This window comes from Aliiroseovarius crassostreae (assembly GCF_025137635.1).
Taxonomy (GTDB): domain Bacteria; phylum Pseudomonadota; class Alphaproteobacteria; order Rhodobacterales; family Rhodobacteraceae; genus Aliiroseovarius; species Aliiroseovarius crassostreae.
The window spans coordinates 2,454,041-2,508,766 of sequence record NZ_CP080772.1 but is presented as its reverse complement, the minus strand read 5'-3'; the positions used below and the strand labels follow the sequence as shown (position 1 = coordinate 2,508,766).

The following is a 54,726-nucleotide window of genomic DNA, read 5'->3' as shown; positions in this document are numbered from 1 at the left end:
GTGACGCGCGGGTGCTTGCGGATCCTGAGCCCTGGGTGCGGGTGACCAATCTGGGCGACAGTTCGGTCGACCTGACCTGCCGTGTCTGGGTTGAAGCCGCGGATTATTGGGAAGTGAAGTTCCACCTGACCCAGTCCGTCAAGGAAGCTTTTGATGCCAAGGGCATTTCGATCCCCTATCCCCATACGGTCGAGATCCAGAAGAAGGGATGAGGCAAAAAAATGCGCGGGCTGGTGGAGAATAATACACTTTCCATTTGACACCATGCGCGGCTTGGAATACTCACCGCCCACGATATGAGATGGCGTGGTAGCTCAGCTGGTTAGAGCACAGCACTCATAATGCTGGGGTCGGCGGTTCAAGTCCGCCCCACGCTACCATATCGAACAAAACCCCCGCCTTTGGCGGGGTTTTTTGTTGGGGAGAGGCCCGCCCCTGCGGGACGTTTTCATCTGATTCTGCACCTCCGTTCCCGCAAAAGAAAAGCCCCACCGGATGGCGGGGCTTGTCCTGTGTTCTCAATGGCGGTGATCAGATCGCAAGCGCCTCTTCCGGGGTGATGCAGTCCAGGCCAAGGGCTTCGCCCACGGCGGCATAGGTCAGCTTGCCGGCATGCACGTTCAGACCGTTCAACAGGTGCTTGTCGGCCTTGCAGGCCTCTTTCCAGCCCTTGTCGGCCAGCGACAGCATGAAGGGCAGGGTGGCGTTGCCAAGGGCGATGGTCGAGGTGCGGGCGACAGCGCCCGGCATGTTGGCCACGCAGTAATGCATGACGCCATCCACTTCGTAGATCGGGTCTGCATGGGTGGTGGCACGGGAGGTTTCAAAGCAGCCGCCCTGGTCAATGGCCACATCCACCAGCACAGCGCCGGGCTTCATGGTGGACAGCTGTTCACGCGAAATCAGTTTCGGAGCTGCAGCGCCGGGGATCAGAACGGCCCCGATCACCATGTCAGCGGTCTGGATCAGTTCGGCGGTGGCGGCGGCCGTGGAATACTGGTTCTTGAAGATCCCACCATAGACGTCATCAAGGTAACGCAGGCGCGGCAGGGAGCGGTCCAGAACGGTCACGTCCGCGCCCATTCCGGCAGCAATCTTGGCGGCGTGGGTGCCGACGACACCGCCACCGATGACCACAACCTTGGCCGGGCCAACACCGGGCACGCCGCCCATCAGAACGCCACGGCCGCCATTGGCTTTTTGCAGGGTCCAGGAGCCGACCTGCGGTGCCAGACGACCGGCAACCTCGGACATCGGTGCCAGCAGCGGCAGGCCGCCGCGATCATCGGTCACGGTTTCATAGGCAATTGCGGTGCAGCCGCTTTCCAGAAGATCTGTGGTCTGTTCGGGATCTGGAGCCAGGTGCAGGTAGGTAAAGAGGAGCTGACCTTCACGCAGCATTTTGCGCTCGATGGCCTGGGGTTCTTTCACCTTCACGATCATGTCTGCCTTGGCAAATACCTCTTCGGCAGTGTCCAGAATGGTGGCCCCTACGGCCACATAATCATCGTCGGTAAAGCCAGCGCCCATGCCGGCATTGGTTTCAACGATCACCGAGTGACCCCGCCCAATGGCTTCGCCGGCGGCGGCGGGGGTCAGACCCACGCGGAATTCTTGCGGTTTGATTTCTTTCGGGCATCCGATCAGCATGGGTGTCTCCTCTTCCCTGCGCCGTTGTTCGTAAACTGCCCTAATTTTGTGCAGAAACCTGGTGCAATTGTTTTGAAAATTTTGCGGTGCTTGCTATGTTAACCTCGAAGAAAATCCTGACGATAGCGCAATCGGCGCAAGAAAGTTGTGTGATAATGGAACTCGACAGTATAGATCGCCGCATCCTGGGGGTGTTGCAAAAGGCGGGCAGAATCTCAAATGCGGATCTGTCCGATCGCGTGAACCTTTCCCCTTCTGCCTGCCACCGGCGGGTCCAGCGCCTTGAGGCGGAGGGGTATATCAAGGATTATGTCGCCCTTTTGAATGCCCGAAAAATGAAATGTCCCAGCACGGTGTTTGTCGAGATCACTCTTTCCGGTCAGGCGGATGAGGTGCTGGATGCATTTGAGCGTCAGGTGGCGCTGGTTCCAAATGTGCTTGAATGCCACCTGATGGCGGGGAAATCCGATTACCTGCTGAAAGTGGTGGCAGAAGATACCGAGGACTTCGCGCGCATTCATCGGCAGTATCTGGCCAGCCTGCCGGGGGTGCAGGGCATGCAGTCGAGTTTCGCGCTTCGGACCGTGTTCAAAACCACCGCGTTGCCAGTGTAAGAGCAGCTGCCGCGCCCTGACGACCTGATGGTCGAAGGACTTGGCGGTGGCCTCGCTTTGCTCGGGAATATCTTGCCTCCGGCGGGGATATTTTGAGCAAAAGGAAGGGGGGGGACGGCTATGCTGTGCGGGCTGCGAGTGGCGTTTCTTTTACGGGCAAATGGACAATTGCCGAGAATGCGCCGATGCCCACGCCGAACCACCAGACCATGGTGTAATCCCCAAAGGCGTCATACATTCGCCCCCCGAGCCACACCCCAAGAAAGCTGCCCAGCTGGTGTGAGAAAAAGATGATCCCGTAAAGTGTCCCCATGTAACGCAGCCCATAGATATGGGCGACCAGCCCTGATGTGAGCGGAACGGTCGCCAACCACAGGGACCCCATGGCGATGGAAAACACGATCACGGATGTTGGTGTGATTGGCATCATGATGAACAGGGCCGCGACAATTGTGCGCCCGGTATAGATTGCGGCGAGCAGGTATTTTTTCGGCAGGCTCTTGCCCAGATACCCGGCCAGCAGGGTGCCGGCAATATTGGCAAGTCCGATCAGGGAAATTGAAATTGCCCCGAGCGCAGATGTGGTGGATACGCCGATTGAGGCCAATGTGCCGGATGGGTCGATTGCTCCGCACATTTCGGTTACGAAGGCCGGGAAATGTGCGGTGATGAAGGCCAGCTGATAGCCGCAGGAGAAGAACCCCAGAAAGATCAGCGTATAGCTGGGGTCGCGAAAAGCTTTGCGTAGTATCTGGCCGAGGCTCTCTTCCAGCTCTGCCCGGCTTGCGGTGCTGTCTGTCTGTATCAGGGGCAGAAGAGCGAGGGTGGAGAGGATGGCGGCGGCGAAAATCAGGAACACGTCCTGCCAGCTCATCATGTTCAGAAGGAATTCTGCGACAGGGGCGCCGATTACCTGCCCGGCTGAGCCAGCAGCGGTGGCGATTGCGAGCGCCATGGAGCGGTTTTCGTCACTTGCGGCGCGGCCGACCACCGCGAGGATCACCCCAAAGCCGGTGCCGGCGATGCCGAACCCCACGGCGATTTCCAGCAGCTGATGGGCACCAGGTGTGACGGCGAAAGATGAGGCGACAAGCCCGAAGGCGTAGACAAGCGCCCCCATGATGATCGCCTTGCGGTCGCTCAGCTTCTCGGCAATGGCACCGAAGATCGGCTGGCCGAAGCCCCATGCAAGGTTCTGGATGGCAATGGCCAGCGAAAACTCCGCCCGTGGCCAGTTGAACTCCTGAGCGATTGGGATCTGGAACACGCCAAAAGAGGCGCGGATCGCAAATCCGACCAGGATGATGAGGCAACCGGCCACAAGAACCGGTGAAATGAGGGGCGCGCGTGTTTCTGTCATGTCACAAACATCTCAAATTCGGCTGGCTGGTCAATTCTTGGTTTCTGATGTGTCGGTTCACCTTTCCTTATCTGACATCACGTTTTATGGATCAGACATGACCAGTCTGATCGAAATTTACTCTGAACTGGCCCGTAAGGGCGACATAACCCCGGATCCTGCACAAGAGGCCGTTTTGCCTGCGTTAGAGGATGTTCGTGCGCATCTTGAGGCCGCCCCGGCCCGAAAGCGCGGAATTCTTGGCGGACTTTTTCATAAACCGGTTGAGGTGCCGCAGGGGCTTTATCTTTGGGGTGGGGTTGGGCGTGGGAAATCCATGCTGATGGACCTTTTTGTCGAAAACCTGAATATTCCAGCCAAGCGTCGTGTGCATTTTCATGCTTTCATGCAAGAGGTGCATGAGGGTTTGAATGCTGCGCGCAAGACCGGGGTGGATGATCCGCTTGGTCCGGTGGCGGACAAGGTCGCCGCTGATGTGCGCCTGTTTGCCTTTGATGAGATGCAGATTACCGATATCACGGATGCCATGATTGTCGGGCGGCTGTTTGAAAAGCTGTTTGACGCGGGTGTGGTGGTGGTGACCACATCAAACCGCCACCCGGATGAGCTTTACAAGGATGGCCTCAATCGACAGCTGTTCCTGCCCTTTATCCAACTGATCAAAGATCAGATGGTTGTGCATGAGCTGGTCAGCCCAAATGATTACCGGCAGGATCGGCTTGCGGGGGGGCAGGTCTATTTCTCACCGGCCAATGCCGAAGCGCGGGCTGAAATGAATGCGATCTGGCAGGACATGACCGGGGGGCATTCGGAGCCTCTGACCCTGTCGGTGAAGGGGCGAGATGTTGTCATTCCCGCGTATCGCAATGGTGCAGGCCGGGCAGGATTTCATGACCTGTGTGGGGCGATGCTTGGTCCGGGGGATTATCTTGTCATCGCGGATGCGCTGAAAGTGCTGGTGCTGGACAATATCCCCCGCCTGTCGCGGTCCAACTTCAATGAGGCAAAGCGGTTCGTCACGCTGATTGACGCGCTTTACGAGGCGAAGGTTCGCCTGATCGCCTCGGCAGCGGCCCTGCCGGAGATGCTCTATGTCGAGGGGGAGGGGTCGTTCGAATTCGAACGCACCGCCAGCCGTTTGCGCGAAATGCAGGACAAGGATTGGGGAAGCTGAGCTTATCCCCGCCTCCTCTCTGGATGAGAGCGGCGCTTGCAGCATTTTTCCCTGCCATGGCTGAGGTTGAAATGCCTTATGCTCCGGTGCTCAGCGAGGGGATGGTCAGGCGCTGACCGGCCCGAATTTGATCCGGGGTCGGCAACAGCCGGCGGTTGGCGTCAAAAATGCGCGTGTATTCACCTGCATCACCGTAGAATTTCTGGGCAATGGCCCCCAGGCTGTCGCCGCGCTGCACCGTGTAGAACCGATATTGAAATGTCTTGTCTGCCTGCTGGACCACGCGAACTTCGACGCCTTTGCCGCCGGCAATCAGCTCATCACTTGGCGGGTGGGTTGTTTCGCCGGTGGCCGCGCGGGCCAGCTGTTTGATCAGCGTGTCCTTGTCGATCTCACCTTCCGCCGTGCGCATCGCTGCGGGCACGGATATCATTCCGCGATCAATCGCTTCGCTTAGAAGGGCGCGGATCTGGTCATCGGAAGCCTGGGATATGGGCGTGCCTTCAGGTGCCTTGCTGTCCGTGATTGGGGGGACGCCCAGTCCGGCCAGAACGGATGAGGTCATCACCCGCAACGGATCGATTTCAGTTTCGGGTGGGGTTTTTTCCACGCCCAACCCCGCCAGCACCGAGTTTGTAAGGTCCAGAAGGTCGTCGCTGGCGGGTTTTTGTGTCGCCTGTGACGTCGGGGTGTCGACGCTGGCCGAGACGGTGGTGACCTGGCTGATCGGTTCAGCCATTTCCTGGGGGGCGGCCTGCGGCACGGAAGGCAGGGCGGTTTCCATGTCGGGCGTATCGGGCTGCAGCAGGATCAGGATCAGAACGGCGGAGAAAAACCCACCCCCGATAAGGGCATATTTATAGATTTCGTTTCTCGTCATCCGAAGTCTCAGTTCATGTTAGGGGTAATGGTCAATCCCAATGAGGACCACACCAGCATTCCACCCCGGTAATAGCGGATTTTGTGTGCCGGATAGCCAGTGTTGATCAGGGCGCGGATGGCGCGGGGGCTTTGGTCACATCTGGGCCCGCTGCAGAAAATCATCAGGGGTGTTGCGTTTATGAAGTCCCATGTGGGACCAGTCTTAACGCCCCCAAGTGCTCGAAGAATTTCGTCCCGATAGGGGTTCTTGTCCGTGAGGGTTTCGGCCGGAACATTCAGGGCGCCGGGGATAGATCCCTTGGCAAACCAGTCGGGTGAACGGCTGTCCAGCAGCAATCCCTGGCCGGACGCCACTTCATGTTCGAGGAATGCAATCACCTCCAGCTCCCCCACGGTGCTCACGCCGGGGGCGGCTTCCATTGCGGTCACGCAAGAAGGGGGGCACAGGGCTGAGGATTGGGAGAAATCGGGGGGAAGTGGTGCGTCAGGGGTCAGGTTGCGGGTAATTGTGATCGGCTTGCCCTTGATCACGAAGCTGGCATTCGCCTTATCTTTCGTGATGTTGAGTTGCTGCGCGAAACTGGGCGCAGCCGCAACCACAAGCGCCAACATGGCGCCTACCGCGAAACGAACCATGAGACCCCCCCAAGTCTATCTGTACTGCTCGACAGGCCTGTCCGCTAAATCGAACTTATTGCCCGTAGAATGCCCTATATATAGAGCATGGAGGTGTAATTCGTCAATATTCTGGGGTGTGCCATAGGCTGTTGAGGGCCAACCCCGAAAAACCGAATCGTTTCAGTGGGATGAATCGCAAAGCTCACTTCTCCTTGAAACAAAACGAAAAATTTTTTTCACCTGTTTAGGGGAAGAGCCGCTGGTTTGGTGGGTGATTTGGCCGTTCAGGCAAATCACCCATTGGTCTTCAGAATGTCGCCTGCAAGGTAAAGTGAGCCACAAATTAAGACGCGACAATTGGGGTCCTTGGCCACAAGTGCCCTAAGGGCCGCCTCGGCGCTGTCGGCGGTTTTTGCCTCCATTCCCACGGCCTTGGCCTCAGCCGCGGTTGTTTCGGCGGGCAGGGTGTTGATTTCGTTGGGGATCGAAATGGCGGTCAGGCTGTCGGAAACAGCGGCCAGCGGGCGCAGATAACCCGCGATATCCTTGGTGTTGAGCATACCGCAGATCAGATGGGTTGCACGCTCGGGCAGATCCGCCAGAACCTTGGCCAGGGTTTCGCCTGCTGCGGGGTTGTGCCCGCCATCCAGCCACAGCTCGGCCTTTCCTGCGGCGTCGACCAGCGGCCCGGTTTTCAGCCGTTGCATCCGGGCGGGCCAGGTTACGTCACGCATGGCGGCTTCGCAGGCGGTTTCGTCAAACCCCAATACGCGCAGCGCGGCAATGGCGGCACCGGCATTTTCGATCTGGTGTGGGCCAATCAGGGCAGGCAGGGGCAGGTCCAAGAGCCCGTTTTCATCCTGAAAGATCAGTCGCCCGCGCTCTTCCCACATATGCCAATGCTGCCCGTGCACATAGAGCGGGCATCCCAGTTTGGCTGCGCGCGCTTCGATCACTTCCAGCGCTTCCTCGGGCTGCGGCCCAACCACGCAGGGCACCCCGCGCTTCAGGATACCCGCCTTTTCACCGGCAATTGCGGTGAGGGTTTCGCCAAGGAATTGGGTGTGGTCGATCGAGATCGGGGTGAGGATGGTCAATGCAGGCCTGTCCACCACATTTGTGGCATCCAGCCGCCCACCCAGCCCCGTTTCCAAAAGCGTGTAATCCCCGGGCGTTTCGGCAAAGGCCATGAGGCCGGCCACGGTGGTGATCTCGAAATAGGTGATGTTCTCGCCATTATTGCGGGCATAACAGCGATCCAGCACTTCGCTCAGGGCGTCTTCGGTGATCAGTTCGCCTGCCAACCGGATGCGCTCGTGAAAGCGGGCCAGATGGGGCGAGGTATAGGCGTGCACTTTCTTGCCCACCCCTTCCAGCCCCGCGCGCAGCATGGCCTGGGTTGACCCTTTGCCATTGGTGCCAGCCAGATGGATCACCGGCGGCAATCTGTCCTGCGGGTTGCCCACCTGCTCCAGCAGGCGCCAGACACGATCCAGCGTGAGATCAATGATCTTCGGGTGCAGGGCCATCATGCGGTCAAGGATAATGTCGGAAGAAGGCGCGTTGGTCATGGGGGCATGTCTCGGATGCTGTGGTCACGATTTGTGATCTCCTACCCGATTTCATGCGGGCAGGAGGGACAGTTTACGACGTATTGCGGGCAAAGAACGGGTCTGTGCCAGGCTTAGCTTTTGTCAGAGCTTTCCTCGGAGGCCGAGGCGTCGGCCGCAGCGGGGGCCTCTTCCTTCGGGGTGTCTTCCGCAGGGCTTGGGGCAGGCAGATCGCCGGCCACGGCAGGCCCGAGGCCCATCAGCATCCGCAGGATCGTCACCAGTTCCGATTTCATCTCTTTGCGGTGGGTGACGCGGTCGAGCATGCCGTGATCCAGCAGGTATTCCGCGCGCTGGAACCCTTCGGGCAGCTTTTCGCGGATGGTCTGTTCAATCACGCGCGGACCTGCAAAGCAGATCAGGGCGTTGGGTTCGGCAATATGCACATCCCCCAGCATGGCGTAAGAGGCGGTCACGCCACCGGTGGTCGGGTGGGTCAGCACGACGATATAGGGCAGGTTCGCTTCCTTGAGCATCTGGACCGCCACCGTGGTGCGCGGCATCTGCATCAGGCTCAGGATGCCTTCCTGCATCCGGGCGCCACCTGCGGCTGAGAACAGGACCAGCGGGCGTTTCAGGGCCACGGCCCGTTCGGCAGCGGCGATGATCGCATTGCCCACATACATGCCCATGGAGCCACCCATGAAGCTGAAATCCTGCGCCGCCGCCACGATGGGCGTGCGACCGATTTCGCCTTCGGCCACCAGCATGGCTTCGCGCTCGCCGGTGGATTTACGGGCCCCTTTCATACGCTCGGGGTATTTCTTCTGATCCTTGAACTGGAGCGGATCGTCAATCGGCGCCGGCACCTCGACCTCGGCGAAGACGCCGCCATCAAACAGACCGATGAAACGGTCACGCGGAGTGATCGCCATATGGTGATCGCAATTGGTGCAGACATTCAGGTTTTCGGCCAGCTCCCGGTGAAAGAGCATCGTGCCGCATTCCGTGCATTTGGTCCAAAGGTTCTCGGGCACTTCGCGGCGCGAGAACAGGGAATTGATGCGTGGGCGGACGTAGTTCGAGATCCAGTTCATCGCCATATCCTTCGTCGTTTGGGCCTAGTTAATCTTCCCCGACGGCATTTGCAATTGCCTGAGGGTTTTTTGGCGTTCGGGGGGCCAGCCGCCACCAGATTGCAAAAGCCAGCGCGCTGGCGGTGGTCTGCATCAGGATCGACGCGCCGACATAGGGGCTGGTCAGGTCCGGGGCGGACAGGAACAATGACAAGCCGTCGAGGCTGCCTTCATTGCCCAGAACCAGCAATGTGCTGTTATTGGCCATATGCAGCCCGGCAGCGGCGCCGATATTGCCGGTGCGCAATGTGATCAGGGACAGGATAACGCCGACCACCGTCGTGTGCAGCACGTAGAAATAGGCGTTTATGCCATAGGTCGTGGGGTCAAAATGCAGCAGCCCGAAGATGAGCGATGGCAGCAGACCCCAAATCCAGAAACGCTGAAACCGTGCCCGCAGCTGTTGCAGCAGGTAGCCGCGAAACACCAGCTCTTCCGCCATGATCTGCAGGAAAATCAACCCAAGCGCAAAGGGCAGGAGGGTGATCCAGTGGGCAAAGCCCATATGCCGGAATATGTCCGGCGGGGTGATGCCTGTCCCCGGCAGATGGCCACCGGTTTCGATCAGCGCAGTTGCCACGGCAACGGTCAGGGCTGCAATCATCCCATAGGCAAAATGGCGCCAGCGGATCTTCCATGTCGGCCCGAACAGGCTGCGATAGGGGCGTTTATGCAAAAACCGCACCACCAGCCACAGGCCGATGTGATAGCCGATAAAGGTGGCGAAAAAGACCATGGTTTTGGCGGGGGTATCCGCGTCGAGCACCGATTGCGGGTTGAAGCCAAGAAGGGCACCGCCTGCCAGGATGATACCAAAGGTGGCCGCGAAAAAAGTGACATGTATCAGGAACAACCCCAAAAGGCTGCGCCACAGTTGGGGAAAGCGCTGTGCAGGCGTCCAAAACGCATCCACGCTGGAGGATGGGAGGGAAACATCACTCATAATGGGGTCCTTATACATGTCTCTCAACTGTAGCCTGCGTGGGTCTGGTCGCAACGGGGAAAAGTGAAAGATCGACGGCTTGTCCGATCGAATTCGCTCTTGTATGTCGGAAAGAATGGAGGGCGTTCCTTGCGTAATTTATTGGTATTGATGTGGTTTCTGGGCCTGTCGGCATGCGTCGCCGGAGGCGGGCAGGTGTTGTCCGGGGCGGCGGCGCCCAAGAAACAGGCTGTGCTTCAGGGGGGAATGCAGGTGGCCGGTCCGCCGGGGTTTTGCGTGATCCGTTCTGGCATTCGCGAAGATGAGACCAGCGCCTTTGTCCCCCTTGGCCCCTGTGCGTCCCTCTCCGGTCGGAAACAGGCGCGGGACCCGCGGTTTCTGTTGTCAGCATCGATCCAGCGGGTAGAGGCTTTGGCAACCCGTTCTCAAAGGGAAATTGCAAGTGAACTGAAGGTCGACATGATGCAGGCGGCCCTTGGGGAGGGCGCAGAAATCCTGTCGTCGCGCCAGCAGGGAACGGCACTGATTGCCAAGACACGGGGCCCCCAACCGGTGGGCGAACTGACCAAAACGCAATGGCGCGCACTGTTCTTGCATGGGGCCTTTGTGGTGGCGCTTAATGTTTCGGAATTTGCCGGAGTCACCCGCTCTGAAGGAGATGGCGAGGCGATCCTGTTGGCGTTTCTTGCGCAAATGCAGGCGGGAAACCCCAAGACAGAAATGGCCGCAGCGCCACCTGGGGCACAAACCGGACCGGCGAAGTTTTTTCGGCGTTTGCTGAATTGAAACTATTCGGTTTGAATATGGAAACAATCGCCATAAATATGGCAGTGTCAAAGAGTTAACCGAATCCCATCCTCACGGATCTAATTGAACGGACCGCAGCAGAACTGATCTCATGGCCAAATACGCAACCGGACTTAGACATCGCCTTATTCAATGGAGGGCCACCCGACACTGGACGAAATTGGCGCGTCTTGCAAAAGGGGCAGACCTTGCGTCCCTGCGTGTCATGCGATCCGGGGCGCGGCATTTGCGGGCCAGGCTGGACCAGGTGATCCGGGTTGCCGACAGTCGCCTTGCGCTGCCTTTGATTGGGTCCAACGCCTTTGCCAAACCGCTTTATAGTGACTGGTCCTATCGCCCCGAGCTGTGGCGCGAGCCGATCGCCCCGATCGGGATCGCAGCCGCGCCCAGCAAATCGAGCTTTGGCGACGAGGTGATGCTGTTTCATGATTGCCGAAATTCGGAATTGACCATGCGCCAGGTGCGCAATACCCGCGAAAGTGACCTGGCCCCGTTTGGCTTGCGCATGGATGTGTTCCGCTTTGATGGCTCGTTTCTGTCCCTCGTGATCGAGATGCCGCAAAGCGCCGTAGAGGGATTAAAGCGGCGCCATCTGGTGCGCATGAATGCCGTGGTTGAGATGGAAAAACCTTTGGAAGTCTTTGCCCGCCTCAATATCAAGCATGGCCCCAATACCGAGCAACTGGTGCGTGAGCTGCCCTTTGGGGATCTGGATGAAACCGACCGCGCGGAGGTTGAGATCGAATTTGATCTTGCCTACACAAATATGAACGAAAAGCGCGTCGAGCGGATGTGGATCGACCTGGTGATCGAAAACCCGGAGATGAGCCAGATTGTGCTGCGCGATCTCACATTCAGCCGCCGCCCGCGTGCCGAAGTCTAATCGCTGCCGAAAGGAACCAACATGGCCGAAATGACCCTGACAAAAGCGCGCATTCTGGCAGGGGTCTGGGAAGGCGAGCTAACGGTGACTGGCGGCTCTTCCCTGCCTGAAATCGAAGTGTCCCATCTGGCAAAGCCCTTGCTGGGGGCATCGGTGGAACCGCTCCCCGATCAGGCCAGCCGCTATCTTGTGCGCGTGCCGATTCCGTCTGAATTGTTGAGCGAGGGCGTGCAGACCTTCGTGATCGGTGACAAGGCCAGTGGTGAAAAGCTTTCGCATTTCTCTGTCGTGGTCGGTCAGCCGCTTGATGACGATGTTCTGGCTGAGATGGACCTGCTGCGCGCTGAGCTTGATATGCTGAAACGGGCATTTCGCAAACATTGCCTGGAAACTGCGTGACCGGATGTCAAAGCGGACCCGCGTCTTGATCAGTGCCTGCCTGCTGGGGCAGAAAGTGCGCTATGACGGACAGGCCAAAATGCTGCCGGGCGATCCGCTGCCACATCTGGAGCGGCTGGCTGAACTGATCCCGTTCTGTCCGGAACTGGCGGGGGGCCTTCCGGTGCCGCGCAGCCCCGCCGAAATCGAACCCGGATTTTGCGGAGATGATGTTCTTGCTGGTCGCGCGCGTGTGCTTGATCTCAGCGGCGAAGATGTGACCGCTGCGTTTATCGAAGGGGCCCAAAAGGCCGTGACCTTCGCCCTTGCGCAGAATTGCACCCATGCGCTGTTGACCGAGGCCAGCCCCTCCTGCGGGTCGCGGGTTCTTTATAGTGGGCACCATGATGGGCAAAAGCGGGCGGGGCATGGGGTCACAACATCCGCGCTGCGGTTGGCCGGGATCGCGGTCTTCTCTCCCGATGAGCTAGAAGATCTCTGTCTTGCGCTGGGGCGGTCCTGAGGCAATTTTGCAGATTTACGCTGCGTTTCAGGTGACAGAGCTTTACGTGCACGTCAATGTGTTGGGACGAATGCCAATCACAGGATCCCACCATGACCAGCTATCCCCACCTTCTTGCGCCACTTGATCTCGGCTTCACCACGCTGAAGAACCGCGTTCTGATGGGGTCGATGCATACCGGGCTGGAAGAGCGCGGTGACTGGGAGCGGGTGGCTGCGTTTTACGGTGCGCGGGCGCGTGGCGGGGCCGGGCTGATTGTCACCGGGGGGATGGCCCCAAATGCCGAAGGGGGCGTGTTCCCCGGGGCGGCGGGGCTTTACACAGACGCCGATATTGCCAACCACAAGTCGGTCACTGACCGGGTGCATGAAGAGGGTGGCAAGATCGCCATGCAAATCCTTCACGCCGGGCGGTATGCCTACGGGCCGGATTGCGTGTCGGCCAGCGCGGTGAAATCACCGATCTCTCCTTTCCCGCCAAAGGCGTTGGATGAGGAGGGGATCCAGAAACAGATTGCCGACTTTGCCACCGCCGCGGCCCGTGCCAAACAGGCGGGCTATGACGGGGTTGAGGTGATGGGGTCCGAGGGATATTTCCTCAACCAGTTTCTGGTCACCCATACAAATAAGCGTGAGGATCGCTGGGGTGGTTCCTATGAAAACCGAATGCGTCTGCCGATCGAAGTGGTCAAGGCTGTGCGCGCCGCGGTGGGGCCGGACTTCATCGTGATCTATCGGCTGTCGATGATCGACCTTGTTCCAAACGGGTCTTCCTTTGACGAGGTGGTCCAGCTTGCGAAAGAGATCGAGAAGGCGGGCGCCACGATCATCAATACCGGTATCGGCTGGCATGAGGCGCGCATCCCGACCATTGCCACCTCGGTGCCGCGCGCGGCGTTCACATGGGTGACGAAGAAACTGATGGGGCAGGTGTCGATCCCGGTCATCACCTCAAACCGCATCAACACGCCGGCTGTGGGGGAAGAGGTTCTGTCCAGCGGCGCCGCGGATATGGTGTCGATGGCGCGGCCTTTCCTTGCGGACCCGGATTTCGTTGCCAAGGCCGCTGCGGGTGAGGCGGATCGAATTGCGCCTTGTATTGCCTGTAACCAGGCCTGCCTGGACCACACGTTCAACGGCAAGATCTCGACCTGCCTGGTGAACCCGCGCGCCTGTTACGAGACCGAACTGCGCTATGACATGACCGATACACCGAAATCCATTGCCATTGTTGGTGCGGGCCCTGCGGGATTGTCCACAGCACTGGTTGCGGATGAGCGGGGGCATGATGTCACCCTGTTTGATCGTGCGGATCAGGTGGGGGGGCAACTCAACATGGCGAAGAAAATTCCGGGTAAGGAAGAGTTCATCGGGCTGGTGGACTGGTATGCGCGGATGGTGGAGGCCTCCGACATCGACTTGCAGCTGGGCAAGGATGTGCAGGTTGAGGATCTGGTGGGCTTTGATGAGGTAATCATCGCCACCGGCGTCACCCCGCGCGACCCGGCCATCGAAGGACAGGACAGCGACAAGGTATTGTCCTATATCGACGTGCTGCGCGACGGGGCGCAAGTTGGCGATCGTGTGGTCATCATTGGCGCCGGCGGAATTGGCTTTGACATGGCTGAGTTCCTGACCCAGGCCGGGGAAAGCCCCAGCGAGAACCTGAACGAATGGCTTGCCGAATGGGGTGTGGCCGATCCGGGTGAGGAGCGCGGGGGGCTGTCACCAGAGGGACCAAGGCCCGAAGCTCCCGCCCGTCAGGTGACGCTGTTGCAACGCAAGGCGCAGGCGCTGGGCAAGGGATTGGGGAAAACCACGGGCTGGATCCACCGCGCGACCCTCAAGATGAAGGGTGTCGAGATGGTGGGTGGAGTGAGTTATGAGCGCATCACCGAGGACGGGCTGATGGTGTCGTCGGGTGAAGCGCGGGAAAATCCGCGTGTGATCGAGGTCGACAACGTGATTCTCTGCGCCGGGCAGATCCCCAATCGCACACTTGCTGATCAACTTGCTGAAAAAGGCATCACCGCTCATGTGATTGGCGGGGCCGATGTCGCGGCAGAGCTTGACGCCAAACGTGCCATTGACCAAGGATCGCGACTGGCGGCATCGCTTTGATCTGAACCATCAGGCAGGCAAGACACCGGGTGCCATCTGGAAATGAGGTCCCCATGCTGTTTCTTGCGATTTTCCTTGGATTGATGCCCTCCTTCCTGTTGGTCGGGCTGGGGGGGCTGCTTCGGCGGCGTCTGTCGGACAATGCGTGGCAGGGGCTGGATCGGCTGAATTTCGAAATCCTCTTTCCTGCGCTTCTGTTTGTCGCGGCCTCCTCTCGGCCGATTGAAATGTCAAAAGTGGCAGTCATCGGGCCTGCGGTCTGGGTCATCCTGCTGGCTGGGCTTTTGCTGGGCTGGTTTGCGCGGGTTTTTGGACCCGATCGGTTCGTCGATTTTGCTGGTGCGTGGCAGGTGGGATGGCGCTTCAACACCGCAATCGGGTTGGTGGCGGTTGGGCTTTTGCAGCGTGGCAGCATGGCGGAGATGGCTGTGGCGGTTGGTATGGCCGTGCCTGTGGCCAATCTTTTTGCGGTGTCTGCGCTGTCGCGCGGGGGATCCATGGGGTTGGGGGCGACGTTTCGCAAAGTGGCCCTGAACCCGTTTCTGCTTGCCTCTCTTGGGGGGGTGATTTTCGGGCTTATGGGGTGGCGTTTGCCGGACCCGGTTCAAGCGCCGCTGGATATGCTTGCGCACGCAGCGATCCCCATCGCGCTTTTGTCCATCGGGGCCACGATGAACTGGGGGGCGTTGGCGCGGCTTGACCGGTTCAACGGCGCAATCTGTGCAATCAAGCTGGTGATCCTGCCTGCGCTGACCCTTCTGGGGGGGCTTGTGGTTGGGGTGTCGCCTGAAATCGGATCGGTGCTGGTGCTGTTTGCGGCGCTGCCTACCGCCTCGGCCGCCCATGTTCTGGCCTCGGCCTTTGGGGCAAACCGTGAGCTGGTCGCCACGCTGATTGCACAAACAACGTTGTTGTCAGCGGTGACATTGCCAATTTGGATCACATTTGCGGCATATTTTTTCTAAGGCTTTTCGCTCCCCATTCGGCTGAAAAGGGCCAGATCCCAACAGGTTACGATGCGCGCACCCGGAGGAACGGTGTGGCTGGGATTGGAGCTGTGCCCTAAACGGTGCGCCTAATTTCCCCCTTATTGTCCGTTACTGTTCACAGTCTTGCCCCAATTGGCTGCGATACAATCCAGTGCTGGGGATAGTATTGTAGAAAGATAAAAAATGGATCGACTGACCGAAATGGAAGCCTTTGCCACTGTTGTGGACCAAGGTGGATTTACGGATGCTGCCAAGAAAATGGGGATCTCCAAGTCTGCTGTCTCCAAACATGTATCCAGCCTCGAAGCCCGTCTTGGTGCGCGCCTGCTCAATCGCACCACACGCCGGGTAAGCCCCACGGAAATTGGTCTGGCCTATTATGATCGTGCCCGCCGCGTTTTGAATGATGCGGGTGAGGCGGACAGCCTGGTCACATCCATGCAATCGGCCCCCTCCGGCATTTTGCGGATTTCAGTCGCAACCGATTTTGGTGTGAACCACCTCAGCCCCATTTTGGGCAACTTTCTGCAGGAATTCCCGGACATCAATGTGAACATGGTGCTGAACAACCGGTATGTCGAGTTGATCAGCGAAGGGTTTGATATGGCCATCCGTGTGGGTGAGCTGGAAGACAGCTCTCTGCGTGCCCGCAAAATTGCCGAAACCACCCGCCGTATGGTCGGCAGCCCCGCTTATTTCGAGAGATATGGCCGGCCCGAGCGGATTGACGATCTGAACAACCACAAGCTTCTGCATTATTCCAGCCAAAGCTCAGGCAATGTGTGGAAGCTTCCCGCACCGTCCGGGGAAATCCGTCAGGTGCGCTCCGCCGGGTGGCTGTCGGTGAATGACGGCCAGTCGCTTCTGAATGCGGCCATTTCCGGGCTGGGCATCGCCTATCTTCCCAGCTTCCTTTATGCTGATGCGCTGGAGCAGGGTCTGGTCGAGGACGCCATTCCTGATCTGCCAATGGACAGTCAGGGGATCTATGCGATCTATCCGCCGGGGCGCTTTACCCAACCGAAAGTGCGCGCTTTCATTGACTTCCTGGTCCATGCCTTTGCTGAAAAAGGCCCGGACAACTGGTAACACCAGATTTTTCTGCACATCGCCTGTCCTGACATTTACCGTCTTTGGGACAACTGAGCAGCCGGGCTTCCCCGTGCTGCTCTTTTTTTGCAGTCAGGCGTTACCCTCTGGGGTTACTCGGTGTTCAGCAAGACCGCTTCGACGCGACGATTCAGCTCGCGCCCTTCCGCAGTCAGGTTGCTGGCGATGGGGGAAAGATAGCCAACCCCTTCTGCCTGCAGGCGTGTGGGAGAGATGCCATACTCCTCGATCAGCCGGGCGCGCACGCTGGCCGCGCGTTTGCGCGACAGGGCGATGTTGCCCTCAAGGCTGCCCTCGGCATCGGTGTGCCCAACCAGCGCAAGGCGAGCATTCGGCGCATCGGTCAGAAACTGAGCCAGGTCTTCCAGCTGCGCATTTGACCCTGCGGCAAGGGTTGAGGACCCCGTGTCGAAACTGACCTCGGTCAAGACGACATGTCCATGTGTGTTCAGCTCTGTCCCAAGGTCCCCAAAGGTCTGGTTTCGGGCCGGGGTGGTGCTGACACTGGTTGGGGGGCTGCCCGTCTGAGAGCGAGATATCTGAACAAACCCATCGGTGCCCCCGTGGCTGACCAGCAGCCCCACAAAGTCATCGCCCTTGCGCAAGGTGGCATATTGAAAGGCGCTCAGATCAATGAACAGATCCGGTGCGCCAAACTTCCCGACCTCAAAACGGAAATCATAGCCCCCGCAGGACACCGCCTGACAGCGAAACACCTGCTGGTATCCCTGTTCCGAGAGTTGATCGAGCAACGGGGTCAGCAATTGAAAATTGGTCTGTTCATTACCGATGATCTGCCACGCCTCTACCCGCATCTCGCCGGGCGGCGTGAACAGGGGAACCTTTGTTCCGTCAAACCTCGCACGGGCAAATTCCGCGGGGCTGAGCGTGATTTCATTGGTTCTGACCGCGCCCGCCGGCAACTCCAATGCCGCCGCAGGCAGGGCCATGGAAAGGGTAAGAACCAGACTGAGCACAGGACGGATCATCGTGGCAGAAATGGTCGTTTTACCGGGCGCTTGCGTGGTAGGCGTCATTCGGTTTCATCCCAACGGCAGAGGCCATTCGGTTGGACATTGAGAAAAAGCCCACGGTTGCGGTGATGTCCCAGATGTCCCGGTCGGAAAAGCCCAGTATGCGCAGGGCCTGGCGGTCATGTTCTTCGATTTCCGCAGAGGATTTCGTGACCTTTTCGGCAAAGGCCAGCATGCCGCGCTGGCGATCATCCAGATCGGCAACGCGCCAGTTCATCACCATCGCCTCCCCCAGTGTTGGATCCCCGGACAGCTCGCGCACCGCCGCCCCATGGGCCACCTGGCAATACCAGCAGCGATTGACCGAACTGACCACCACAGCGATCATCTCGCGTTCCAGCTTGGTCAGTCCGCTTTCCCCCAGCATCAGCTCGTTATACATCGCCATGAAGGGGCGCAGCTTTTCCATGTCGAAAGCATAGGCTTTGAGAACATTTGGCACGAGGCCAAGCTTCTCGTCGCAGATGTCGAAATATTTCTGAATATCCTCAGGCAGCGGATCGACCATTGGCAGATCCAGTGCTGTTACCCGTTCTGTTTTCTGCCCCATCTTCTGCTCCTCAGGCTTGTTTTGCGCGATAATGGTAATGGCCCACCAGATGCATGCCAAGGTCGGCGTAAAGCGGGTTGGCGGCGTGGTTGCCCTGCGTGACGATCAGCGACAGGTATTTGGCACCATGTTCCTCGGCCCAGATCGCTGCCTGGCGCAGCAGGTTGCGCGCGGTGCCCATCCGGCGCAACTCCTCATCGACATGCAGCGCATGAACCATGGCGATGTCGTCATGAATGCCCACAAACCCGACACCTGACGGGGTGTCATCCGTGCGTGCCAGCAGGCCGGTCTTGACGCAGTTTGCACGCTCCATCACGGCCTGGCGCCCTTCGCCAATCCCACCGCGTTCCCACAGCTCCTGCATAACGGCAAGCTTTGGCCAGATCGCAAAAGCCGACACCGGAGGAGGGGTTTCGCGGGACAGGTCCCCAATCGGAGAGACCCAGATATTTACCTCGTCCACCCGATCATACCCATGGGTTTCCAGCATCTCATCCAGATGTTCGTCACCTGCGCGGATCTGAAACAGGGGGGCTTGGCCCATATCCCGCATCGCTTTTTCGGCCGCAGGCAGGTCGGCTTCGGTGGTCGGCCAGTTTTCGGTTGCGGCGGAAACACGTTTTCCACCCCCTTGCCCGTCGCGCACGATCCAGGCGCCGATACGATTGGTGCTCGCGGCAGGCCAGGTCGCTTCGCAGACCTCGATCAGCGTTTCGGCGCTGGGCAGTTCCAGATGCAGCTTGGCGTTGGCGGTCATTTGTCCTCCGGGAATAACTGTTTGAGGGCGGTCATGGCATCAGACAGGCGCGCGGGCTCGGTGCCGCGCAGCACGATATTCGCACCATACACCCCTTCATGTATGAATGGGTAGGAGCCAATCGACAAATCGGAAAATTTCGCAGCGACTTCGGCAAGTGGCCCCGCCAGATCGCCTTCGCCGCGATTGATACGAAGGGTTTGCGATATAAGCGGCGCCCCGCCGGTGAGTTGGGGCAGCACGCTGGCCACCATCGCTTTGAAGACGCTGGGCACACCCGCCAGGACATGCACGTTTTCAAGCGTGAACCCCGGGGCGATGGATACCGGGTTGTCGATCAGCGTGGCGCGATCGGGGATTCGCGCCATGCGCTGGCGCGCGGCATTGAATTCACGTCCTTCGCGCGCGTAATAGGCTGCCAGAAGATCATGCGCGTCGGCGCGAATGTCGATATGGTCGCCAAAAGCTTCGGCAATGCAATCGGCGGTGATGTCATCATGGGTCGGGCCGATCCCACCCGATGTGAACACATGGTCATAGGTGCTGGACAAAGCCCGCACCGCGTCAATGATGGTCGGCGCCTCGTCCGGCACCACCCGCACTTCTTTGAGGTCAATGCCGCGTTGGGTCAATTCGCCTGCCAGATAATGCATGTTTGCATCGCGGGTGCGTCCCGACAGGATTTCATCGCCAATGACCAGCATGGCGGCGGTGGGATTTGCCATCACTTGCTCCTTTTCTGTCTTCGGTATAGGCCGGGGATATGCAATTTCCCACCCCCCTGATCCCCGCTCGCCTGACCAAACGCTACAAACGCTTTCTGGCGGATGCGGTGCTTGAGGATGGCCGCGAGGTGACCGCGCATTGCGCAAATCCCGGTTCGATGATGGGGCTGGCGGTGCCCGGCAGCCGGATCTGGCTGGAGCCCAATGATGACCCCAAGAAAAAGCTCAAATTCGGCTGGCGCCTGGTGGAGCACGAGAACGGGCATTTCACGGGGGTAGACACCTCTGTTCCAAACCGTGCGCTGAAAGCGGCGCTTGAGGCCCGCGCCTTTCGGGAACTGGGGGCGTATGATCAGGTGCGACCTGAGGTGAAATATGGCGAGAAGAGCCGGATAGATTTCCTGCTGCAAGGCGCTGCGCTGACATATGTCGAAGTGAAATCCGTCACCCTTTCGCGCGAGGCAGGGCTGGCCGAATTTCCCGACAGTGTGACCGCCCGCGGGGCCAAACATCTGGCAGAGCTGGAAAAAATGGTGGGGGAAGGGCATCGGGCGGTGATGTTCTATCTTGTGCAGCGCACGGATTGTGACCGTTTCGACCTTGCCCGGGATATCGACCCGACCTATGCCGCAGCTTTTGATCAGGCCCGTGCGGCAGGGGTTGAGGTGATCTGTTATGATACGGTGATCAGTCCGGAAGGTGTCGATATTGGCAAGCCTCTGGCGATTCTCGCCTGACTGGCCTATTTAGGGCGCAAAGGGGCCATGCGGCCCGGGATACGTTGAAGGATGACGTCGATGGATGACAAGATGCGCGTGACCAGAGAAGGGATCCGCCTCTATAACCCCGAGGATTTTGCAGGCATGCAGGCGGCGGGCCAACTGGCCGCAGAGATCCTCGACCGGATTGCACCGATGGTGGCGCCGGGGGTGACCACGGCTGAGCTTGATAAGGCGATCGAGGATATGGTGGACGAAGCGGGCGCCGTGTCCGCCACGATCGGTTACAAAGGGTATAAACACGCGTCGTGCATCTCACTCAATCACGTGGTGTGTCACGGTATTCCGGGCTCAAAAGTGCCGAAAGGCAAGAACGAGAAATCTGCGCGCAAACATGATGAACTGATCGACGGTGATATTCTGAATGTCGACGTGACCGTGATTGTTGACGGCTGGTATGGCGACACGTCGCGCATGTATAAAGTCGGCAAAATCAAACCCTTTGCGGACCGCCTGATCAATGTCACCCATCAGGCTCTGATGGAAGGGATTGCAGCGGTCAAGCCGGGCAACACCTTTGGTGACATCGGGCACGCGATCCAGAAATACGTGGAAGCGCAGAAAATGTCCGTGGTGCGCGACTTCTGCGGGCATGGTCTGGGCCGGGTGTTCCACGCCCCCCCCAACGTGCTGCATTATGGTCGGCCAGGTTCCGGTCCGGTTCTGGAGGAAGGCATGTTTTTCACCATTGAACCGATGGTCAATCTGGGCCGTCCTGACACAAGGATCCTGGGTGATGACTGGACCGCGATCACCCGCGACAAATCCCTGTCAGCGCAGTTTGAGCATTCGGTTGGCGTGACCGCGGAAGGGTGTGAAATCTTCACCCTCTCCCCTGCAGGAAAGTTCCACCCAACCTGGGAGTGATGCCGGAAGGCGGCGGTTTATTCCGCCGGCTCGCAGATCGAAACCACCGTGTCGCCATAGCGGCGGCTGTCCAGCAGCCGGATGCCGTCTGGCAGCGTGATCCCGGTGTTTTCTTCCCAGACGATCAACGCATCCGGCGCGATCCAGCCCCCGGCAATGGCTGCGGTCAGCGCCTTTTCTCCCAGTCCCTTGCCATAAGGCGGGTCAAGGAAGATCAGGTTATGAGCTGTGCCTTCCGGCAGTCGGGTGGCATCCCGCTTGACCACTGTCACCTCGTCCTGACAGCGGCATTTGGCGATGTTTTCCCGGATGAGGGAGAGGGCCTTTCGCCCATCATCCACCAGCGTGACATGGGTGGCCCCGCGTGAAAGCGCCTCAAGCCCCAGCGCGCCGGTCCCTGCAAACAGGTCGAGCACGCGGGCCTCGTTGATCGGGTCGCCAAACCGACCACCGGTCAGCATGGAAAAAAGGCTCTCGCGCACCCGGTCGGTGGTGGGGCGCAGATGGGCCCCCGCATCCCCCTTGCCAACGCTTGCCAGTGCGAGCCCGCGAAATCTGCCAGAAATAATCCGCATTACATCAACGACTTCAGTTCGATGCCTATGTCCGCCACGGCCTTCGGGGCTGGTGACTTTCCGCCTTCGATCAGCCGTTTTCCAATCATATAGGCGCGTGGATCATTGGCAGCATCCACCGCCAAAAGCGTGTCGCCCTGATAATACCAAAAGCTGACCGCGCCCTCTTTGTCACCGGGGCGCGTGATCACCCGATCATATCCTGTGTTCAGACCCGCGATCTGGAGTTTTACGTCATATTGGTCGGACCAGAACCAGGGCTTGGCCAGATACTCCACGCCCTCTCCCATCATGTTGCGCGCGACCACTTCCGCCTGATCAATTGCGTTGGGCACACTTTCCAGCCGGATCCGCTCGCCCCGATACGGGAAGGAGGCACAGTCCCCGGCCGCCCAGATATCGGGGGCTGATGTGCGCCCCTCTGCGTCGGTCTTGATCCCGTTTTCGACCTCGATCCCGGCCGCTTCGGCGAGGGTGGTGTTTGCGGTGATACCGACACCAACAATGACAAAATCCACCTCAAGCGCGGTCCCATCGGAAAGCCGCGCGCCCGAGACACGCCCGTCTCCCGTCAGTGTTTCCAGGCCGATCCCCTCCAGGATCCTGACCCCATGGGTCGTGTGCAGCGTGCGGAAATAATCAGAGGTTTCCGGTGCCGCAACCCGTTGCAGGATCCGGTCTGCCATTTCCACCAACGTGACCTGAAGCCCCTTTTTGGCGGCAACCGCTGCGGCCTCCAGCCCGATATAACCACCGCCGACAATCAACACCCGGCGCCCTTCGGAAAACTCGGGTTCCATCCTGTCGACGTCACCCAGGGTGCGGACCACATGCACGCCTGCCAAATCGCCGCCAATTGCGGCGGGCAGGTGACGCGGGGCGGACCCGGTGGTCAACGCCAGCTGGTCATAGGCAAGGCGTTCATCACCGATCACCACCTGTTTCGCGGCAACGTCAATCGCGTCCACGCGGGTGCTCAGCCGCAACGTGATGTCCTGCTCTGCATAAAAACTTTCAGGCCGCAGATAGAGCCGTTCAAGCGCCATATCCCCCAAGAGATAGGCTTTGGACAGGGGCGGGCGTTGATAAGGGGGGGCACTCTCTTCACCAATCAGGGTCACTTGCCCTTCAAAGCCGGAATTGCGCAGCTTTGCCACAAGGGATGCGCCCGCCTGACCTGCACCGATCACAATGATATGGCTCATGTTCTTCTCCTGATCCGGGTCAGCTGGACCCGCCCTGTGTCTTTCCTGAAATGCTTTAACGATTTCAGCAGATAATCCTAGCCCGCAAGCGCATCAAGCTTTTGTGCAAGTTTCACATCACGCAGGCTGAGCCCGCCGACGTCATGGGAGGTAAGCGTCACATCCACAATATTGTAGATATTGGACCACTCCGGGTGGTGGTTCCATTTTTCGGCAAAAAACGCGGCGCGGGTCATGAAGCCAAATGCATCGACAAAGCCGGAGAACCGGAATGCCTTGTGGAGGGCGTCACGATCATCGGTGATACGCCACCCATTGTTCAGAAGTGGCGGCAAGTGCGTGTTGCGTTCTTCCTCAGTCAGCCGTGTCATCTTTCGTCCTCTGCGGGTTTGCGGAACGGGCTCAGCTCCTGCAAGGCATCCATGTCCTCACGAAGAAACGCGGCCTCCTCGCGCAAGAAACGGTCAATTGCCTCGCGCAAACCTTCATCGGCAATCCAGTGCAATGAATGGGTGCGCGTGGGGATATAGCCGCGTGCGTGTTTATGTTCGCCCTGTGCCCCGGCTTCGACCCGAGAAAGCCCGTGGCGCAGGGCGTATTCGATGGCCTGATAATAGCACAGTTCGAAATGCAGGCAGGGGTGATGTTCGGTTGCCCCCCAATAGCGACCAAAAAGCGTGTCTCGACCGATGAAATTCAACGCGCCCGCGACCGGTGCCCCATTTCGCTGGGCCAGAAGCAGCAACACATCATCGCGCATCTCTTCCTGGACAAGATCAAAGAACGCTCGGGTCAGGTAGGGGCTGCCCCATTTGCGCGCCCCGGTGTCTTGATAAAAGGACCAAAAGGCATCCCAGTGTTCCGGGCGCAGCTCCGCTCCGGTCAGGGATACAATCTCGCCGCCAAAACCCTGCGCGACCCTCCGTTCCTTACGGATCGCTTTGCGTTTGCGAGAGGTCAGGCTGTCCAGATAGCTGTCAAAATCCGCAAACCCGGAATTTGCGAAGTGATATTGCACCCCGTCGCGTGGCAAAAGGCCCATCGCTTCACCCGCCTTGCGTTCCTCTTCGGTGCAAAAGGTGATGTGGAGTGACGACAGTTTATTGTCAGCCGCGATCTGAACCGCCCCCTGCACCAGGGCTGCGCGCCCGATGGTGTCATATCCCGGCCGGGTCAGGAAACGGCGCCCGGTGACCGGGGTGAAGGGGACGGCGATTTGCAGTTTGGGGTAATACCGCCCACCCGCCCGGTCGAGAGCATTGGCCCAGCTGTGATCGAACACATATTCGCCCTGGCTGTGGGATTTTGCGTAAAGCGGCGCGCAGGCGATCAACTGCCCTTCCGTGTGAACTGTCAGGTAATGCGGCTGCCAGCCGCTTTGCCCCCCGACGCTGCCGGATTTTTCAAGGGCGGAGAGAAAGCGATAGGTGGTGAACGGGTCAAATGCCCGCCCGTTTATGGCCTCGGGGCAGGCACAGGCATCCCAATCCGCAGCAGAAATGGCGGAAAGTGAAGCATGGGCGCGGATTTCGATCTGGGTGTCAGTCACCAGCCCATTGAGGCAGCCACCGCGCGGGGGGGCAAGCCTCGTACCCTTCGAAGGTCACGTTGTCTGCAATCTGTCGGGCAGTCTTTTCGACCTCTTGCGAACGCACCGTCCAGCACAGAACCGGCAATCCGCGATCCTTCAACCGACGCACCGCAGGATTGGTCAGGTCATTGACATCATGGCTGATGAAACCCGCCCCGACGCGGTCAAAATCCGGGATATCGCGCAGGTGGCGACGGGTCGCGGCGGGCAGCAAGGGCCAGTCCTCCTGCAAATAGGCGCAGGTGACCAGTCCAAGCGGCAGATCGCGCCGATGTTTTGCAAATTCGGCGATGGCGTGGGGGTTGAAGGACATGATTGCCACCTCTCCCCTGTAATGCTCCAGACACTGGGCCGCAGCCTGTTCCAGTTGCCCGGTGCGTGGCCCCATTGCCCCGTCCTGATCCTTGATCTCGACCAGAAGCGGAACCCGCCCCGCGACCAGCGCCAACACCTCGTCAAAGCTGGGGATCCCCTCATTCCCGCCGCGCAACCCAATGGCGCCAAGCTCATCCGCGCTGCGCTGCTGAATGGGTCCCGTTGCGTCGGCAAGGCGGGCGAGATCATAGTCGTGAAAAACCATTGCCTGCCGGTCCTTTGACAATTGCAGGTCGATCTCGATGCCGTAACCGCGCTCCACCGCTGCTTCGATCGCAGCGCGGGAATTTTCCGGTCGGCCATTTTTCACGTCGTGAAAGGCGCGATGCGCGATGGGAGCGGCGAAGAATGAGGGGGGAAGGGGCGTCATTTAACTTCGAAAATCCCTTCGATTTCCACGGCTACGCCGAAGGGCAGGCTGGCTGCTGAAACGGCGGAACGGGCATGACGACCGGCCTCTCCAAGAGCTTCGACCATAAAGTCGGACGCGCCGTTGATCACCTTGGGCTGATCTCCAAAATCAGATGTCGAGTTTACAAAACCCACCAGTTTTACCACACGAACCAGACGGTCGAGGTCTCCGCCGCAAGCGGCCCTGACCTGTGCCAGCAGGGCAATGGCGCATTGGCGGGCGGCGGCGGCCCCGGCTTCGGCATCCAGATCCTGCCCCAGTTTTCCGGTGATGAAAGCACCATCCTTCATCGAGATCTGCCCGGATACATGCACCAGGTTCCCGACCTGTGCATAAGGCACATAGTTGGCGGCGGGGGCCGGGGCGTCGGGCAGGGTGACACCGATTTCGGCCAGTCGTTGTTCATATCCGCTCATGTCGCGTCTCTCCTCATGTCATTTCCCCGGACGCTAGCCTGCTTCCGGGGCTGGGAAAAGGCGAAATGCGTCCATTAGCGATCCCGAAACGCCTTGGTGAAATAATCGGTGAACGGTTTCACCAGATAGGTGAATGGTGTCTGTTCCTGCGTTCGGGCAAAGCCCGTCACCGGCATGCCGGGCAGTAAGGTGGCCCCTTCGGGCAGTTTCTGTATTTCACCCTCCTTCAGCGCAACCTCGGCGCGATAGAAGCTTTCCCCGGTGCTTTCATTGCGGAACGCATCAGGGGAAACGGTGATCACGGTGCCAAGCAGCTCGGGGGTGGTACGGGCTGAAAAGGTTGAAAACTGCAGCCGCACGTCCTGTCCGACATGGACCTGATCTATGTGCAGCGGGCTGACCTGTGCGGCGATGCGCAGGGGGCGGTCCTGCGGCACCAGAAACAGCACCGTGTCGGCCGGTCGCAGCACCGAGCGTTCGGCAAAGATCTGCATCCCATGCACTACGCCGGACACGGGCGCGCGGATATCCAGGCGACGCATCTGTTCGCGCAGACTGATCCGTTGTTCGGCCAGTTCCAGCCGGGTGGTTTCCATGTCGCGGAGCGCGGAAATCGCCTCTTCGCGTCCTTGGGCCGCAAGCTGGGTAATCTGCAGCTCAATCTCGGTCATACGCCCGGCGGCCTGTGCACGCCCTGCAATAAGCTCTCCGATACGGCCGGCCAGAGAGGCCTCCTCGCGTTGCAGTGCCAGAACCCGGCTGGCCTGAGTTAAGCCTTTTTCAAGTAACGACTTTTGGCTGGTCAATTCTGCGCGGATCAACTCCAGCTGCCGGTTCAGCGCAGTTTCCTGCGCCTGCAGGCCGGAGATCTGGCTGTTGATCTGGCCGACGCGTTTGCGCAGTTGTTCGGTCTGTGAGGCGCGTGTTTCTCGGCGGGAGACAAACAGGCGTTCCTGCCCCGCCACCAGCGCGGCGATGTCTGGATGGGTTTGTGCTGCATTCAGAAGTTCCGGCGCAAAGCTGATCGTGCCCAGATTGTCCCTTTCCGCAACCAGCCGCGCGCTGCGCGCCAATAGTTCGTAATACTGGCCTTCGACCACATTCAGGCGGGATTGCAGAAGGGTTGCATCCAGCCGGATCAGGACTTCACCTGCCTCCACCAGATCCCCCTCTTTCACGCTGATCTCTGCAACAACGCCGCCATCCGGATGCTGCACGATCTGCCGGTTCTGCTCGACTTCGATGGCGCCGGGAATGATCACGGCACCCGAGATGCTGGCCAGGAGTGACCATGACCCGAAACCGCCAATCAGGAAGATCAGCGCCAGGATGCCAAGGGTCAGGGGGCGCCGGGCAGAGAAGGGACTGTTGGGGGTGGGCTGTGTCATTGTACGCCTCCTTGCCCCTGTTGGGATCTGATCTGCTGGGCGTTTTTCACATGTCGGGCGAGAATTTCATCACGCGGGCCGAAGCCGCGTACCGTCCCGGCTTCCAGCATCAAAAGCAGGTCGCATTCGGCAATGGCTGCGGGGCGGTGGGCCATGATGATGACACATCCCTGGCGAGATTTGATGTCTCGGATCGCCTTGTTCAGGGCGAGTGTCCCTTCATTATCAAGGTTCGAGTTCGGCTCATCCAACACCAAAACCACGGGTTCGCCGTAAAGCGCGCGGGCTAGGCCGATGCGCTGCATCTGCCCACCGGACAACATGCCACCGGACCCGGAGATATGGGTGTCATAACCGTCAGGCAGGCGCAGGATCATGTCATGTGCATCAGCCCGGCGGGCGGCCTCAACCACCTTTTCATGGTCGGGCCGCAGGGCCAGCCCGGCGATGTTTTCCGCAATGGTGCCGTCAAACAGGGTGATGCGCTGCGGCAGATACCCGATATGCTGCCCCAAAACAGCGGGGTCAAACTGTTCTAGCGCGGCACCATCCAGACGCATTTTCCCTCCTGCGGGGGACCAGGCGCCGGTGATGACCCGCGCAAGTGTCGACTTGCCGGAGCCGGAAGGACCGATCACCCCAAGCGCCTGTCCCGGAGCAAGTGAAAAATTCACCATCCGCAGATTGGCCGCGTTCTGTCCCGGCGGCACCACGGTAACGTTTTCGGCGGTCAGCTCCGCGCGGGGACGCGGCAGTTGCATCCGCTCGGGATCTTGCGGGATTTCCGCAAGGAGTTCCGACAGTCCCCGCCAGCCCGAACGCGCGCGTTGCACCACCTGCCACTGCCCAATGGCCAGATCGACCGGGGCAAGGGCGCGCCCCAGCAGGATGGAACCCGCGATCATGGCGCCGGGGGAAATCTCACCCTGAATGGCCAAATATGCGCCCAGCCCCAGCATGGCAGATTGCAAAAACAGTCGGAATGTTTTGGACAGGGCCGAGAAGCGGCCCAATTGATCTGCGCTGGTCAGGTTTTCGACAAGGGCGCGATGGCGGACCTGATGCCAGCGATCAAAGGCGGCGTCCTGCATTCCCAGCGCGCGGATCATCTCGGCTTCGGCCTGGAGCTGTGCCAGCATGTGTTCGGCCTGGGAACTTGCCGCCTGTGCCTGGGCGACAGGGGGCAGGGTGCGGATCTGGTTCAGGATGGCGATCACCACCAGAACCAGGCCACCGGCAACCGCCAGAGCCCCCAGCCATGGGTGGAAAATGGCAATCGCAAAAAGGAAAACCGGCGTCCAGGGAATATCGAACACGGCTGTAAAAACAGGGCTGGAGACAAAGCGCTGCACGGCTTCCAGATCGCGCAGGCTATTGCTGTGGCTGGCGGTGCCGGTGTGTCTGGCCAGCCGCCGCAGAGAGGAGGAGAATACCCGTCGTTCCAGATCGGTCTGAAAGCCTGCGCCGATCCGACCAAGCACCCTGCCGCGGGCGTAATCAAGCACCCCCATAACAAGAAACAGGAAGGCCATGACAAGTGTCAACCCGACCAGTGTCTCAATGCTTTGTGATCCCAACACCCGGTCATAGACCTGCAGCATGTAGATCGGGCCGGTCAGCATGAGCAGATTGACGAAAACAGAGAAAACTCCGGCAGCCACAAGCAACCCCCGGTAATTACGCCACACACGGCGCAGTTCCTCTTTGCCGTTTTCCAGAATGTCCTGTCGCATCGTGCCTCGATTTTGTTCACCCAGCATGCTCAAATAACCTTAATAATCTACAAAAAATATCACCCGGAGCGTGCTTGGCATTCTGTCGCCAAATAGTCACATCTTGGCCTTCAAAACCGTTGCCCTCTGGGCATTCACGTCCCAATCTCTATGTGTCTGTTGGATATCTATACCACTTAAAGGGGGCGGGCCACCGGGATTCGGACGTGGCTTGTCTGGCTGCTGACGATGAAAAAGACGCATGTTTTTGCCGCGATCGCGCTGGTTGTGCTGGGCGCCTGTGCCAAGGCGCCGGTGCCTGCCGGATATGATGACCCGCATGAGGTGCAGAACCGGCGCACTCATAAAGCAAATATCGCGCTTGACCAGATGCTGGTCAGCCCTGCCGCGCAGGTCTATGGCCAGGTTCCAAAACCAACCCGCACGGCGGTTGCCAATTTCGCGGATAACGCCAGCCTGCCGGGAACCGTGGTGAACAAGCTGCTGCAGGGGCAGATCGACGACGCGGTGCACAATACGGTGCGGTTCCTGTTCAACAGCACCTTTGGTCTGTTGGGTTTGTTTGACGTGGCCAGCGATATCGGGCTGGAAGAACGCGAGAGTGATTTTGGCGAAACCCTGCATGTCTGGGGCATGGCCGAAGGGGATTACGTGGTGCTGCCCTTCTTTGGGGCCTCTACCGAACGCGACACGCTTGGCATTGTCGGAGATTTCGTGATGAACCCGCTCGGCTATGTTTTGCCGACGGGCTGGACCAATGTGCCGAAAGGTGCTTGGGTGATGTCGAAATTCGGTGATCGCTATGATTTCGCCGATAGTGTTGACAGCATTCTTTACAGCGAGGGCGACGGCTACGCGACCTTGCAGCTCTATTATCTCGACAGCCGCCGGTATGAGTTGGGGCAGGTGGTCGAAGATGGTGAACTTGATGATTTGTATGAGGCGTATGATGGGTAAGATGACATTCATGAACCGACGCACGGTATTGGCTGGCATGGCCGCCATGGTTGCTTTGCCGGGGGCGGCGCTTGCAGCGATTTCCGCTGGTCAGGCTGAAAAGCTGATTGGCAAGGTGGTTGCGGATATCAACTCGATCATCAATTCCGGCATGTCGGAAAGCAAGATGATCAGTCGCTTTGAAGGGGTGTTCCGGCAATATGCGGATACCGACTTTATCGCACTGGCCGCACTGGGTGTTGACGGTCGCTCGGCCTCGGCATCGCAGAAAAGCGCGTTCACCAAGGCCTTCACCGGGTATATCGCAAATCGCTACGGCAGCCGTTTTCGTGAGTTCGAAGGGGGCAAGATCGAGGTGGTCAGCTCCAAACAGGTGAAAAGCCGTTTCGAAGTTCTGACCATGACCAAATTGCAGGGCAAGGCGCCCTTCGATGTGGTGTTCATCGTGTCTTCGAAAAATGGCAAATTTATCGACATGCAGGTCGAAGGCATCTCGATCGTGAAATCCGAGCGCAAGGAAATCGGTGCCATGCTGGACAAGCGCAAGGGGGATCTGGATTTGCTGATCCGGGATCTGGCAAAATACTGACCGGCGCACCCTGCCAAAGAATAAAACCCGGCCCCATCGTGGGTCGGGTTTTTTTGTGGGCGGGGCGGCTCAGCTCAGCAGCAGCGACGACATGCCCGCGACAAAAACGATCATGAACCCTGCCAGCATCATTGCCCAATGCAGGAAACCGATCCGGGCCATGCGGATGTGGCTGGTGCGCAGCGGATCGCCGAACGGACGCTGATAGCCCGCGTAAAGGGTCGCAAGTCGCAGGTTGAGCTTTTGCCCGCTGGCCCGCAGAGCGGCAAATTCCTGACGTCGGGACGTAATCCAGAACGACAGGAGGACCGCAGGAATGACCATCACGGCAGCGGCATCAATCAACCAGTTCATATGGGGGCTCCGACCTTGATTCGCGTTGGGCGTTTTGCGGGCCTCACATGTCATTGCTGAGGGGGATCTGCAATGCGATTTTTGGGTCGCAAGGTCGATCCCCCGATCCTTCCGGTCGGATCAATTCTCCGGGCCTCAATTACCGAAGCTTCAATTCCCCTGGCCAAAGATGCCGCGGATCACGTTGATCAGCACATCTTCAACCACATCCCCCAGATTGGTGCCTTCCTGTGAGGGTGCGCGCGGCGCCGTGCCCGGATCGGATGAGAACGTGTCGCCTTCAAACTGAGGGGCCGCATTGGGGCGGATCATGGGAAGCGGGCGGGCGGGAAGGTCTGTATGGATTTTGGCCATGGCGTGTTGCCAGATTTCGGCGGGCAGGCCGCTGCCGGTGACGCCCTTCAGCGGAGTGTTGTCATCATACCCCATCCAGACCCCAGCCACGTAATCAGCCGTGAACCCGACAAACCACGCATCCTTCGCACTTTGGGTGGTGCCGGTTTTCCCAGCCACTTCACGCCCCTTGATCCGCGCGCGATGGCCCGAACCCTTTTCAACAACCTGGTTCATCATATAGACCAGCTGCTCGGCTGCGCGGGGAGTGATGACGCGCTCGCCCATGCCGCCGGTCTGTGTCATCAAGGGGTCCTTGTCGCCCACCAACGTCAGTTCGGTCAGCCCGTAAGGAGTGACCGATGACCCGCCATTGAGGATCCCGGCATAGGCACCGGTGGTTTCCAGCAGCGAGCTTTCCGACACCCCCAATGCAAGCGCCGGCCCGGCGGCGAGGTCGCTTTCGATGCCAAAGCTCTCGGCCACGGTTCTGACGGCCTCTCGTCCCACGGTTTCAGAAATCTTCACGGCGGGGACGTTCAGGGATTTGGTCAGCGCTTCGGTCAGGCTGACATTTCCGTAATGCTTGCGGGTGTAGTTTTTCGGGCACCATTGGCCAGAGCCGGGAACGTTCAGGCAATAGGGCTCGTCCAGCACGAAATCATTCCAGTTATAGCCGAGATCCAGAGCCGCCGCATAAACGAAGGGTTTGAACGAAGAGCCGGTCTGGCGCTTTGCCTGGGTGGCCCGGTTGAACGCCCCGACGACGCGTTTTTCGCGCCCCCCCACCATGGCCCGCACGGCGCCATCGGCGCTCATCACCACAATGGCGGCCTGGGCTTTTGATCCTTCGCGCACCTTGTTTTCGAACACCCAGTCGATAGCGTCTTCGGCAGCGGTCTGGATGGCCGGGTCGAGGGTGGATTTGATCACCACATCCTCGGTGGTTTTGCGGGTAAGGAAGGCGGGCAGATCGCGCATGATCCAGTCGGCAAAATACCCCCCGGCCTGTGCCTTGGCTGCGGCGGACAGGGTGGCAGGATTGTCCTGATACTTCTTTTCGTCTGCGGTCGAGATATAGCCCTGTTCACGCATCAGGCGCAGCACGGTGGCCGCACGATCCTGAGAGCGTTTCAGGTCGTTGGTCGGCGCGTAAATTGACGGTTTGGGCAGCATACCAGCCAGCATCGCCGCTTGTGCCGGGTTCAGGTCAGATGCTGGAATGGCAAAATACCGGCGCGCAGCTGCGTCAAACCCGTGTGACCCCGCGCCCAGATAGGCGCGGTTCAGATAGATGGTCAGGATTTCATTCTTGGAGAACTTCGCCTCCAATGCCATCGCATAGACCGCTTCCTTGATCTTGCGCCACAGAGAGCCGCGGCGGCAATCTGCCTCGTAATCGGCCTCGCTCTCCCACTGGTCCGGGTCGTAGGGCACGCCAAGGCAAAGCAGTTTCGCCACCTGTTGGGTGAGGGTTGAGCCCCCGTGGCCAGACAAGGGCCCGCGCCCTTCGCGCATATTGATACGAATGGCAGAGGCAACGCCGCGCGGGCTGACGCCCAGATGGCGGTAAAAGCGTTTGTCTTCCGAGGCCACAACCGCATCACGCAGATATGGGCTGACAGTTTCGGTGGTCACGGTGCCGCCACGCTGATCGCCGCGCCAGGCGTAAACCTGCCCGTAGCGGTCCAGAATGGTCACCGATCCCTTGGCCCGCCCGTCCAGCATGGTGGTCAGTTCCGGCATGGTCGAGGCGAAATAGAACACGGCCAGGCCGACAATCAGCGCCACAACAAGCGCCCCTTTCCAGATCAGTCGCCACGTCAACCGGATCAGCCATTGCACCATGCGGACCGGCCACATCAGGATGCCGCCGCCACCCTTATTGCCACCCCCGCCATTTGGTCTGGGGCTGCGTTTGGGGGATTTTGCCTTCGCCGGTTTCTTTGCAGCAGGCTTCTTGGCAGCTGCAGAGGACGACGGGTAGCGTTTGTCCGCCACCAGAACGGGGCGTTTTCGGCCGGATTGGCTCATTATATTCAGGTCCAGTTTTGGGGGCCGGTTTTGCGGTCCAGGTCTGCTCGTTGGGGCCAAAGTAACGAATCAACACCGATCTGTGTAGCCCGATCCTGTCCCCTGAGCGAGCTTTCCCACGGTGATTGCGCAAGGAACCGCACGCTTTCCCAATGGTGAAAAATTGGGCAAACCCGTTTTGCACGCGCAGCATTTTTCCGCAGCCTTCGTTTTCCGCCCAATAAATCCCGGCTTTCCTGACCGCTCCCCTGCCCATTTCCCCGCAAAGGCGCCCCGATAGGGGGGACGGCGTGATTTGGTTTTGCGCCACTTGGAATTCGAAAAGGAGAAAGGCGTGAAACTGATCATTGCAGCGATCAAGCCATTCAAGCTCGACGAAGTGCGTGAGGCGCTCGTGGGGCTTGGAGTGAGCGGCATGATGGTGACGGAAATCAAAGGATTCGGCATGCAGGCCGGACATACGGAAATCTATCGCGGGGCGGAATATGACGTGAATTTTCTGCCGAAGATGAAGCTGGAAATCGTGGTGGCGGATGATCTGGCGGACGCGGTGGTCGCCGCCATCGCCAAGTCAGCCCAGACCGGCAAGATCGGGGATGGCAAGATTTTCACGCTGGATGTCGCCAGCGCCATGCGGGTGCGCACGGGCGAAACGGATATGGATGCAATCTGAGGGGATGGACATGAAAAAAGCACTACTTGCAGTGGGGATCGGGATGCTCCCCTCAATGGCGCTGGCAGATGGTGAGGCGATGGCCCACAGCCAGTTCATTTTCACAACACTTCTGTTTCTGATCGGTGGCTTTCTTGTTTTCTGGATGGCGGCGGGCTTTGCGATGCTTGAGGCCGGTCTCGTTCGGTCAAAGAACGTGACCATGCAGTTGATCAAGAACGTGGCGCTCTTTTCCTTGGCGGCGATCATGTATTGGCTGGTCGGCTACGGGCTGATGTATCCGGGCGATGCGTGGATCATTCCGGGATTTCTGGGGGCAATTGCGCCCGCTGCGCTTGAACCTGTAGGGGTTGGGGCCGATGTGGCCGACATCAGCTATGCTTCCGTTGGGTCGGATTTCTTCTTCCAGCTTATGTTCTGTGCCACCACTGCGTCGATCGTGTCGGGCACCTTGGCCGAACGGATCAAATTGTGGCCGTTCCTGTTCTTCGTCATCTTGCTGACCGGCGTGGTTTACCCGATCGAGGCCTCGTGGAAATGGGGTGGCGGCTGGTTGGATGGCCTGGGGTTCCAGGATTTTGCAGGTTCAACGCTTGTGCATGCGGCTGGTGGTTTTGCGGCGCTCGCCGGGGTGCTGGTGCTGGGTCCGCGTCTGGGCAAATACAAGGATGGCCGCGTGATTGCCATGCCCGGTTCGAACCTTGCCCTTGCCACGCTCGGCACGTTCATCCTGTGGCTCGGCTGGTTCGGTTTCAATGGCGGCTCGCAACTGGCGATGGGCACCATTGGTGATGTGAGTGATGTGAGCCGGATCTTTGCCAACACCAATATGGCCGCCGCGGCCGGGGCTGTTGTGGCGCTGATCCTGACGCAGGTGAGCTTTGGCAAGCCGGATCTGACCATGGTTTTGAACGGTGCGCTGGCGGGTCTTGTGTCGATCACCGCGCAGCCGCTTGAACCCTCGCTGTTTCAGGCGCTGATCATTGGCGGTGTTGGTGGTGCGATTGTGGTCTATGCGGTGCCGATGCTGGACAAGCTGAAGATCGACGACGTTGTCGGTGCCATCCCGGTCCACCTGATTGCGGGCTTCTGGGGCACCTTCATTGTGGCCTGGACAAATGCTGATGCGAGCTTTGCGACCCAGATCATTGGCTTTGCGGCCATCGGTGGCTTCACCTTTGTGGTCAGCTACATCCTCTTCACCCTAATCAAAGCTGTGGTTGGTCTGCGGGTGGACGCAGATGATGAGATGCGCGGATTGGATGTGGCCGAGCTTGGCATGGAAGCCTATCCGGAGTTCACCAACAGCTAAGCAGGAAGTTGCCGCGCCTTTGGCGCGGCAATGCCTTCGGCGAGAGTATTTGGTCCAAGAAGAAAACCAGAGCGCATGCCGAGGGGGACGCAAGTCCGACAGGGAAGAAGAAAGGGGGCGCGGTTAGCGCCCCCTTTTGATTTCTGTTGCTGTGGAAGGGGTGGCTTACACGCCAGCCGCCACAATCGCTTCGGCGAGAATTGGCACGGTGTCTGCGTTGAGGCCCGCGATGTTGAGGCGGCTATCACCGACCATGTAGATCCCGTGATCCAAGCGCATTTTCTCGACCTGCTCGGGCGTGGCGCCAAGGCGTGAGAACATACCGCGGTGCTCGGCGACAAAGCCGAAACGGTCGGAGTTGGTGCGCGTGCGCAGCTCGTCCGCCAGTTGCTGGCGCAGGCCGAGCATGCCAAGGCGCACTTCTTCCAGCTCTGCCATCCAGTCCGCTTTCAGGCCGTCATCTTCCAGGATCATCGTCACAAGGCGTGCACCGTGATCGGGTGGGAAGCTGAAGTTCTGGCGGTTCAGGTGGGTCAGGTTCTGCTGGGTCACGCCGGCCTGATCCGCGTTGGCCGAGAGGGTCATCAAAAGCCCGGTGCGCTCGCGGTAGATGCCGAAGTTTTTCGAGCAGCTGGCGGCGATCATCACTTCAGGCACGGATTGGGCAATCAGGCGCACACCGGCGGCGTCTTCTTCCAGCCCGTCACCAAAGCCCTGATAGGCGATGTCGATGAAGGGAATGGCGCCTTTGGCTTCGAGAAGGGTTGCGACCTCTTTCCATTGCTCAAGGTTCAGGTTGGCACCGGTCGGGTTGTGGCAGCAGCCATGCAAGAGCACCGCGTCACCGGCTTTCACGCCCTTCAGGTCGTCCATCATCCCGTCGAAATCCACCGCGCGGGTTTCATTGTCGAAATAGCGGTATTCGGCCATGGTCATGCCGAGGTGTTTGATGATTGACGGGTGGTTTGGCCAGGTCGGCGCGGACAGCCAGATGGTAGCATCGGCGTTGGCCATTTTAATCAGCTCCACCGCCTGGTGGATGGCGCCGGTCCCGCCGGGCTGTGCGGCCATCGACAGGCGAGAGCCATCCTTGGCGCTGCCCAGGACCAGATCGGACAGGGCGTTGCCATAGGCAGGATCCCCGGCCAGACCGGTGTAGGATTTGGTGCCTTCCACGTCCCACAGCACCTTTTCGGCTGCCTTCACGGCGCGCATGACCGGGGTCACACCCTGGGCGTTCTTGTAAACGCCGACACCGAGGTCGATTTTGTTTTCACGAGGGTCCTCGCGATACATTTGCATCAGCGCCATGATCTTATCGACGGGCTGTGCCTTGAGGGTGTTGAACATCGCGTTATTCTCCGGTTGCGACTTTCAGATCATTATACATGCCCCATTCCGACCAGCTTCCGTCATAAACGGCGTGGCGGTCATGGCCGATGCGTTCCAGCGCCAAGGCCAGAATGCAGGCGGTCACGCCGGATCCGCAGGACAGGATGGCGGGTTTGGCAAGGTCCACGTTGGCGGCGTCAAAGGCGGCGCGAATGCCGGCCTCGTCCTTCATGGTGCCGTCGGCATTGAACAGCTCGCCAAAGGGCAGGTTTTTCGAATTGGGGATATGGCCTGAGCGCAGACCTTCGCGCGGTTCAGCCACCTCACCACGGAAGCGATCTGCGCTGCGCGCGTCGATGATTTCGTAGTCCCCAAGCTTGGAGGCGGCTGCGACCTGGGTGACGTCCTTGATCATATGGGCCTGGCGGCTGACGCTCATATGTCGGTCCCGGATCACCGGGGGCAGGTCCTCGACCGGGCGCCCTTCGGCTTGCCATTTCGGGAAACCGCCGTCCAGCACCGCGATATCCATTTTGCCCATCAGGCGGAACATCCACCAGACGCGCGCGGCCGAAAACATGCCCAGCGCGTCATAGACCACCACCTGATGCCCATCGCCAATGCCCATCGCACGCATCCGCGACATGAACTTTTCAACCGGCGGGACCATATGTGGCAGGTCTGACCGCAGGTCAGCAATTTCATCGATGTCGAAATAGCGTGCGCCCGGGATATGCGCGGCGTCATATTCCGCCTTTGCGTCCCGCTCCATGTCGGGCATGAACCAGCTGGCGTCAATCACCCGCAGGTCGGGATCTTTCAGGTGGGTTTCAAGCCAATTGGTTGAAACAAGGGTTTTCGGGTCGCTATGCGGCATGAGAAGGCCCTCTTTGATGCGTCGTTTTATGCCTACAAAGCGACGCGTGGTTAGGCAAGGGAAGAGGCGACGAATTCGGCTAAAAAGCGTGTCATTTGCCTTGTCTGCTTGATCGGCAGCCCCTAAAACGTTTCGGGACAAACTTGAAGCACATGGTTATTCCGAAGCGCCCACAACATTGAGTTCTCTTGCGGTGTTTCGACTTTTCCCTGTCTCAGGTGAACGCTGAAACGCTTTAGGGTCCTGCGGGATCTGGATTGAGGAGCTGTCCGTTGGAGAGTATCACCCCCCTGTTGACCTATGCGCTTGCCCTGTCAATTGCGGCGGTAATTCCGGGGCCCGGTATTGCTGCACTTGTGGGGCAATCTCTCGGGGGAGGATTTCGGGTGGCGATGGTCATGCTGGTGGGAATCTCCATCGGGGATATCATCTATCTGAGCGTTGCAATTGCCGGGTTGGCTGCGGTGGCCCGGGTGTTTGCCGATGCCTTTATCGCGGTCAAGATCCTGGGCGGGCTGTATCTGTTTTATCTGGCCTACAAGTTCTGGCGCAGTGAGGCGGGGCTGACGCAGGTGCACAGGGAAAAGGGGCACGGGGCCGCGCGGGCCTTTTTTGCTGGGATTGCGGTGACGCTGTCCAATCCCAAGCCCATTGTCTTTTACCTCGCCTTGCTGCCCACCTTGGTTGACCTTGAAACTATTGGCTTTTTGACCTGGGCGAAGCTGTCGGTTCTGACTTTTTTGGTTCTGTTCGCCACGCTCACGCCCTATGCATTTCTTGCGGCCAAGGCGCGGGGAATGATGAAAAGCCCCACGGCCTTGCAGCGTCTCAACCGTGTTGCAGGTGGGGTGATCGGCGCGGCAGGGGCGGTCATTCTGGGGCAGACAGTGACCGAAATTGCCCGGCGGACCTAACGCGGTTCGGGATAAACTTGAAACACGTGAAAGCGCAATGAAAATGGGGAGGCATGACGCCCCCCCTGCACTCATAAAACGAACCTGAAATAGCCTGTGTCAAATACCCTGCTCGGTTTGACCGCAAAGCGTTATTTCGCAATGGCATTCCGGATCAGGCTGACAATGGCCAGCACAACACCGCCACCGACGCCACCCGAGGCGAGTTGGCCGATGATCCCCACGAGGTCCATGCCGCCCCCGGCAAGGCCACCGGCCCCCACCATTGACAACAACTGCCCGCCAAGGCCGCCGCCCAAGATACCGGCGATCGAATTGATCAGGGTCCCCTGATTGATAGACCCGATGGTTTTACCTGTAACGTTGCCGCCCACGGCACCTGCGATAAGGCTGATCAGAAGTTCCATCTTTCCCTCACTCACTGTCGGGCATGCACCCTGTTGCCCCGATAAAACCGAATGGCGGGGCTTCGATTAAGGGGAAAAATGGGTGGCTTTGCCCCATTCCCCTACGGAAAGATATCTGTGCTCAGAGGCGTTTGGCGGCCTGCACGGCGCGTTCCAGCGCATCGCGAAAGCGCGAGCGGTCCGCCTTGGAAAACGGTTTGCCACCGCCCTGACGGAATGGATCTGCCGCCCGCAGGTCAGCCATCAGATCTCGGGTGGCAAGTGTCTGGCCGATATTGCGCTGGTTCAGAGCTTCGCCATTTGGGCGCAATACCTGTGCACCGGCCTCTACGCATTTGGCAGCAAGTGGAATGTCGCCCGTCACCACCACGTCACCTTTGCCGGCCCGTTCGGCGATCCACATATCTGCCACGTCAGGCCCGTCGGCGACATAGATCATCTCGACCAGCGGGTTTTGCGAAGGGCGCAACCCGCCATTTGAGACGAAATAGATCATGAGGCGGTGGCGGGTGGCCACCGCTTCGGCTTCGGCTTTCACCGGGCAGGCATCGGCATCGACATAGATCATCGCTGTTTCCTTTCCCGCCCGGCTGTGCTGGCGTTAAGCGTAGAGGGCTTCGGCATGGAAGCTGACATGGTCTTCCATGAAGCTTGAGACGAAGAAATAGCTGTGATCATAGCCGGGCTGCATGCGGAACACCGCCTGCTGGCGACGGGTGGCAATCGCCTGGGCCAGGGCTTCGGGCTTCAGGAGGTCGATGAACTGATCCTTGGTGCCGGTGTCAATCAGCATCGGGCCTTCGAACCCATTGTTCTTCATCAGGAGGCTGGCATCATGTGCCACCCATTTGGTGCTGTCACTGCCCAGATAGGCGCCCAGTTGCTTGGTGCCCCAATCCGATGCGGTCGGATTGCAGATCGGTGCAAAGGCCGAGACTGAGCGGAAGCGTTCAGGCAGGGTCATGGCAATGGTCAGCGCCCCGTGTCCCCCCATCGAATGGCCGGTGATGCCTTGTCGATCCGCGTCGAGGGCAAATTCGTTGAAGACCAGCTCGGGCAGGTCTTCGGTGACATAGTCCCACATGTTGAAATGCGGAGCCCAGGGGGCTTCGGTGGCGTTTACATAAAAGCCGGCCCCTTGGCCAAGATCATAGGCGTCATCATCGGCCACACCGTCACCGCGTGGCGACGTGTCGGGGAAGATCAGGGCAATCCCCTCATTTGCGGCCCAGGCTTGTGCTCCGGCCTTGGTCATGGCGTTTTCATGGGTGCAGGTCAGACCGGACAGATACCACAGCACCGGCACCGGCCCATCCTGCGCCTCGGCGGGCTGGAACAGGCCAAAGGTCATGTCGGTGCCGGTGGCATCGGATTTGTGGCGATAGACGCCCTGAACGCCCCCGAAACAGGCGTTTTGAGAGAGAGTTTCCATCTGTGCATTCCTCTGAAAGATTATGGTCCTGGCGCGGCGTGCGTGTGTGTAAGTCGAACCGTAGCGTAAAATCTGCGCTCGTGGACCCCCATTCGCGACCGGTTATGAACTGGAACGTGCCTCAGCTTTGCAGGCGCGGTGTGAGCGCAATGGGGATGATACGGATTGCAAACAGGATCATGCCAAGCGCCCAGAATGTGCCACCCGCGTGGATGAACCCGATGGGGGCGCCAAACCAATCGGCCATGACACGGATCGCCGCGCCCAGGTGAATGCAGAGAAGCAAAGCCACATCCAGCTTGCTGCCCACCAGCGGGCGCCCGGAATGGCCTAGCATTGCGCGCAGCATCACGATCACTGTCATTGAACCGATGGCTCCTGCGCCAAGCGCGTGGCGCAGCTGGCTTGCGGTGGCCATTTCACCCAGCCCGTGCAGCGCCAGCAGGGCCATGGAGATCACCAACCAGCCATAGGCTGCATGTTGCGCGAACAAAAGCGGCTCGGACAGGACAGACAGGCCGCACCAGCGCGACAGGCGCAGCGCCAGCGCAATCGCGGTGGCGGCGGCGAACATGCCCACCAAAGGTGTCGCCCCGATAAACACCCACCCGAGAGCGGTGGCCGCGGTCAGGGTGATGGCCACCTGATCCACCCGGCCGAAGGGGGCCGGAACACGCGGCGCTTTGCGTTGACGCAGCCAGTTGCGGCTGAATGCCGGGGTGACGCGCCCCCCAATATGCACCATCAGCACAAAGGCCATGGCAAAGCCAGCGGTCAGTCCAAGATCGGCATCGGTCCATAAAAACATTGCCTGCGCCAGCCCAAGCGCAAAGATCACTGCGGCAACAATGTAGTTCCGGCTGTTTTGGGAGAGGATCAGGTTGCCAAGCGCGAGCCCGGCTACCACCGGCAGGAAGGCCACGGCAAGCTGATGGGTCCAGGCCGCTTCGGGCGCCAAAAACATCGCCACCCGTGCAGAGGCCCAAAGGGTGAATAAAAGCGCAAGTGCTACCGGCCCCAGCGGCGGGCGTCCGGTCCAGTTCGGGATGGCAGTGAACAAAAAACCGGCAATGGCAGCAGGCAGATAGCCAAACAGCATCTCGTGCTGGTGCCACAGGTAGGGGTCACTCATCACATCCGAAGCGCCCATGAACATCATCAGCCAAAGCGGAATGGCCAGCCCGGCAAACAGGGCGGCGGCGGGGAAGAAAAGGCGATAGGCACCGGTGAGAAGGATCATGAGCTTACCCAGGCTAGAATGGCGGAAACCGTCAGGATCGACAGGAGTGTAGAGATAAGGATCGCAGCCGAGGCGCGATGGGGGGCAACATTGTAATGCTGCGCAAGGATATAGACATTGCCCGCAACCGGAAGCCCTGCGGCGGCAATCATGACCCCTGCCGGATAGGCGGCGACATCAAAGACAACCAAGGCAAAGAACGCAACCGCTGCGGGGTGCAGCACCAGCTTGGCAAAGCTCAGCCAGCTCGCCACCGACAGGCGTTCAGCTGATTTCACCGCCAGCGACGCGCCAATGGCAAACAGGGCGCCGGGGGTGGAGGCCCCCGACAGGATTTCGAGAAAGCGGTTGGCCGGCACAGGCAATGCCCATCCGGTGGAAGACCAGGCAAAGCCCAGGGCGATGGACACGATCATCGGGTTGGTCGCAAGCCCTTTGGCCACGCTGATCAGGACGGCCGGGCTGACCCTGCCATCCCGGTGGCCGGTGATCAGGATCACGATCAGGCTGCCAAACAGGAACAGATCCACGGCGAGGACCAACATGACCGGGCCAATTGCGGCCTCTCCCAACAGAAGTGCGAGCATCGGCACACCCAGAAAACCGGTATTGCCGATCACCGCGCATTGCGCTTCGACCGCGGCTTCCTCCACCCCAACCCGGCGCAACAAAGCGACGATTGTCGCCAGTGCATAGACCACGGCCCCTCCTGCTGCATAGGCCCAGATGAACGGCCAGTTCAGGACCTCGGACAGGGTCAGGTTGGCGGCAAAGCGAAACAGCATGGCCGATAGCGCGAAATAAAACACGAAACGGGTCAGATAGGCGGTGGCCTCAGGGGGGAAAAAGCCACGGGCGGCCGCTGCAAAGCCCAGGCCAATCAGGGCGAAAAACGGCAGGGTCTGAAGCAGCACATCAATCATGAAAACTGGCTATCGCACCTTGCGGGGCAATTGAACTGCAAAAGTCAAGTCGGGTCAGATTGGGCAGCAAAAAGTGGCCCCCCTGTGCAGGCATCGGGCATAGGGGCATCGCAGGGGGCCTCATCCCGGTCGATCTTCCAGCAGCTCCAGTTCGATGAAGGCACATTCAAAGTCATTGTCGCTGATCACGTTATGCTCGGTGCCGATGTCGCGCGCATAGGGCACGCCGTGGCGCAGTTCGGCGATCATCTCCTCTCCGCCGGGCAGTTCGATCCGCAGCTGGCCATTGAAAAGCGGCACCACGACATAGTCGTACGCGTGGCGATGCCAGCCGGTTTGCGCCCCTTTATGAGGAAAGCGCCATTCGGTCACGCGCATGCGGGGGGTGTCGATCTGAACCGTGGGAATAGCGGTGGTTTTGTCACTTGTGTCGCACATGTCGGGCCCTCCTCTGAAGGCCCTCATTCAGCATGAAACCATGCCCGGCGACAATGGAATTTGATCCCGAAAGACCAAATGCCTCATCCGCCACCGATCAGAACGCCGGCTGCAAAGACCAAGGCGCCCCCCATGACCACCTGCATGGTGGCGCGGCCAAACGGGGTTTGCATGTATTTGTTCTGGATCCAGACAATGGCCCACAGCTCGATAAAGACGACGATGATCGCAATCGTGGTGGCGGTCCAGAAATCGGTGATCAGATAGGGCAGGGCGTGGCCCAACCCACCCAACGTGGTCATGATGCCCGAGGCAAAGCCGCGTTTAACCGGGCTGCCCCGGCCCGAAAGCTCGCCATCATCCGAGGCCGCTTCGGTAAAGCCCATGGAAATCCCCGCCCCGACCGAGGCTGCAAGCCCGACCAGAAATGTCGTGTGCGTGTCATGGGTGGCAAAGGCGGTGGCAAAGATCGGGGCAAGGGTCGAAACCGACCCATCCATAAGCCCGGCCAGACCCGGTTGCACCCAGGTCAGGATGAACTGACGCCGCGCGTCGGCATCTTCCTCTTCGCGGGCGTGATCCGCCAGGTGCTCTGCCTCAAGCTGGCCGGCCACATTGCCGTGATCCGCCTCAGCGGCCGCCAGATCCCCCAGGAGTTTACGGGTATTGGCATTCGTGGTCCGGTCAGCCGCTTTGCGATAGAACTGCTCGGCCTGCCGTTCCATCTCCCGCGCCTCTGCCCGAATGGTTTCAAGTCCGAGGTTTTCCACCAGCCAGACCGGTCGTCGGGCATAAAACCCGGCAACATGTTCGCGGCGAATAAGCGGGATCACGTCACCAAACCGCGCCTTATGGGCGTCAATCAGCAGGCGGCGATGCTCGTCCTCCTCCTCGGCCATCCCATCAAACACTTTGGCCGATGCGGGAAAGCTCTCGCGCAGAGACTCAGCGTATTGGCGGTAAATCCGCGCATCGTCTTCCTCGTTGGAAATCGCCAAAGCAAGGACTTCCTGATCGGACAGATCGGAAAAACGGCGACGATTGAGGGTGCCAGACAGCATGGGGAAGCTCCTATTTAGAATAATTCTAACATACGCACGGTTGCCATGTTGGCAAGGTCCCTCATGGGGGACATTCTTTTTCTTGCATGAAAGCGTTTCGGGATAAACTTGAAACACATGTTTATTCTGAAACACCCAGGGGATTGATATCTCTGACAGCATTTCGACTTTCCCTGTCTCAGGTGAACGCCGAGACACTTTATTTTCTGGTTCGAAATATCCCGGGGGGAGGGCGCGCTCGGAGAGCGGGGCCGAGGGGGCAGCGCCCCCCAGGCTCATCGAAGATGAGCCATGCCCAAGCGCAGCGCGGGAGTGCCAACGAAAAAGGGGAGCCAAGCGGCTCCCCCAATCCTCGCATTTCAGCCGGGATCAGAACTCGATCACGGCCCGGATGCTTTCACCCTTGTGCATCAGCTCAAACCCCTCGTTGATCTGGTCGAGGGAAAGCTTGTGGGTGATCATCGGGTCGATCTCAATCTTGCCATCCATGTACCAGTCGACGATTTTCGGCACATCGGTGCGGCCCGAAGCGCCGCCGAAAGCGGTGCCGCGCCAGACCCGGCCGGTGACCAGTTGGAACGGACGGGTCGAGATCTCGGCGCCCGCAGGGGCAACACCGATGATGATCGATTCCCCCCAGCCCTTGTGGGCGCATTCCAGTGCCTGGCGCATGACGTTCACATTGCCAGTTGCATCGAAAGAATAATCCGCCCCGCCGCCGGTCAGCTCGACCAGGTGGGCCACGATATCGCCGTCCACTTTCGACGGGTTCACGAAATCGGTCATGCCGAAGTGGCGGCCCATTTCTTCTTTGCTGTCGTTCAGGTCAACGCCGACAATCTGGTCGGCGCCAGCCATGCGCAGGCCCTGAATGACGTTCAGGCCAATGCCACCAAGGCCGAACACCACCGCGGTCGATCCGATCTCGACCTTGGCGGTGTTGATCACGGCGCCGATACCGGTGGTCACGCCACAGCCGATATAGCAGATCTTGTCAAACGGCGCGTCTTTGCGCACTTTTGCCAACGCGATCTCGGGCACGACGGTGTGCTGGGCAAAGGTCGAACAGCCCATGTAGTGGTGGATCGGCGTGCCATCCAGCATCGAAAAACGGGTGGTGCCGTCGGGCAGCAGCCCCTGACCCTGGGTGGAACGGATCGACTGGCACAGGTTGGTTTTCGGGTTCAGGCAGTAGTCGCATTCGCGACATTCGGGGGTGTAAAGCGGGATCACGTGGTCCCCGACTTCCAGCGAGGTCACCCCTTCGCCCACTTCGATCACCACGCCGGCACCCTCATGACCCAGAATGGCCGGGAAAATACCTTCCGGATCATCCCCCGAGCGGGTGAATTCGTCCGTGTGGCAAAGGCCGGTGGCCTTCATTTCAACCAGAACCTCACCGGCGCGGGGGCCTTCAAGGTTCACCTCCATCACTTCAAGCGGTTTGCCGGGGGCAACGGCAACGGCGGCACGGGTGCGCATGGGTATCCTCCAATAAGTCAAAGCGTTTTTCGGTTTTTCTTGCGGGCAATCCCGCGGAAGAGAAAGCGAAAAACGCCTGGGTGGGTTCTGCAATGGGCGGGAAAACCGGACCATTGCGGATTGTCTCAAGGTGAGCGAAACTCGGGGTGAAATCAATACGAGGGACGACGCGAGGTGCGCTTATGGCGACATCCGCTTTGAAAAAACGATATGAAGCAACGAATTGGAAGTAAATTTTCGAGTGTTCTTGTGGTGGTGACCGCGTTGGGGCTGGCGGCCTGTCAGGCGACTGGCCCGGTTGAACAGGGGGGCGAAGTGGGCTTTGCTTCAAACAGTGCAGATTGCGGTGCGGTGGACCTTCAATACCTGATCGGCCAGCCACTTTCGGTTTTTGAGGCGATGGGTCACAAGGGAACAACGCGGATCATCCGACCGGGGGATGCGGTGACGATGGATTACCGACCGGAGCGCCTGAATGTGAAGGTGAATGACCGGGGCCGGATTACCAGCTTTCAATGTAATTGATCAGGTGGTGCAAGGCGGGTGGATCGACCCGCCTTGATCCTGATTTTAGACCCAAAATGTTTCGAGAGCGTGTTGTGACCCAACCGGATCCCGAAAGGGGTTACTTTTTGCGATAATCGCTGTGGCACGCTTTGCAGGTGCCGCCGACCTTGCCCAGGGACCCTTGCAATGTGGCAAGATCCGGCAGGGCCGCATTGGCCTTTGCCGCCATGACCATCGCTTCGGATTTTGCGGTAAAGTCGGCCCAGTTTTCCCAGATTACGGGGAGGGCTTCGCTTTTCGGGTCGGTTTCATTGGCCTCAAACAGCGCAGGGGCTTTCATGCCTTCACTGGCAATTGTCGCCATTGCAGCTTCCGCCTTGGCGCCGTCAAACGCCATTTCGCCCTTGGCCATACCGGCGAGTGTCTTCATGCTGCCACCAATGGCTTTCATGACTTCCATCCGCGCCATGACCGCCGGATTTTCAACGCCGTCATGGGCCAGGGCGGGCGCCATTGACAGGGCAAGCCCGGTTGCAGAGAGGGACAGGGCGGCAAGGGGCAGGGTGAATTTGTTCATGGGGACCTCATTTGTGGAACGGTATTGGTTTCGCTCTGACTTTAAAGCGTTTCGAGATTAACTTGAAACACAAGTTGATTTCGAAACGCCCGCAACATCAGTAGGTTTCGAGCGTTTCGCCTCACTATTGTGTCTCAATAATAAGTCGAAACACTTTAGGTATGAGAACGAGAATGGGAACTGACGAAATTGTGATCAGCGCATTTCACAGCGCATTCAGCCCACCCAAAAGCATGTCTGTGACCAGATCGGCATATTCCTCGCGGCTCAGCCCCTGGCCGGGGCGGTTCCACATGTAATACCAGTTGAGAATACCAAAGACCGACATGGTGACCGGGCGGAGTTTGGCGCCATTGGCCAGAGAGTCGGGGGCTGCGTCCCTCAGGGCGTCCCCCATCATGTCGATCAGGCGTCGCTGTAGGTCAAAAAGCTTGTTCTGCAGTTCCGGTTCCAGCACGGACAAGGCGTCAAGCTGCAGCTTATGTTCGGCATCCGCCCCCTTGTAGGCCACGAGAATGGCCCGCACGAGACCACGCAGCCCATCGGTTTCCGGGGCGGCCTCCACCTCTTCGACCAGTGTCGACAGGTGGGTGTCGAGAATGTCGAACAGAAGCGCCTCTTTGCTGTCGTAATAGTGGTAAATCAACGCCTTTGAGACACCGCAATGTTTGGCGGCCCCGGTCATGGATGCCCGATCGAACCCGTGTTCAGCGAAATAGTCGGCTGCCCCCTTGCGGATGGCAGCGCGTTTTTCTTCGTGGTCGCGGGCAATCCCTCGCGGCATCTCTTACTCCTTCGGACGGTTATCAACGATCCTTACAGCTTTCCCCTCGCTGCGCGCAACTGCCCCGGCGTCACGGACATGGACTTTTGCCGAAACACCAACATTGGATTTGATTTTTCCAGACAGGGTGCGGGCCGCGGCTTCGGCGCCTTCCGAGGGCTGCCCATCGGCCATTTCAACGTAAATATGCATCTCGTCCATCCGGCCCGGACGGATCAGCTCGATCTGGAAATGTGGGCTGAGGGCCGGCACGTCCATCAACTGCTCTTCGATCTGGGTCGGGAACACGTTCACACCCCGCAGAATGATCATGTCATCCGAGCGCCCAGTGATCTTTTCCATCCGTCGCATGGAACGGGCGGACCCCGGCAGCAGGCGGGTCAGATCGCGGGTGCGATAACGGATGATCGGAAAACCTTCCTTGGTGAGCGAGGTAAAGACCAGTTCCCCCAGCTCGCCATCCTCGACAACTTCGCCGGTATCCGGGTTGATGATCTCGGGATAGAAATGGTCTTCCCAGATGTGCAGCCCATCTTTGGTTTCCACACATTCATTGGCCACGCCCGGCCCGATCACTTCCGAGAGGCCGTAGATGTCCACCGCATGCATATCGAAGGCCTCTTCGATTTCGCCACGCATGGCGTTGGTCCAGGGTTCCGCGCCAAATATCCCGACTTTGAGCGGGCTTTTGCGCGGGTCCAGCCCCTGCTTGCTATACTCATCCAGAATGGACAGCGCATAAGAAGGGGTGACGGTGATGCCCGTGGCGCCGAAATCCTCGATCACGCGGACCTGGCGCTGGGTCATGCCGCCCGAGACCGGCACGACGGTAAGGCCATATTGTTCCGCCCCGCCATGCACGCCCAGCCCGCCGGTGAAAAGCCCGTAGCCATAGGCGTTGTGCAACACGTCACCTGGCCGCAGCCCAGAAGCCCGCAGGCAGCGGGCCACGACAGAGCCCCACATGGTCAGATCATTTTTGGTATACCCTACAACGGTGGGCTGTCCGGTGGTGCCGGAGCTTGCATGCACGCGGGCGATCTGTTCGCGTGGCACGGCAAACAGGCCAAACGGATAATTGTCGCGCAGGTCCTGTTTCACGGTGAAGGGGAATTTTGCCAGATCCGACAGGGATTTAAGGTCGTCGGGGTGCACCCCCGCCGCATCGAACTGTTGCCGGTAAAAGGGCACATTGTCATAGGCGTGGCGCAGCGACCATTTCATCCGCTCCAGCTGCAACGCCTGAATTTCATCGCGCGAAGCAATCTCAATCGGATCCAGATCTTCGCGGCGTGGTGTCAAATCTTCCATGCGGTCCTCCCTGACGCGCGGCACCCTCTCCTCTTGGGTGCATCAATGATTGTCGGCCCCGTTCCAAAGGCGGTGGTGTCCCTTCCCCCGCTAGGCCGGATGGCTATTCTTCGAAATGTGTTCCCTTGATCTGGCGGGAATGACCGCGAAAAAGTGCGACCTGTCGCCCATCCCCCCCTGTGACCACCACATCATAGATGCCCGAGCGCCCGGTCCGGCTGGTTTCCGTGGCGGTTGCCGTCAGGCATTCCCCCAACTGGCCCGGAGCAAGATAGGTAATCGAGTTATGTTGCGCGACAACGCGCTGGTTGTAGCTGTTGCAGGCAAAGGCAAAGGCGCTGTCGGCGAGGGTGAAGATGAACCCGCCGTGACAGATACCGTGCCCGTTTGACATGTCTGCGCGCACTGGCATGGTGATGACCGCCCGACCCGGCGCGATGTCCGTCAGTGTCATGCCGAGGGCCTGACTGGCTGGATCATCCGCCCACATGGCCTCGGCCGAGCGTCGAGCGCGTGTTTCGGGTGTCATCATGCCTCCCAGCGTCGCATTGGCCCCTGTGCCGGGGCTTTTCTGTTGCTTTCCGGGAAGGATGCACAAAGCTGACCGATCGGTCAATAGTGTTGTTTCGCAAAACACACTTCGCAATCAGGCGTGACAAAAACAACAAACCCTGCTCGCTAAAGCGTTTCGGGATAAACTTGTGACACATGGTTATTCCGAAACGCCCACGGCATTGATAGCTCTTACCGCGTTTCGGCTTTTCCCTGTCTCAGGTTAAAGTCGAAACGCTTTAGTGGGTGGCAGGGATTTGTCAGGTAGCTCCGGTGCCGCAGACTGGGTGGGGGCTGTAAATTTGCGGCACCGGATGAGCATTCGCTCGCTACAGGGCCAGTTTTCTTTCACAACCACGGCGGCAAAAGGGAGGGAACGCGATTATTCGCGGTTCTTTTCGGGGCAAAAATGGGGCAATTCCCCCTTTTTGCTTTGGACCTGTTGCCGCGTGTGGCGCAGGGGATTGATTTGATCGGTGCAGCAAGGCAAGCTGAACTTATGAACATCCAAAACTCCAATCCCAACGCGCCGGGCGGTTTGCCGCCGGAGCAGGTGGTGTTTGACCGGCGGGAACTTGGTGTGATCATGGGGCTTTACGGGCGGATGGTGGCGGCAGGCGAGTGGCGTGACTACGCGATGAGCTTCCTGCGGGATCTCGCCGTGTTTTCCGTCTTTCGCCGCAGCGCCGAACATCCTTTGTACCGGATTGAAAAACGCCCCCGGCTGCGGATGCGTCAGGGGCAGTATTCGGTGCTGGGAATGGACGGGCGGGTGCTGAAACGTGGGGATGACCTGCGACAGGTGCTTCGGGTGCTGGAACGCAAGCTGATCCGCGTGGTTGAGTAAGGCTGGACAGTTGGGCACCGTCTGAGCTGGTGCGGGCCGTGGCGTGCGAGAATTGCCTTGCCCACAGGCAGGTGCTCACCCCGGAGAGCTGTTCGTTACAGGCGCCCGCTTACCACAGGCGCCTGCGCGCCGTGACATCGCCATCCCCCTGAGCCTTGATGCGTGCGGTTGCCTCGTTGATCCCTTCCAGAACCACGGCCATGTGGTGGGCGTTGGCGTGGATCAGGCGCTCGTGGTCAAACACCATGGCAACATGACCTTTCCAAAACAGCAGATCTCCTCGGGCCAGGGGGGCAGCATCGGGGATGGCGCGGCCGATCTTTTCTTGCATGTCGCTATCGGCGGGGCAGTCAAATCCGGCTGCGGTCAATGCCGCCTGAACAAGGCCGGAACAGTCGATCCCTGCGCGGGAATTGCCACCCCACAAATACGGTGTGCCCAGAAAAAGCGCCGCTGTGTTGGCGGGATCGTTCAGCTTTTCTCCCCGGTTTGACAAATGGGCGCTGGGCACAAAAAGCCCCTCTGCGGTTTCGCGAAACCGTCCGTGATCTGCGACGATGGCCAGCCGCGCGCCAAAAGACAGGCCCATGTGTTCGATCGTCTTGAAATCGGGCGTCGCATATAGGTGCGTGGCGGCGGCACTGACCCAGTGGGTGGACGCGACTGCCGGGCCGAGACAGCGCCTGTCGACATAGCCCACATACCCGTCCCGCTCGGCCTGCACAAACGCGTGGCCCTCATGCTCTTCCAGAGCCAGAAGCTGTTCGCCGTAGAGCGCCTGACGGTCGCGCGGGCCATTGGGGGAACGCAGGATATCGGCAACCGGCGTCACAACCCGCATCAACAGGCCCGGTGAATAGCGTTCCGAGCTGACCAATCCGCGCAGGCTGTCATGGGCGACGCGCGGGTTGGCAGGGGTCAGTCGGCGATCTGGCGTTTTCGGCATGCTCATAGGGGCAGAAGCTCCGGCAGGGCGGCAAGGATGGCGCGTGCACCCATGCCAACGCCGCCTTTCGGGCGGGCAGGGGCGGCGGTGGGGTTCCAGCCGTAGATATCGAAATGCAGATAGCGCGGGGTGTCGGTGACAAAACGGTTGAGGAACAGGGCAGCCGTGATCGACCCGGCAAAACCGCCGCCGGGTGCGTTGTCCAGATCTGCTATTCCCGGTTCGATCATGGTCTCATAGGGGCGCCAGAGCGGCAGTTCCCATACCGGGTCAGCCGCGCGGCTTGCCCCGGTGCGGATTGCATCGGCATCCTTGGAGGAGGTGGCATAGAACGGGGACAGATCCGGGCCGACCGCCACGCGGGCCGCCCCTGTCAGGGTGGCCATCGAGATGATCAGGTCGGGCGTTTCTTCATCGGCCAGCGCAAGCGCATCCGCCAGCACCAGACGTCCCTCGGCATCCGTGTTGTTGACCTCAACGGTCAGCCCCTTGCGGCTGGTCAGGATGTCACCGGGGCGAAATGCATCCCCCGAGACAGCGTTTTCAACCGCAGGGATCAACACCCGCAGGCGCAGTTTCAGGCCAAGCGCCATGATCATCTGCGCCAGCCCCAGAACCGTTGCCGCCCCGCCCATGTCTTTTTTCATCAAAGCCATGGAATTGCCGGGCTTCAGGTTCAGGCCCCCGGTATCAAAGCAGACCCCTTTGCCCACAAGGGTGAGTTGCGGCCCGTCTGTTCCCCAGCGCATGTCGATCAGGCGGGGGGCGCGTGAGGGCAGGGCGGCGGCGCGCCCAACAGCGTGAATCATCGGGTAATTCTGTTCAAGCAGCGCGGATCCATCGGTGGACTGGATTTCGGCGCCGAATGTCTTTGCCATGTCCCGGGCTGCCTGTTCCAGATCAGCAGGGCCCATGTCCTGCGTGGGGGTGTTGATCAGATCGCGGGTCAGGGCCTCCCCTGCTGCAATCGCCTCAAGACGCGCCGCATCTATGCCCTCCGGGGCGACAAGATCTGCTTTCGGGGCAGTCTGAGAGGTGTAACGGCTGAAACGATACCCCGCCAGAAGCCATCCCAGCGCGGCCTCGTCGAGCGTGTCTCCGCTGAGATCACTTTTCAGTTCATAAACGCCCTCAGGAAGGGCGGCGCGGGCAGAGGCCAGGCCAAACCGCTTGCGTGCGCGATCCTTGGCGGTGCCGCCTCCGACCAGCGCCATGGACAGATTGCCCTGCGGATCCGGAACACACAGCACCGCCCCAAGCGCCGGCGTGAAGGTGTTTGCCTTTGCCCAGTTGCGGGCAAGCTCTGGCAGCGCGTCGAGCTGGGTCGGCGCGTCCTTGTCGATGACGTATAGCGGCAGGGCGTCGGGGGTGGGGCGGGCAAAGCGCATGGGCAATCTGACCTATCTGGTTGTTTAGCCCAAGATGGCGTGCGTCCGCTTTGCCTGCAACCCCGGAACGTCGGCGTGATGACAACCCGGCGGCTTTGTGGTCCGCCTTTCTAGACGGACATGTCCTGCAGATCCCAGACCGCGATCAGCGACCCTTCCCCTATTCGGTTGAGGCGGGCCAGAACGGCGGCGCATCCTGCAATATCCGGGCTGCCCACCAGGTCCCGTGCGTCACGACAGATCCGGGCAAGGGTGGTCATGCCGAGTTTCTGGGCAATCGCCTTCAGGGCGCGAATCTGGTCGCGTGTTTCCTGAACCTGCCCGGCGGCATGGTGTTTCTTGATCTGCGCCAACCCGATTGCCAGATCCTCCAGCGCCTGATTGACAAGCTTGTCGGCGGATGTGGGCCCAAGCTGCAACAGCAGGATTTCGAGTTGATCCCGATCGAGACGAACGGCTTCCTTGTGATACAAATGACTGATCTCGCGCACGGCGGCACCCCTTGAACTTTCCCTCATGCGAAAAACATAGGGCGGAGTTCCTCAAAAAAGCGTATATCTACCTTGTAGAAATCGCTCGAATTCCTAGCGAATTGTCACTAAAACCGTTCGAAATTCGGAGGAGATGAAGATGGAAAATGCGAAACCCCTTCCCGCCTATCTGGTGCAGCGTTACCAGGGATGGAAAGCCACAGGATATGCCGAGAACAAAGCATGGTATCGCCGCCTGGCGGATGAAGGGCAGCGCCCGCGCGCCATGATCGTTTCGTGCTGTGATTCCCGCGTTCACGTAACGTCGATTTTCGGTGCGGATCAGGGTGAGTTTTTCTTGCATCGCAATATTGCCAATCTGGTCCCGCCGTTTGAACCTGCCGGCGATTATCACGGGACGTCAGCGGCGGTGGAATATGCGGTCACGGCGCTCAAGGTCACCCATCTGATTGTGCTGGGCCATTCGAGCTGTGGCGGGGTCAAAGGGTTCCATGACATGTGCAAAGGGCATGCCCCCGAGCTGTCCAACGAAAGCAGTTTTGTCGGCAAATGGATCAGCCTGCTGAAGCCGGGCTATGAAGCCTTGGAAGCGAAAGAGGGCGAAATCACGGATCGGGATCTGGAAAAACAGGCCGTTGTCGTGTCGCTCGACAACCTGATGACGTTCCCATTCGTGCGTGAGGCGGTGGAAAAGGGCGAGTTGTCGCTGCACGGGCTTTGGACCGATATCGGGGAAGGCGGGCTCGAATTTTACGACGCGGGAACGGACAGTTTCCTGCCAGTCTGATTTCTGCCAGCTTGAAAATTGTCCGATACGGGCGGGGTGTTTATCTCTCGTTAATCACCCTGTCGCACACTTGGGACATGACTGATGTGACGTTGAGATTGGAAATGCCGCTGCAGATGCTGGTCGACTTGAAACGATCCGCAGATGTGACGGGTATCTCGGTGGAGCAATATATCCGCGATCTGATCCGGTCCCGCAGTTTCTTAGAGTGCACAGGCGGTTCTGATACCTCAGAACCGCCTTTTTCACGCCCGCTGGCCCGCCCGAAGACAGGTCGGGTCAAGGCCGCCAGTTAAGCGTCCATCCTTCGGGCCAGCTCAGACGCGTGTTGATCGTGACCTCGGTTTCCTCACCCGGGGCAAGCGACAGGTTCCAGACAGACAGGCCGCGTTTGTCATCGTGGTTGCTTTCATCCGGGCGCGGGGTGGCGGTGACCTTGACCTCCAGGTCTTCCTGTTCGGAGTAGGTCAGGGGGTAGAAGGTTTTCACCTCATGCGTCTTGTCCGTCAGGTTCGTGACGCGGAACAGCGTGTCCTGTTCACGGGTGTTGGTGGTGGTGATGATACCGCGATCCCCGGTTTCATTGTCCGCGACGACGTGTTCAAGACGAATGCCTTCGATAGGGCCGAACGGCAGGGTCGCTTCGTCCCCCGCGGCCAGGAAGGGCATCTGGGTGTGCCCGACCAAGCTGTCACCGCGATAGACACGTGCCATACCGCCAAGCAGCGGCTCTTTGGTGTCGTTGATGAGCTGGGCCACCAGAAAAGCGGTCTCATCCCGGCGGGGGACCGCGTAGATCTCGGGGGTGATGGGTAGGGTGAGACTGCCCAACTCAAGGATCGGCACATCCCCCCCGCTCGCAGACACCTTGCCGGGGTAATGATAGGTGACGGCGACACCGCCGGTGTCGATGGAAAACGCTCTGGCCTCTTCCACCACAACCAATTCCGGTTCGATCATCGGGGCTTCCATCGCCATATCCGCGGATTTCAAGCTGCGCGTTGATGCCATCGGTTCTGGGCGTGGTTGGT

60 protein-coding genes and 1 tRNA gene (2 of these 61 only partly in view) are annotated in these 54,726 nt (G+C 59.5%); 22 read left to right on the top strand and 39 right to left on the bottom strand.

Annotation, left to right across the window (positions count from 1 at the left end; all coding sequences use genetic code 11):
• Positions 1-212, top strand: partial view of a mechanosensitive ion channel family protein gene (locus K3J57_RS12010; protein ID WP_173484824.1) — the final stretch only. 589 nt of this gene lie to the left of the window's left edge; only the last 212 of its 801 coding nucleotides appear in the window; the start codon falls outside the window, past its left edge; the stop codon is at positions 210-212.
• Between the two features lie 91 nt (positions 213-303).
• Positions 304-380 (top strand) — tRNA-Met (locus tag K3J57_RS12005).
• A gap of 151 nt (positions 381-531) precedes the next feature.
• On the opposite strand, the gene ald is transcribed toward K3J57_RS12005, so the two are convergent.
• A complete protein-coding gene (ald, locus tag K3J57_RS12000) occupies positions 532-1,650 on the bottom strand; it encodes an alanine dehydrogenase (protein ID WP_259792040.1) in 1,119 nt (372 codons plus the stop codon).
• Positions 1,651-1,805: 155 nt separating this feature from the next.
• Between ald and K3J57_RS11995 the strand changes: the two genes are divergently transcribed.
• Positions 1,806-2,264, top strand: coding sequence for an Lrp/AsnC family transcriptional regulator (locus tag K3J57_RS11995; protein ID WP_259784821.1), 459 nt, complete (start codon positions 1,806-1,808; stop codon positions 2,262-2,264).
• Positions 2,265-2,382: 118 nt separating this feature from the next.
• On the opposite strand, the gene K3J57_RS11990 is transcribed toward K3J57_RS11995, so the two are convergent.
• Positions 2,383-3,624 carry an MFS transporter gene (locus tag K3J57_RS11990; protein WP_259792039.1) on the bottom strand — a complete coding sequence of 414 codons (1,242 nt, stop codon included), beginning with the start codon at positions 3,622-3,624 and terminating at the stop codon, positions 2,383-2,385.
• A 97-nt stretch (positions 3,625-3,721) separates the two neighbouring features.
• On the opposite strand from K3J57_RS11990, the gene zapE reads away from it, so the two are divergent.
• Positions 3,722-4,798, top strand: coding sequence for a cell division protein ZapE (zapE, locus tag K3J57_RS11985; protein WP_259792037.1), 1,077 nt, complete (start codon positions 3,722-3,724; stop codon positions 4,796-4,798).
• Positions 4,799-4,874: 76 nt separating this feature from the next.
• Here the strand turns inward: zapE and K3J57_RS11980 are convergent, their stop codons facing one another.
• The 5 genes from K3J57_RS11980 to K3J57_RS11960 form a co-directional block, all read right to left on the bottom strand.
• Entirely contained in the window at positions 4,875-5,678 is an 804-nt protein-coding gene (locus K3J57_RS11980) for a LysM peptidoglycan-binding domain-containing protein (protein WP_259792036.1), read from the bottom strand.
• An 8-nt stretch (positions 5,679-5,686) separates the two neighbouring features.
• Positions 5,687-6,316, bottom strand: coding sequence for a rhodanese-like domain-containing protein (locus K3J57_RS11975; RefSeq protein WP_259796058.1), 630 nt, complete (start codon positions 6,314-6,316; stop codon positions 5,687-5,689).
• A gap of 275 nt (positions 6,317-6,591) precedes the next feature.
• Positions 6,592-7,869: a bifunctional folylpolyglutamate synthase/dihydrofolate synthase gene (locus tag K3J57_RS11970; RefSeq protein WP_259792031.1), complete on the bottom strand. Its 1,278-nt coding sequence runs from the start codon at positions 7,867-7,869 to the stop codon at positions 6,592-6,594.
• A gap of 113 nt (positions 7,870-7,982) precedes the next feature.
• Complete coding sequence (gene accD / locus K3J57_RS11965) at positions 7,983-8,945, bottom strand: acetyl-CoA carboxylase, carboxyltransferase subunit beta (protein ID WP_259792029.1); 963 nt, start codon at positions 8,943-8,945, stop codon at positions 7,983-7,985.
• A gap of 28 nt (positions 8,946-8,973) precedes the next feature.
• The gene (locus K3J57_RS11960) at positions 8,974-9,927 is read right to left on the bottom strand and encodes a CPBP family intramembrane glutamic endopeptidase (RefSeq protein ID WP_259792027.1); all 954 of its coding nucleotides are present in this window, start codon (positions 9,925-9,927) and stop codon (positions 8,974-8,976) included.
• 129 nt (positions 9,928-10,056) lie between these two features.
• Here K3J57_RS11960 and K3J57_RS11955 point away from each other — a divergent pair, with 129 nt between their 5' ends.
• The 7 genes from K3J57_RS11955 (at position 10,057) to K3J57_RS11925 (ending at position 16,716) form a co-directional block, all read left to right on the top strand.
• Entirely contained in the window at positions 10,057-10,713 is a 657-nt protein-coding gene (locus tag K3J57_RS11955; protein WP_259796056.1) for a hypothetical protein, read from the top strand.
• A gap of 112 nt (positions 10,714-10,825) precedes the next feature.
• The gene (locus K3J57_RS11950; RefSeq protein WP_173484835.1) at positions 10,826-11,617 is read left to right on the top strand and encodes a DUF6478 family protein; all 792 of its coding nucleotides are present in this window, start codon (positions 10,826-10,828) and stop codon (positions 11,615-11,617) included.
• Positions 11,618-11,638: 21 nt separating this feature from the next.
• Positions 11,639-12,016, top strand: a complete 378-nt coding sequence (locus tag K3J57_RS11945) for a hypothetical protein (RefSeq protein WP_259784808.1) — start codon at positions 11,639-11,641, stop codon at positions 12,014-12,016.
• Between the two features lie 4 nt (positions 12,017-12,020).
• A complete protein-coding gene (locus tag K3J57_RS11940) occupies positions 12,021-12,518 on the top strand; it encodes a 2-thiouracil desulfurase family protein (protein ID WP_259796054.1) in 498 nt (165 codons plus the stop codon).
• 92 nt (positions 12,519-12,610) lie between these two features.
• On the top strand, positions 12,611-14,638 hold the full coding sequence (locus tag K3J57_RS11935) for an FAD-dependent oxidoreductase (protein ID WP_259796052.1): 2,028 nt from the start codon (positions 12,611-12,613) through the stop codon (positions 14,636-14,638).
• Between the two features lie 53 nt (positions 14,639-14,691).
• The gene (locus tag K3J57_RS11930) at positions 14,692-15,603 is read left to right on the top strand and encodes an AEC family transporter (protein ID WP_259796050.1); all 912 of its coding nucleotides are present in this window, start codon (positions 14,692-14,694) and stop codon (positions 15,601-15,603) included.
• Positions 15,604-15,810: 207 nt separating this feature from the next.
• Positions 15,811-16,716, top strand: a complete 906-nt coding sequence (locus tag K3J57_RS11925; RefSeq protein WP_259784804.1) for a LysR family transcriptional regulator — start codon at positions 15,811-15,813, stop codon at positions 16,714-16,716.
• A 113-nt stretch (positions 16,717-16,829) separates the two neighbouring features.
• Here K3J57_RS11925 and K3J57_RS11920 read toward each other — a convergent pair whose 3' ends face one another.
• Genes K3J57_RS11920 through K3J57_RS11905 form a run of 4 tightly spaced genes read right to left on the bottom strand, consistent with a single transcriptional unit; the run spans position 16,830 to position 19,806 of the window.
• Complete coding sequence (locus K3J57_RS11920; protein ID WP_259796048.1) at positions 16,830-17,774, bottom strand: OmpA family protein; 945 nt, start codon at positions 17,772-17,774, stop codon at positions 16,830-16,832.
• Complete coding sequence (locus tag K3J57_RS11915) at positions 17,746-18,321, bottom strand: peroxidase-related enzyme (RefSeq protein ID WP_259796047.1); 576 nt, start codon at positions 18,319-18,321, stop codon at positions 17,746-17,748. Before K3J57_RS11915 ends, K3J57_RS11920 begins: the two co-directional genes overlap by 29 nt.
• A gap of 10 nt (positions 18,322-18,331) precedes the next feature.
• Positions 18,332-19,081: a GNAT family N-acetyltransferase gene (locus K3J57_RS11910; RefSeq protein ID WP_173484842.1), complete on the bottom strand. Its 750-nt coding sequence runs from the start codon at positions 19,079-19,081 to the stop codon at positions 18,332-18,334.
• Positions 19,078-19,806: a competence/damage-inducible protein A gene (locus K3J57_RS11905; RefSeq protein ID WP_173484843.1), complete on the bottom strand. Its 729-nt coding sequence runs from the start codon at positions 19,804-19,806 to the stop codon at positions 19,078-19,080. The genes K3J57_RS11910 and K3J57_RS11905 overlap by 4 nt, the downstream gene beginning before the upstream one ends.
• Before the next feature lie 38 nt (positions 19,807-19,844).
• Between K3J57_RS11905 and sfsA the strand changes: the two genes are divergently transcribed.
• Together sfsA and map are read left to right on the top strand one after the other, a co-directional pair.
• Positions 19,845-20,543 (top strand): DNA/RNA nuclease SfsA, encoded by a 699-nt coding sequence (sfsA, locus tag K3J57_RS11900; RefSeq protein ID WP_173484844.1) that lies wholly within the window; start codon positions 19,845-19,847, stop codon positions 20,541-20,543.
• A 60-nt stretch (positions 20,544-20,603) separates the two neighbouring features.
• Entirely contained in the window at positions 20,604-21,452 is an 849-nt protein-coding gene (gene map, locus K3J57_RS11895) for a type I methionyl aminopeptidase (protein WP_259778197.1), read from the top strand.
• A 17-nt stretch (positions 21,453-21,469) separates the two neighbouring features.
• Here the strand turns inward: map and rsmD are convergent, their stop codons facing one another.
• From rsmD to K3J57_RS11855, 8 genes are all read right to left on the bottom strand, one after another.
• Positions 21,470-22,027 carry a 16S rRNA (guanine(966)-N(2))-methyltransferase RsmD gene (gene rsmD / locus K3J57_RS11890; RefSeq protein ID WP_259792009.1) on the bottom strand — a complete coding sequence of 186 codons (558 nt, stop codon included), beginning with the start codon at positions 22,025-22,027 and terminating at the stop codon, positions 21,470-21,472.
• Positions 22,027-23,232 carry an NAD(P)/FAD-dependent oxidoreductase gene (locus K3J57_RS11885; protein ID WP_259792007.1) on the bottom strand — a complete coding sequence of 402 codons (1,206 nt, stop codon included), beginning with the start codon at positions 23,230-23,232 and terminating at the stop codon, positions 22,027-22,029. The genes rsmD and K3J57_RS11885 overlap by 1 nt, the downstream gene beginning before the upstream one ends.
• A 77-nt stretch (positions 23,233-23,309) precedes the next feature.
• Positions 23,310-23,603, bottom strand: a complete 294-nt coding sequence (locus tag K3J57_RS11880) for a 4a-hydroxytetrahydrobiopterin dehydratase (RefSeq protein WP_259784797.1) — start codon at positions 23,601-23,603, stop codon at positions 23,310-23,312.
• Positions 23,600-24,781 (bottom strand): GNAT family N-acetyltransferase, encoded by a 1,182-nt coding sequence (locus K3J57_RS11875; protein ID WP_259792005.1) that lies wholly within the window; start codon positions 24,779-24,781, stop codon positions 23,600-23,602. Before K3J57_RS11875 ends, K3J57_RS11880 begins: the two co-directional genes overlap by 4 nt.
• A complete protein-coding gene (locus K3J57_RS11870; protein ID WP_259792003.1) occupies positions 24,774-25,568 on the bottom strand; it encodes a glycerophosphodiester phosphodiesterase family protein in 795 nt (264 codons plus the stop codon). The genes K3J57_RS11875 and K3J57_RS11870 overlap by 8 nt, the downstream gene beginning before the upstream one ends.
• Positions 25,565-26,026, bottom strand: coding sequence for a RidA family protein (locus K3J57_RS11865; protein ID WP_259784794.1), 462 nt, complete (start codon positions 26,024-26,026; stop codon positions 25,565-25,567). Before K3J57_RS11865 ends, K3J57_RS11870 begins: the two co-directional genes overlap by 4 nt.
• A gap of 74 nt (positions 26,027-26,100) precedes the next feature.
• Entirely contained in the window at positions 26,101-27,414 is a 1,314-nt protein-coding gene (locus tag K3J57_RS11860; protein ID WP_259796046.1) for an HlyD family type I secretion periplasmic adaptor subunit, read from the bottom strand.
• Positions 27,411-29,174, bottom strand: a complete 1,764-nt coding sequence (locus tag K3J57_RS11855; protein ID WP_259796044.1) for a type I secretion system permease/ATPase — start codon at positions 29,172-29,174, stop codon at positions 27,411-27,413. Before K3J57_RS11855 ends, K3J57_RS11860 begins: the two co-directional genes overlap by 4 nt.
• A gap of 201 nt (positions 29,175-29,375) precedes the next feature.
• Here K3J57_RS11855 and K3J57_RS11850 point away from each other — a divergent pair, with 201 nt between their 5' ends.
• Positions 29,376-30,104: an MlaA family lipoprotein gene (locus K3J57_RS11850; protein WP_259796042.1), complete on the top strand. Its 729-nt coding sequence runs from the start codon at positions 29,376-29,378 to the stop codon at positions 30,102-30,104.
• 1 nt (position 30,105) lies between these two features.
• Complete coding sequence (locus K3J57_RS11845) at positions 30,106-30,693, top strand: MlaC/ttg2D family ABC transporter substrate-binding protein (RefSeq protein ID WP_055187421.1); 588 nt, start codon at positions 30,106-30,108, stop codon at positions 30,691-30,693.
• Between the two features lie 69 nt (positions 30,694-30,762).
• Here the strand turns inward: K3J57_RS11845 and K3J57_RS11840 are convergent, their stop codons facing one another.
• A complete protein-coding gene (locus tag K3J57_RS11840) occupies positions 30,763-31,047 on the bottom strand; it encodes a hypothetical protein (protein WP_259784790.1) in 285 nt (94 codons plus the stop codon).
• Between the two features lie 150 nt (positions 31,048-31,197).
• Complete coding sequence (locus K3J57_RS11835) at positions 31,198-33,414, bottom strand: transglycosylase domain-containing protein (protein ID WP_259791987.1); 2,217 nt, start codon at positions 33,412-33,414, stop codon at positions 31,198-31,200.
• Between the two features lie 334 nt (positions 33,415-33,748).
• Here K3J57_RS11835 and K3J57_RS11830 point away from each other — a divergent pair, with 334 nt between their 5' ends.
• Both K3J57_RS11830 and amtB read left to right on the top strand, forming a co-directional pair.
• A complete protein-coding gene (locus K3J57_RS11830) occupies positions 33,749-34,087 on the top strand; it encodes a P-II family nitrogen regulator (protein ID WP_259791985.1) in 339 nt (112 codons plus the stop codon).
• A gap of 4 nt (positions 34,088-34,091) precedes the next feature.
• Positions 34,092-35,399: an ammonium transporter AmtB gene (amtB, locus tag K3J57_RS11825; RefSeq protein ID WP_259794929.1), complete on the top strand. Its 1,308-nt coding sequence runs from the start codon at positions 34,092-34,094 to the stop codon at positions 35,397-35,399.
• Positions 35,400-35,564: 165 nt separating this feature from the next.
• On the opposite strand, the gene K3J57_RS11820 is transcribed toward amtB, so the two are convergent.
• Positions 35,565-36,749 (bottom strand): amino acid aminotransferase, encoded by a 1,185-nt coding sequence (locus K3J57_RS11820; protein ID WP_259791983.1) that lies wholly within the window; start codon positions 36,747-36,749, stop codon positions 35,565-35,567.
• Between the two features lie 4 nt (positions 36,750-36,753).
• Entirely contained in the window at positions 36,754-37,608 is an 855-nt protein-coding gene (gene sseA, locus K3J57_RS11815; protein WP_173485573.1) for a 3-mercaptopyruvate sulfurtransferase, read from the bottom strand.
• 272 nt (positions 37,609-37,880) lie between these two features.
• Between sseA and K3J57_RS11810 the strand changes: the two genes are divergently transcribed.
• Positions 37,881-38,522 (top strand): LysE family translocator, encoded by a 642-nt coding sequence (locus tag K3J57_RS11810; RefSeq protein WP_259791981.1) that lies wholly within the window; start codon positions 37,881-37,883, stop codon positions 38,520-38,522.
• 131 nt (positions 38,523-38,653) lie between these two features.
• On the opposite strand, the gene K3J57_RS11805 is transcribed toward K3J57_RS11810, so the two are convergent.
• The 8 genes from K3J57_RS11805 to K3J57_RS11770 form a co-directional block, all read right to left on the bottom strand.
• Positions 38,654-38,929 carry a hypothetical protein gene (locus tag K3J57_RS11805; RefSeq protein ID WP_259791979.1) on the bottom strand — a complete coding sequence of 92 codons (276 nt, stop codon included), beginning with the start codon at positions 38,927-38,929 and terminating at the stop codon, positions 38,654-38,656.
• 121 nt (positions 38,930-39,050) lie between these two features.
• A complete protein-coding gene (locus tag K3J57_RS11800; RefSeq protein ID WP_173484862.1) occupies positions 39,051-39,497 on the bottom strand; it encodes a YaiI/YqxD family protein in 447 nt (148 codons plus the stop codon).
• A 33-nt stretch (positions 39,498-39,530) separates the two neighbouring features.
• Positions 39,531-40,361 carry an S-formylglutathione hydrolase gene (fghA, locus tag K3J57_RS11795; protein WP_259791977.1) on the bottom strand — a complete coding sequence of 277 codons (831 nt, stop codon included), beginning with the start codon at positions 40,359-40,361 and terminating at the stop codon, positions 39,531-39,533.
• Between the two features lie 121 nt (positions 40,362-40,482).
• Positions 40,483-41,601 carry an NnrS family protein gene (locus K3J57_RS11790; protein ID WP_259791975.1) on the bottom strand — a complete coding sequence of 373 codons (1,119 nt, stop codon included), beginning with the start codon at positions 41,599-41,601 and terminating at the stop codon, positions 40,483-40,485.
• Positions 41,598-42,524 carry an AEC family transporter gene (locus K3J57_RS11785; protein ID WP_259778181.1) on the bottom strand — a complete coding sequence of 309 codons (927 nt, stop codon included), beginning with the start codon at positions 42,522-42,524 and terminating at the stop codon, positions 41,598-41,600. Before K3J57_RS11785 ends, K3J57_RS11790 begins: the two co-directional genes overlap by 4 nt.
• Before the next feature lie 120 nt (positions 42,525-42,644).
• Positions 42,645-42,962 carry a cupin domain-containing protein gene (locus K3J57_RS11780; RefSeq protein ID WP_173484866.1) on the bottom strand — a complete coding sequence of 106 codons (318 nt, stop codon included), beginning with the start codon at positions 42,960-42,962 and terminating at the stop codon, positions 42,645-42,647.
• 83 nt (positions 42,963-43,045) lie between these two features.
• Positions 43,046-44,023 (bottom strand): iron exporter MbfA, encoded by a 978-nt coding sequence (gene mbfA, locus K3J57_RS11775; protein WP_259791972.1) that lies wholly within the window; start codon positions 44,021-44,023, stop codon positions 43,046-43,048.
• A gap of 369 nt (positions 44,024-44,392) precedes the next feature.
• Complete coding sequence (locus K3J57_RS11770) at positions 44,393-45,505, bottom strand: S-(hydroxymethyl)glutathione dehydrogenase/class III alcohol dehydrogenase (protein WP_055187433.1); 1,113 nt, start codon at positions 45,503-45,505, stop codon at positions 44,393-44,395.
• A 210-nt stretch (positions 45,506-45,715) separates the two neighbouring features.
• On the opposite strand from K3J57_RS11770, the gene K3J57_RS11765 reads away from it, so the two are divergent.
• The gene (locus K3J57_RS11765; protein WP_259784774.1) at positions 45,716-46,030 is read left to right on the top strand and encodes an I78 family peptidase inhibitor; all 315 of its coding nucleotides are present in this window, start codon (positions 45,716-45,718) and stop codon (positions 46,028-46,030) included.
• Between the two features lie 100 nt (positions 46,031-46,130).
• Here the strand turns inward: K3J57_RS11765 and K3J57_RS11760 are convergent, their stop codons facing one another.
• The 4 genes from K3J57_RS11760 to paaI form a co-directional block, all read right to left on the bottom strand.
• Positions 46,131-46,589, bottom strand: a complete 459-nt coding sequence (locus K3J57_RS11760; RefSeq protein WP_173484870.1) for a c-type cytochrome — start codon at positions 46,587-46,589, stop codon at positions 46,131-46,133.
• Positions 46,590-46,794: 205 nt separating this feature from the next.
• Positions 46,795-47,373: a TetR/AcrR family transcriptional regulator gene (locus K3J57_RS11755; RefSeq protein ID WP_259796040.1), complete on the bottom strand. Its 579-nt coding sequence runs from the start codon at positions 47,371-47,373 to the stop codon at positions 46,795-46,797.
• Positions 47,374-47,376: 3 nt separating this feature from the next.
• Positions 47,377-48,684, bottom strand: coding sequence for a phenylacetate--CoA ligase PaaK (gene paaK / locus K3J57_RS11750; protein WP_259773164.1), 1,308 nt, complete (start codon positions 48,682-48,684; stop codon positions 47,377-47,379).
• A 103-nt stretch (positions 48,685-48,787) separates the two neighbouring features.
• Positions 48,788-49,213 carry a hydroxyphenylacetyl-CoA thioesterase PaaI gene (paaI, locus tag K3J57_RS11745; RefSeq protein WP_055187503.1) on the bottom strand — a complete coding sequence of 142 codons (426 nt, stop codon included), beginning with the start codon at positions 49,211-49,213 and terminating at the stop codon, positions 48,788-48,790.
• A 522-nt stretch (positions 49,214-49,735) separates the two neighbouring features.
• Between paaI and K3J57_RS11740 the strand changes: the two genes are divergently transcribed.
• Positions 49,736-50,083, top strand: a complete 348-nt coding sequence (locus K3J57_RS11740; RefSeq protein ID WP_173485574.1) for a DUF2794 domain-containing protein — start codon at positions 49,736-49,738, stop codon at positions 50,081-50,083.
• 109 nt (positions 50,084-50,192) lie between these two features.
• On the opposite strand, the gene K3J57_RS11735 is transcribed toward K3J57_RS11740, so the two are convergent.
• The 3 genes from K3J57_RS11735 to K3J57_RS11725 all read right to left on the bottom strand — a co-directional run bounded on the left by K3J57_RS11735 (position 50,193) and on the right by K3J57_RS11725 (position 52,908).
• Positions 50,193-51,035, bottom strand: coding sequence for a C40 family peptidase (locus K3J57_RS11735; RefSeq protein ID WP_259796037.1), 843 nt, complete (start codon positions 51,033-51,035; stop codon positions 50,193-50,195).
• Complete coding sequence (locus tag K3J57_RS11730) at positions 51,032-52,423, bottom strand: leucyl aminopeptidase family protein (protein WP_259796034.1); 1,392 nt, start codon at positions 52,421-52,423, stop codon at positions 51,032-51,034. Before K3J57_RS11730 ends, K3J57_RS11735 begins: the two co-directional genes overlap by 4 nt.
• 104 nt (positions 52,424-52,527) lie before the next feature.
• Positions 52,528-52,908, bottom strand: a complete 381-nt coding sequence (locus tag K3J57_RS11725; RefSeq protein WP_259796031.1) for a hypothetical protein — start codon at positions 52,906-52,908, stop codon at positions 52,528-52,530.
• A 139-nt stretch (positions 52,909-53,047) separates the two neighbouring features.
• Between K3J57_RS11725 and K3J57_RS11720 the strand changes: the two genes are divergently transcribed.
• Together K3J57_RS11720 and K3J57_RS11715 are read left to right on the top strand one after the other, a co-directional pair.
• Positions 53,048-53,695, top strand: a complete 648-nt coding sequence (locus K3J57_RS11720) for a carbonic anhydrase (protein ID WP_259796029.1) — start codon at positions 53,048-53,050, stop codon at positions 53,693-53,695.
• Between the two features lie 77 nt (positions 53,696-53,772).
• Positions 53,773-53,991, top strand: a complete 219-nt coding sequence (locus K3J57_RS11715; RefSeq protein WP_139231377.1) for a hypothetical protein — start codon at positions 53,773-53,775, stop codon at positions 53,989-53,991.
• On the opposite strand, the gene K3J57_RS11710 is transcribed toward K3J57_RS11715, so the two are convergent.
• On the bottom strand, positions 53,975-54,726 hold the final stretch of the coding sequence (locus tag K3J57_RS11710; protein WP_259796027.1) for a mucoidy inhibitor MuiA family protein. The gene runs 895 nt beyond the window's last position; the window shows 752 of its 1,647 coding nt (coding positions 896-1,647); its start codon lies off the right edge, out of view; it ends in the stop codon at positions 53,975-53,977. The two genes, K3J57_RS11715 and K3J57_RS11710, sit on opposite strands and share 17 nt — an antisense overlap.

Excerpts from the sequence above, each read along its gene's own strand:
- ald (WP_259792040.1), bottom strand. The coding sequence starts at position 1,650 with ATGCTGATCGGATGCCCGAAAGAAATCAAACCGCAAGAATTCCGCGTG.
- K3J57_RS11995 (WP_259784821.1), top strand. The coding sequence starts at position 1,806 with ATGGAACTCGACAGTATAGATCGCCGCATCCTGGGGGTGTTGCAAAAG.
- K3J57_RS11990 (WP_259792039.1), bottom strand. The coding sequence starts at position 3,624 with ATGACAGAAACACGCGCGCCCCTCATTTCACCGGTTCTTGTGGCCGGT.
- zapE (WP_259792037.1), top strand. The coding sequence starts at position 3,722 with ATGACCAGTCTGATCGAAATTTACTCTGAACTGGCCCGTAAGGGCGAC.
- K3J57_RS11980 (WP_259792036.1), bottom strand. The coding sequence starts at position 5,678 with ATGACGAGAAACGAAATCTATAAATATGCCCTTATCGGGGGTGGGTTT.
- K3J57_RS11975 (WP_259796058.1), bottom strand. The coding sequence starts at position 6,316 with ATGGTTCGTTTCGCGGTAGGCGCCATGTTGGCGCTTGTGGTTGCGGCT.
- K3J57_RS11970 (WP_259792031.1), bottom strand. The coding sequence starts at position 7,869 with ATGACCAACGCGCCTTCTTCCGACATTATCCTTGACCGCATGATGGCC.
- accD (WP_259792029.1), bottom strand. The coding sequence starts at position 8,945 with ATGAACTGGATCTCGAACTACGTCCGCCCACGCATCAATTCCCTGTTC.
- K3J57_RS11960 (WP_259792027.1), bottom strand. The coding sequence starts at position 9,927 with ATGAGTGATGTTTCCCTCCCATCCTCCAGCGTGGATGCGTTTTGGACG.
- K3J57_RS11950 (WP_173484835.1), top strand. The coding sequence starts at position 10,826 with ATGGCCAAATACGCAACCGGACTTAGACATCGCCTTATTCAATGGAGG.
- K3J57_RS11945 (WP_259784808.1), top strand. The coding sequence starts at position 11,639 with ATGGCCGAAATGACCCTGACAAAAGCGCGCATTCTGGCAGGGGTCTGG.
- K3J57_RS11940 (WP_259796054.1), top strand. The coding sequence starts at position 12,021 with ATGTCAAAGCGGACCCGCGTCTTGATCAGTGCCTGCCTGCTGGGGCAG.
- K3J57_RS11935 (WP_259796052.1), top strand. The coding sequence starts at position 12,611 with ATGACCAGCTATCCCCACCTTCTTGCGCCACTTGATCTCGGCTTCACC.
- K3J57_RS11930 (WP_259796050.1), top strand. The coding sequence starts at position 14,692 with ATGCTGTTTCTTGCGATTTTCCTTGGATTGATGCCCTCCTTCCTGTTG.
- K3J57_RS11925 (WP_259784804.1), top strand. The coding sequence starts at position 15,811 with ATGGATCGACTGACCGAAATGGAAGCCTTTGCCACTGTTGTGGACCAA.
- K3J57_RS11920 (WP_259796048.1), bottom strand. The coding sequence starts at position 17,774 with ATGACGCCTACCACGCAAGCGCCCGGTAAAACGACCATTTCTGCCACG.
- K3J57_RS11915 (WP_259796047.1), bottom strand. The coding sequence starts at position 18,321 with ATGGGGCAGAAAACAGAACGGGTAACAGCACTGGATCTGCCAATGGTC.
- K3J57_RS11910 (WP_173484842.1), bottom strand. The coding sequence starts at position 19,081 with ATGACCGCCAACGCCAAGCTGCATCTGGAACTGCCCAGCGCCGAAACG.
- K3J57_RS11905 (WP_173484843.1), bottom strand. The coding sequence starts at position 19,806 with ATGGCAAATCCCACCGCCGCCATGCTGGTCATTGGCGATGAAATCCTG.
- sfsA (WP_173484844.1), top strand. The coding sequence starts at position 19,845 with ATGCAATTTCCCACCCCCCTGATCCCCGCTCGCCTGACCAAACGCTAC.
- map (WP_259778197.1), top strand. The coding sequence starts at position 20,604 with ATGGATGACAAGATGCGCGTGACCAGAGAAGGGATCCGCCTCTATAAC.
- rsmD (WP_259792009.1), bottom strand. The coding sequence starts at position 22,027 with ATGCGGATTATTTCTGGCAGATTTCGCGGGCTCGCACTGGCAAGCGTT.
- K3J57_RS11885 (WP_259792007.1), bottom strand. The coding sequence starts at position 23,232 with ATGAGCCATATCATTGTGATCGGTGCAGGTCAGGCGGGCGCATCCCTT.
- K3J57_RS11880 (WP_259784797.1), bottom strand. The coding sequence starts at position 23,603 with ATGACACGGCTGACTGAGGAAGAACGCAACACGCACTTGCCGCCACTT.
- K3J57_RS11870 (WP_259792003.1), bottom strand. The coding sequence starts at position 25,568 with ATGACGCCCCTTCCCCCCTCATTCTTCGCCGCTCCCATCGCGCATCGC.
- K3J57_RS11865 (WP_259784794.1), bottom strand. The coding sequence starts at position 26,026 with ATGAGCGGATATGAACAACGACTGGCCGAAATCGGTGTCACCCTGCCC.
- K3J57_RS11860 (WP_259796046.1), bottom strand. The coding sequence starts at position 27,414 with ATGACACAGCCCACCCCCAACAGTCCCTTCTCTGCCCGGCGCCCCCTG.
- K3J57_RS11855 (WP_259796044.1), bottom strand. The coding sequence starts at position 29,174 with ATGCTGGGTGAACAAAATCGAGGCACGATGCGACAGGACATTCTGGAA.
- K3J57_RS11850 (WP_259796042.1), top strand. The coding sequence starts at position 29,376 with ATGAAAAAGACGCATGTTTTTGCCGCGATCGCGCTGGTTGTGCTGGGC.
- K3J57_RS11845 (WP_055187421.1), top strand. The coding sequence starts at position 30,106 with ATGACATTCATGAACCGACGCACGGTATTGGCTGGCATGGCCGCCATG.
- K3J57_RS11840 (WP_259784790.1), bottom strand. The coding sequence starts at position 31,047 with ATGAACTGGTTGATTGATGCCGCTGCCGTGATGGTCATTCCTGCGGTC.
- K3J57_RS11835 (WP_259791987.1), bottom strand. The coding sequence starts at position 33,414 with ATGAGCCAATCCGGCCGAAAACGCCCCGTTCTGGTGGCGGACAAACGC.
- amtB (WP_259794929.1), top strand. The coding sequence starts at position 34,092 with ATGGACATGAAAAAAGCACTACTTGCAGTGGGGATCGGGATGCTCCCC.
- K3J57_RS11820 (WP_259791983.1), bottom strand. The coding sequence starts at position 36,749 with ATGTTCAACACCCTCAAGGCACAGCCCGTCGATAAGATCATGGCGCTG.
- sseA (WP_173485573.1), bottom strand. The coding sequence starts at position 37,608 with ATGCCGCATAGCGACCCGAAAACCCTTGTTTCAACCAATTGGCTTGAA.
- K3J57_RS11805 (WP_259791979.1), bottom strand. The coding sequence starts at position 38,929 with ATGGAACTTCTGATCAGCCTTATCGCAGGTGCCGTGGGCGGCAACGTT.
- K3J57_RS11800 (WP_173484862.1), bottom strand. The coding sequence starts at position 39,497 with ATGATCTATGTCGATGCCGATGCCTGCCCGGTGAAAGCCGAAGCCGAA.
- fghA (WP_259791977.1), bottom strand. The coding sequence starts at position 40,361 with ATGGAAACTCTCTCTCAAAACGCCTGTTTCGGGGGCGTTCAGGGCGTC.
- K3J57_RS11790 (WP_259791975.1), bottom strand. The coding sequence starts at position 41,601 with ATGATCCTTCTCACCGGTGCCTATCGCCTTTTCTTCCCCGCCGCCGCC.
- K3J57_RS11785 (WP_259778181.1), bottom strand. The coding sequence starts at position 42,524 with ATGATTGATGTGCTGCTTCAGACCCTGCCGTTTTTCGCCCTGATTGGC.
- K3J57_RS11780 (WP_173484866.1), bottom strand. The coding sequence starts at position 42,962 with ATGTGCGACACAAGTGACAAAACCACCGCTATTCCCACGGTTCAGATC.
- mbfA (WP_259791972.1), bottom strand. The coding sequence starts at position 44,023 with ATGCTGTCTGGCACCCTCAATCGTCGCCGTTTTTCCGATCTGTCCGAT.
- K3J57_RS11770 (WP_055187433.1), bottom strand. The coding sequence starts at position 45,505 with ATGCGCACCCGTGCCGCCGTTGCCGTTGCCCCCGGCAAACCGCTTGAA.
- K3J57_RS11765 (WP_259784774.1), top strand. The coding sequence starts at position 45,716 with ATGAAGCAACGAATTGGAAGTAAATTTTCGAGTGTTCTTGTGGTGGTG.
- K3J57_RS11760 (WP_173484870.1), bottom strand. The coding sequence starts at position 46,589 with ATGAACAAATTCACCCTGCCCCTTGCCGCCCTGTCCCTCTCTGCAACC.
- K3J57_RS11755 (WP_259796040.1), bottom strand. The coding sequence starts at position 47,373 with ATGCCGCGAGGGATTGCCCGCGACCACGAAGAAAAACGCGCTGCCATC.
- paaK (WP_259773164.1), bottom strand. The coding sequence starts at position 48,684 with ATGGAAGATTTGACACCACGCCGCGAAGATCTGGATCCGATTGAGATT.
- paaI (WP_055187503.1), bottom strand. The coding sequence starts at position 49,213 with ATGACACCCGAAACACGCGCTCGACGCTCGGCCGAGGCCATGTGGGCG.
- K3J57_RS11740 (WP_173485574.1), top strand. The coding sequence starts at position 49,736 with ATGAACATCCAAAACTCCAATCCCAACGCGCCGGGCGGTTTGCCGCCG.
- K3J57_RS11735 (WP_259796037.1), bottom strand. The coding sequence starts at position 51,035 with ATGAGCATGCCGAAAACGCCAGATCGCCGACTGACCCCTGCCAACCCG.
- K3J57_RS11720 (WP_259796029.1), top strand. The coding sequence starts at position 53,048 with ATGGAAAATGCGAAACCCCTTCCCGCCTATCTGGTGCAGCGTTACCAG.
- K3J57_RS11715 (WP_139231377.1), top strand. The coding sequence starts at position 53,773 with ATGACTGATGTGACGTTGAGATTGGAAATGCCGCTGCAGATGCTGGTC.